Origin of the sequence: Klebsiella grimontii (assembly GCF_042137965.1) — a bacterium.
GTDB classification, from domain to species: Bacteria; Pseudomonadota; Gammaproteobacteria; order Enterobacterales; family Enterobacteriaceae; genus Klebsiella; species Klebsiella grimontii.
On sequence record NZ_CP169721.1, the window covers coordinates 5,659,341 to 5,716,429 of the forward strand.

Annotated in this window: 51 protein-coding genes and 1 rRNA gene (1 of these 52 only partly in view); 30 read left to right on the forward strand and 22 right to left on the reverse strand. The window is 54.2% G+C overall.

All coding sequences use genetic code 11. From position 1 onward, the window contains the following. Positions 1–199: 199 nt before the first annotated feature. Positions 200–1,739, reverse strand: a 16S ribosomal RNA gene (locus ACE3MN_RS26515). Between the two features lie 481 nt (positions 1,740–2,220). Here ACE3MN_RS26515 and ACE3MN_RS26520 point away from each other — a divergent pair. Together ACE3MN_RS26520 and mdtD are read left to right on the forward strand one after the other, a co-directional pair. Continuing rightward, positions 2,221–2,931 (forward strand): FadR/GntR family transcriptional regulator, encoded by a 711-nt coding sequence (locus ACE3MN_RS26520; RefSeq protein WP_004871943.1) that lies wholly within the window; start codon positions 2,221–2,223, stop codon positions 2,929–2,931. Between the two features lie 3 nt (positions 2,932–2,934). Further along, on the forward strand, positions 2,935–4,332 hold the full coding sequence (gene mdtD, locus ACE3MN_RS26525; protein ID WP_049131986.1) for a multidrug transporter subunit MdtD: 1,398 nt from the start codon (positions 2,935–2,937) through the stop codon (positions 4,330–4,332). Here the strand turns inward: mdtD and rbsR are convergent. The 7 genes from rbsR to kup form a co-directional block, all read right to left on the reverse strand. Next, entirely contained in the window at positions 4,329–5,321 is a 993-nt protein-coding gene (gene rbsR, locus ACE3MN_RS26530; protein ID WP_004871939.1) for a ribose operon transcriptional repressor RbsR, read from the reverse strand. The two genes, mdtD and rbsR, sit on opposite strands and share 4 nt — an antisense overlap. A 3-nt stretch (positions 5,322–5,324) precedes the next feature. After that, positions 5,325–6,257, reverse strand: coding sequence for a ribokinase (rbsK, locus tag ACE3MN_RS26535; protein ID WP_024360526.1), 933 nt, complete (start codon positions 6,255–6,257; stop codon positions 5,325–5,327). A gap of 98 nt (positions 6,258–6,355) precedes the next feature. Next, the gene (rbsB, locus tag ACE3MN_RS26540) at positions 6,356–7,246 is read right to left on the reverse strand and encodes a ribose ABC transporter substrate-binding protein RbsB (protein WP_024360527.1); all 891 of its coding nucleotides are present in this window, start codon (positions 7,244–7,246) and stop codon (positions 6,356–6,358) included. Between the two features lie 27 nt (positions 7,247–7,273). Next, positions 7,274–8,239 carry a ribose ABC transporter permease gene (gene rbsC, locus ACE3MN_RS26545; protein ID WP_004855792.1) on the reverse strand — a complete coding sequence of 322 codons (966 nt, stop codon included), beginning with the start codon at positions 8,237–8,239 and terminating at the stop codon, positions 7,274–7,276. A gap of 5 nt (positions 8,240–8,244) precedes the next feature. Beyond that, entirely contained in the window at positions 8,245–9,750 is a 1,506-nt protein-coding gene (gene rbsA / locus ACE3MN_RS26550) for a ribose ABC transporter ATP-binding protein RbsA (protein ID WP_102650126.1), read from the reverse strand. 10 nt (positions 9,751–9,760) lie between these two features. After that, a complete protein-coding gene (gene rbsD / locus ACE3MN_RS26555) occupies positions 9,761–10,180 on the reverse strand; it encodes a D-ribose pyranase (protein WP_004871932.1) in 420 nt (139 codons plus the stop codon). A 182-nt stretch (positions 10,181–10,362) separates the two neighbouring features. Beyond that, positions 10,363–12,231, reverse strand: coding sequence for a low affinity potassium transporter Kup (gene kup / locus ACE3MN_RS26560; protein ID WP_004871930.1), 1,869 nt, complete (start codon positions 12,229–12,231; stop codon positions 10,363–10,365). Between the two features lie 218 nt (positions 12,232–12,449). Here kup and ravA point away from each other — a divergent pair, with 218 nt between their 5' ends. After that, a complete protein-coding gene (gene ravA / locus ACE3MN_RS26565; RefSeq protein ID WP_004871927.1) occupies positions 12,450–13,949 on the forward strand; it encodes an ATPase RavA in 1,500 nt (499 codons plus the stop codon). Next, the gene (gene viaA, locus ACE3MN_RS26570) at positions 13,946–15,394 is read left to right on the forward strand and encodes an ATPase RavA stimulator ViaA (RefSeq protein WP_049131988.1); all 1,449 of its coding nucleotides are present in this window, start codon (positions 13,946–13,948) and stop codon (positions 15,392–15,394) included. The genes ravA and viaA overlap by 4 nt, the downstream gene beginning before the upstream one ends. Before the next feature lie 7 nt (positions 15,395–15,401). On the opposite strand, the gene asnA is transcribed toward viaA, so the two are convergent. After that, complete coding sequence (gene asnA / locus ACE3MN_RS26575; protein WP_102650127.1) at positions 15,402–16,394, reverse strand: aspartate--ammonia ligase; 993 nt, start codon at positions 16,392–16,394, stop codon at positions 15,402–15,404. 152 nt (positions 16,395–16,546) lie between these two features. Between asnA and asnC the strand changes: the two genes are divergently transcribed. The 13 genes from asnC to ACE3MN_RS26640 all read left to right on the forward strand — a co-directional run bounded on the left by asnC (position 16,547) and on the right by ACE3MN_RS26640 (position 28,044). Beyond that, complete coding sequence (gene asnC, locus ACE3MN_RS26580) at positions 16,547–17,005, forward strand: transcriptional regulator AsnC (protein WP_004107306.1); 459 nt, start codon at positions 16,547–16,549, stop codon at positions 17,003–17,005. Positions 17,006–17,096: 91 nt separating this feature from the next. Beyond that, positions 17,097–17,537: an FMN-binding protein MioC gene (gene mioC, locus ACE3MN_RS26585; RefSeq protein ID WP_024360531.1), complete on the forward strand. Its 441-nt coding sequence runs from the start codon at positions 17,097–17,099 to the stop codon at positions 17,535–17,537. Positions 17,538–17,918: 381 nt separating this feature from the next. Then, complete coding sequence (gene mnmG / locus ACE3MN_RS26590; RefSeq protein ID WP_024360532.1) at positions 17,919–19,808, forward strand: tRNA uridine-5-carboxymethylaminomethyl(34) synthesis enzyme MnmG; 1,890 nt, start codon at positions 17,919–17,921, stop codon at positions 19,806–19,808. Between the two features lie 112 nt (positions 19,809–19,920). After that, complete coding sequence (gene rsmG / locus ACE3MN_RS26595) at positions 19,921–20,544, forward strand: 16S rRNA (guanine(527)-N(7))-methyltransferase RsmG (RefSeq protein WP_024360533.1); 624 nt, start codon at positions 19,921–19,923, stop codon at positions 20,542–20,544. A gap of 616 nt (positions 20,545–21,160) precedes the next feature. Continuing rightward, positions 21,161–21,541 carry a F0F1 ATP synthase subunit I gene (atpI, locus tag ACE3MN_RS26600; protein ID WP_004871906.1) on the forward strand — a complete coding sequence of 127 codons (381 nt, stop codon included), beginning with the start codon at positions 21,161–21,163 and terminating at the stop codon, positions 21,539–21,541. Positions 21,542–21,549: 8 nt separating this feature from the next. Further along, positions 21,550–22,365 (forward strand): F0F1 ATP synthase subunit A, encoded by an 816-nt coding sequence (atpB, locus tag ACE3MN_RS26605; RefSeq protein WP_004127037.1) that lies wholly within the window; start codon positions 21,550–21,552, stop codon positions 22,363–22,365. Between the two features lie 47 nt (positions 22,366–22,412). Then, positions 22,413–22,652 carry a F0F1 ATP synthase subunit C gene (gene atpE / locus ACE3MN_RS26610; RefSeq protein WP_000429386.1) on the forward strand — a complete coding sequence of 80 codons (240 nt, stop codon included), beginning with the start codon at positions 22,413–22,415 and terminating at the stop codon, positions 22,650–22,652. Between the two features lie 56 nt (positions 22,653–22,708). Beyond that, a complete protein-coding gene (atpF, locus tag ACE3MN_RS26615) occupies positions 22,709–23,179 on the forward strand; it encodes a F0F1 ATP synthase subunit B (protein ID WP_004107293.1) in 471 nt (156 codons plus the stop codon). A gap of 14 nt (positions 23,180–23,193) precedes the next feature. Then, complete coding sequence (gene atpH / locus ACE3MN_RS26620; protein WP_024360534.1) at positions 23,194–23,727, forward strand: F0F1 ATP synthase subunit delta; 534 nt, start codon at positions 23,194–23,196, stop codon at positions 23,725–23,727. Between the two features lie 12 nt (positions 23,728–23,739). Then, positions 23,740–25,281: a F0F1 ATP synthase subunit alpha gene (gene atpA / locus ACE3MN_RS26625; protein WP_004127029.1), complete on the forward strand. Its 1,542-nt coding sequence runs from the start codon at positions 23,740–23,742 to the stop codon at positions 25,279–25,281. A 50-nt stretch (positions 25,282–25,331) separates the two neighbouring features. Then, the gene (gene atpG / locus ACE3MN_RS26630; protein ID WP_004871892.1) at positions 25,332–26,195 is read left to right on the forward strand and encodes a F0F1 ATP synthase subunit gamma; all 864 of its coding nucleotides are present in this window, start codon (positions 25,332–25,334) and stop codon (positions 26,193–26,195) included. 26 nt (positions 26,196–26,221) lie between these two features. Then, positions 26,222–27,604 (forward strand): F0F1 ATP synthase subunit beta, encoded by a 1,383-nt coding sequence (gene atpD / locus ACE3MN_RS26635; protein WP_004127025.1) that lies wholly within the window; start codon positions 26,222–26,224, stop codon positions 27,602–27,604. Positions 27,605–27,624: 20 nt separating this feature from the next. Further along, complete coding sequence (locus ACE3MN_RS26640; protein WP_004107274.1) at positions 27,625–28,044, forward strand: F0F1 ATP synthase subunit epsilon; 420 nt, start codon at positions 27,625–27,627, stop codon at positions 28,042–28,044. A 419-nt stretch (positions 28,045–28,463) separates the two neighbouring features. On the opposite strand, the gene ACE3MN_RS26645 is transcribed toward ACE3MN_RS26640, so the two are convergent. Continuing rightward, positions 28,464–30,635, reverse strand: coding sequence for a right-handed parallel beta-helix repeat-containing protein (locus tag ACE3MN_RS26645; RefSeq protein WP_375364221.1), 2,172 nt, complete (start codon positions 30,633–30,635; stop codon positions 28,464–28,466). A gap of 345 nt (positions 30,636–30,980) precedes the next feature. Between ACE3MN_RS26645 and glmU the strand changes: the two genes are divergently transcribed. The 7 genes from glmU to phoU all read left to right on the forward strand — a co-directional run bounded on the left by glmU (position 30,981) and on the right by phoU (position 39,300). Next, on the forward strand, positions 30,981–32,351 hold the full coding sequence (gene glmU / locus ACE3MN_RS26650) for a bifunctional UDP-N-acetylglucosamine diphosphorylase/glucosamine-1-phosphate N-acetyltransferase GlmU (RefSeq protein WP_203260059.1): 1,371 nt from the start codon (positions 30,981–30,983) through the stop codon (positions 32,349–32,351). 181 nt (positions 32,352–32,532) lie between these two features. Continuing rightward, positions 32,533–34,362: a glutamine--fructose-6-phosphate transaminase (isomerizing) gene (gene glmS, locus ACE3MN_RS26655; protein ID WP_004871870.1), complete on the forward strand. Its 1,830-nt coding sequence runs from the start codon at positions 32,533–32,535 to the stop codon at positions 34,360–34,362. Between the two features lie 316 nt (positions 34,363–34,678). Beyond that, positions 34,679–35,719: a phosphate ABC transporter substrate-binding protein PstS gene (pstS, locus tag ACE3MN_RS26660; RefSeq protein ID WP_004127017.1), complete on the forward strand. Its 1,041-nt coding sequence runs from the start codon at positions 34,679–34,681 to the stop codon at positions 35,717–35,719. 135 nt (positions 35,720–35,854) lie between these two features. Beyond that, positions 35,855–36,814 (forward strand): phosphate ABC transporter permease PstC, encoded by a 960-nt coding sequence (pstC, locus tag ACE3MN_RS26665; protein WP_004871867.1) that lies wholly within the window; start codon positions 35,855–35,857, stop codon positions 36,812–36,814. After that, the gene (pstA, locus tag ACE3MN_RS26670) at positions 36,814–37,704 is read left to right on the forward strand and encodes a phosphate ABC transporter permease PstA (protein ID WP_004107257.1); all 891 of its coding nucleotides are present in this window, start codon (positions 36,814–36,816) and stop codon (positions 37,702–37,704) included. The genes pstC and pstA overlap by 1 nt, the downstream gene beginning before the upstream one ends. Positions 37,705–37,751: 47 nt before the next feature. Next, on the forward strand, positions 37,752–38,525 hold the full coding sequence (gene pstB, locus ACE3MN_RS26675; RefSeq protein WP_004107254.1) for a phosphate ABC transporter ATP-binding protein PstB: 774 nt from the start codon (positions 37,752–37,754) through the stop codon (positions 38,523–38,525). 49 nt (positions 38,526–38,574) lie between these two features. After that, positions 38,575–39,300, forward strand: a complete 726-nt coding sequence (phoU, locus tag ACE3MN_RS26680) for a phosphate signaling complex protein PhoU (protein ID WP_004107251.1) — start codon at positions 38,575–38,577, stop codon at positions 39,298–39,300. 240 nt (positions 39,301–39,540) lie between these two features. Here the strand turns inward: phoU and ACE3MN_RS26685 are convergent, their stop codons facing one another. Continuing rightward, positions 39,541–39,735, reverse strand: coding sequence for a hypothetical protein (locus ACE3MN_RS26685; RefSeq protein ID WP_131930602.1), 195 nt, complete (start codon positions 39,733–39,735; stop codon positions 39,541–39,543). Positions 39,736–39,772: 37 nt separating this feature from the next. Here ACE3MN_RS26685 and ACE3MN_RS26690 point away from each other — a divergent pair, with 37 nt between their 5' ends. Genes ACE3MN_RS26690 through ACE3MN_RS26700 form a run of 3 tightly spaced genes read left to right on the forward strand, consistent with a single transcriptional unit; the run spans position 39,773 to position 43,419 of the window. After that, entirely contained in the window at positions 39,773–41,419 is a 1,647-nt protein-coding gene (locus ACE3MN_RS26690; protein WP_102650128.1) for a carbohydrate porin, read from the forward strand. Positions 41,420–41,460: 41 nt separating this feature from the next. Continuing rightward, positions 41,461–42,627 carry an esterase gene (locus ACE3MN_RS26695; protein WP_004871855.1) on the forward strand — a complete coding sequence of 389 codons (1,167 nt, stop codon included), beginning with the start codon at positions 41,461–41,463 and terminating at the stop codon, positions 42,625–42,627. Between the two features lie 54 nt (positions 42,628–42,681). After that, a complete protein-coding gene (locus ACE3MN_RS26700) occupies positions 42,682–43,419 on the forward strand; it encodes a glucosamine-6-phosphate deaminase (protein ID WP_004871852.1) in 738 nt (245 codons plus the stop codon). Positions 43,420–43,460: 41 nt separating this feature from the next. On the opposite strand, the gene yieH is transcribed toward ACE3MN_RS26700, so the two are convergent. Next, entirely contained in the window at positions 43,461–44,126 is a 666-nt protein-coding gene (gene yieH / locus ACE3MN_RS26705) for a 6-phosphogluconate phosphatase (RefSeq protein ID WP_049087043.1), read from the reverse strand. Between the two features lie 167 nt (positions 44,127–44,293). Between yieH and adeP the strand changes: the two genes are divergently transcribed. Continuing rightward, the gene (gene adeP, locus ACE3MN_RS26710) at positions 44,294–45,631 is read left to right on the forward strand and encodes an adenine permease AdeP (protein WP_004127003.1); all 1,338 of its coding nucleotides are present in this window, start codon (positions 44,294–44,296) and stop codon (positions 45,629–45,631) included. Between the two features lie 48 nt (positions 45,632–45,679). Here adeP and ACE3MN_RS26715 read toward each other — a convergent pair whose 3' ends face one another. The 8 genes from ACE3MN_RS26715 to ACE3MN_RS26750 form a co-directional block, all read right to left on the reverse strand. Then, positions 45,680–46,246 (reverse strand): NADPH-dependent FMN reductase, encoded by a 567-nt coding sequence (locus ACE3MN_RS26715; protein WP_098067446.1) that lies wholly within the window; start codon positions 46,244–46,246, stop codon positions 45,680–45,682. 37 nt (positions 46,247–46,283) lie between these two features. Beyond that, entirely contained in the window at positions 46,284–47,021 is a 738-nt protein-coding gene (locus ACE3MN_RS26720; RefSeq protein ID WP_024360541.1) for a 4'-phosphopantetheinyl transferase superfamily protein, read from the reverse strand. Positions 47,022–47,168: 147 nt separating this feature from the next. Next, positions 47,169–48,128, reverse strand: coding sequence for an HTH-type transcriptional regulator YidZ (yidZ, locus tag ACE3MN_RS26725; RefSeq protein ID WP_004871844.1), 960 nt, complete (start codon positions 48,126–48,128; stop codon positions 47,169–47,171). Then, positions 48,097–49,278 carry an MFS transporter gene (locus tag ACE3MN_RS26730; RefSeq protein ID WP_049131993.1) on the reverse strand — a complete coding sequence of 394 codons (1,182 nt, stop codon included), beginning with the start codon at positions 49,276–49,278 and terminating at the stop codon, positions 48,097–48,099. The genes yidZ and ACE3MN_RS26730 overlap by 32 nt, the downstream gene beginning before the upstream one ends. A gap of 169 nt (positions 49,279–49,447) precedes the next feature. Further along, positions 49,448–49,912, reverse strand: a complete 465-nt coding sequence (nanQ, locus tag ACE3MN_RS26735) for an N-acetylneuraminate anomerase (protein WP_004871842.1) — start codon at positions 49,910–49,912, stop codon at positions 49,448–49,450. Then, the gene (gene nanK / locus ACE3MN_RS26740) at positions 49,909–50,784 is read right to left on the reverse strand and encodes an N-acetylmannosamine kinase (protein ID WP_049087039.1); all 876 of its coding nucleotides are present in this window, start codon (positions 50,782–50,784) and stop codon (positions 49,909–49,911) included. Before nanK ends, nanQ begins: the two co-directional genes overlap by 4 nt. Continuing rightward, the gene (locus ACE3MN_RS26745; RefSeq protein WP_004871839.1) at positions 50,781–51,470 is read right to left on the reverse strand and encodes an N-acetylmannosamine-6-phosphate 2-epimerase; all 690 of its coding nucleotides are present in this window, start codon (positions 51,468–51,470) and stop codon (positions 50,781–50,783) included. The genes nanK and ACE3MN_RS26745 overlap by 4 nt, the downstream gene beginning before the upstream one ends. 50 nt (positions 51,471–51,520) lie before the next feature. Next, positions 51,521–53,011: an MFS transporter gene (locus ACE3MN_RS26750; RefSeq protein ID WP_102650129.1), complete on the reverse strand. Its 1,491-nt coding sequence runs from the start codon at positions 53,009–53,011 to the stop codon at positions 51,521–51,523. A gap of 326 nt (positions 53,012–53,337) precedes the next feature. Between ACE3MN_RS26750 and ACE3MN_RS26755 the strand changes: the two genes are divergently transcribed. Beyond that, positions 53,338–54,219 carry a MurR/RpiR family transcriptional regulator gene (locus tag ACE3MN_RS26755; RefSeq protein ID WP_004871837.1) on the forward strand — a complete coding sequence of 294 codons (882 nt, stop codon included), beginning with the start codon at positions 53,338–53,340 and terminating at the stop codon, positions 54,217–54,219. Positions 54,220–54,366: 147 nt separating this feature from the next. Continuing rightward, the gene (locus ACE3MN_RS26760) at positions 54,367–55,263 is read left to right on the forward strand and encodes a dihydrodipicolinate synthase family protein (RefSeq protein ID WP_004871836.1); all 897 of its coding nucleotides are present in this window, start codon (positions 54,367–54,369) and stop codon (positions 55,261–55,263) included. Between the two features lie 57 nt (positions 55,264–55,320). On the opposite strand, the gene ACE3MN_RS26765 is transcribed toward ACE3MN_RS26760, so the two are convergent. Both ACE3MN_RS26765 and mnmE read right to left on the reverse strand, forming a co-directional pair. Beyond that, positions 55,321–55,728: a GNAT family N-acetyltransferase gene (locus tag ACE3MN_RS26765; RefSeq protein WP_024360545.1), complete on the reverse strand. Its 408-nt coding sequence runs from the start codon at positions 55,726–55,728 to the stop codon at positions 55,321–55,323. 133 nt (positions 55,729–55,861) lie between these two features. Continuing rightward, positions 55,862–57,089: the 3' portion of a tRNA uridine-5-carboxymethylaminomethyl(34) synthesis GTPase MnmE gene (mnmE, locus tag ACE3MN_RS26770; protein WP_024360546.1), read on the reverse strand. It continues 137 nt past the right edge of the window; only the last 1,228 of its 1,365 coding nucleotides appear in the window; the start codon falls outside the window, past its right edge; its stop codon occupies positions 55,862–55,864.

Consider the following 57,089-nt stretch of genomic DNA (forward strand, 5'->3'; position numbering starts at 1 on the left):
CCGAAGATGTTTCGTGAAACATCATCGTGTCGCGAAAATTTGAGAGACTCGAACACACATTAACTGTGTGTCGTTTCAATTTTCAGCTTGATCCAGATTTTTAAAGAGCAAAATTTCACAATGCACTTCACAGTACATTTTGAAATTTATCATTCATCAGACAATCTGTGTGGACACTACAAAGGCAGGTTCTTTCAGGTAAGGAGGTGATCCAACCGCAGGTTCCCCTACGGTTACCTTGTTACGACTTCACCCCAGTCATGAATCACAAAGTGGTAAGCGCCCTCCCGAAGGTTAAGCTACCTACTTCTTTTGCAACCCACTCCCATGGTGTGACGGGCGGTGTGTACAAGGCCCGGGAACGTATTCACCGTGGCATTCTGATCCACGATTACTAGCGATTCCGACTTCATGGAGTCGAGTTGCAGACTCCAATCCGGACTACGACATACTTTATGAGGTCCGCTTGCTCTCGCGAGGTCGCTTCTCTTTGTATATGCCATTGTAGCACGTGTGTAGCCCTACTCGTAAGGGCCATGATGACTTGACGTCATCCCCACCTTCCTCCAGTTTATCACTGGCAGTCTCCTTTGAGTTCCCGACCGAATCGCTGGCAACAAAGGATAAGGGTTGCGCTCGTTGCGGGACTTAACCCAACATTTCACAACACGAGCTGACGACAGCCATGCAGCACCTGTCTCAGAGTTCCCGAAGGCACCAAAGCATCTCTGCTAAGTTCTCTGGATGTCAAGAGTAGGTAAGGTTCTTCGCGTTGCATCGAATTAAACCACATGCTCCACCGCTTGTGCGGGCCCCCGTCAATTCATTTGAGTTTTAACCTTGCGGCCGTACTCCCCAGGCGGTCGACTTAACGCGTTAGCTCCGGAAGCCACTCCTCAAGGGAACAACCTCCAAGTCGACATCGTTTACAGCGTGGACTACCAGGGTATCTAATCCTGTTTGCTCCCCACGCTTTCGCACCTGAGCGTCAGTCTTTGTCCAGGGGGCCGCCTTCGCCACCGGTATTCCTCCAGATCTCTACGCATTTCACCGCTACACCTGGAATTCTACCCCCCTCTACAAGACTCCAGCCTGCCAGTTTCGAATGCAGTTCCCAGGTTGAGCCCGGGGATTTCACATCCGACTTGACAGACCGCCTGCGTGCGCTTTACGCCCAGTAATTCCGATTAACGCTTGCACCCTCCGTATTACCGCGGCTGCTGGCACGGAGTTAGCCGGTGCTTCTTCTGCGGGTAACGTCAATCGACAAGGTTATTAACCTTATCGCCTTCCTCCCCGCTGAAAGTACTTTACAACCCGAAGGCCTTCTTCATACACGCGGCATGGCTGCATCAGGCTTGCGCCCATTGTGCAATATTCCCCACTGCTGCCTCCCGTAGGAGTCTGGACCGTGTCTCAGTTCCAGTGTGGCTGGTCATCCTCTCAGACCAGCTAGGGATCGTCGCCTAGGTGAGCCGTTACCCCACCTACTAGCTAATCCCATCTGGGCACATCTGATGGCAAGAGGCCCGAAGGTCCCCCTCTTTGGTCTTGCGACGTTATGCGGTATTAGCTACCGTTTCCAGTAGTTATCCCCCTCCATCAGGCAGTTTCCCAGACATTACTCACCCGTCCGCCACTCGTCACCCGAGAGCAAGCTCTCTGTGCTACCGTTCGACTTGCATGTGTTAGGCCTGCCGCCAGCGTTCAATCTGAGCCATGATCAAACTCTTCAATTTAAGTTTGATGCTCGTAGAATTAAACTTCGTAATGAATTACGTGTTCACTCTTTGAGACTTGGTATTCATTTTTCGTCCGAAGACGTTAAGAATCCATGTCACTTTGAGTGCCCACACAGATTGTCTGATAAATTGTTAAAGAGCAGTGCAACGCGGCTTTCGCTCACCGTTGCGAGGTGGCGTATATTACGCTTTCCTCATTCAGAGTCAAGCGTTTAATTTCGCTTTTCTCTGTCGGTATTCATCGCTGAATCCCGCTGACCCGGCGGCTTGCGTGCCGTTGTTCCGTGTCAGTGGGAGCGCATTATAGGGAGTTATTCCGAAGTGACAAGGGCTAAATGCAAAAAACTTTTCAACCGCCTCTTTTTTCATCATTACGGCGCGTAATGTAGCAAAAAACCGGCGTTTTGCCGTTTTAACCAACGAAGCAAGCCGTCAGATGGCATACTGGTAAGGTAAAAAAGAGAAAGGAACGGCATGTATGTCTTTAAGCGCACAGCAGTTGGCGGCACAAAAGAATATCTCCTGGGTATTAGCGGAGAAGCTAGCTCAAAAAATTTTGACCGGTGAATATCAGCCAGAAAGTATCCTTCCCGGCGAGATGGAGCTGGGCGAGCAGTTTGGCGTGAGCCGCACGGCCGTGCGTGAAGCGGTGAAGACGCTAACGGCAAAAGGTATGCTTTTACCACGGCCACGCATCGGTACGCGGGTGATGCCGCGCAGCAGCTGGAACTTCCTCGATAAAGAACTCCTGGCCTGGTGGTTAACAGAAGATAACTTCTCTGATGTTGTCAGCCATTTCCTCGTTATGCGCGGCAGCCTGGAACCTCAAGCCTGTTTTCTGGCGTCAACGTCAGGCTCGCCGGAGCAAAAGGCCCAGCTTAACGCCTTGATGGAGGAGATGGTTGAGCTAAAGAGGAACTTTCAGCGCGAGCGCTGGATTGAAGTCGATATGGCCTGGCATGAACATATATATGAAATGAGCGGTAACCCTTTCCTGATCTCTTTCGCCTCTTTATTTCATTCGGTCTATCACACCTACTTCACGTCAATTACGCAGAATGAAGTGGTGAAGCTGGATCTGCATCAGGCAATCGTTGATGCCATTCTGGATAGCGACGGCTCGCGAGCGCTTAGCGCCTGCCAGGCGTTGCTGAGTGCCCCCAATCATTCCGACAAATCGCAAGGGTAACGAATGACCAAAAAGAAAGGCCGCAGTATGGCCGGGCTGCCATGGATCGCAGCGATGGCTTTTTTTATGCAGGCGCTCGACGCCACCATTCTGAATACAGCCCTTCCCGCTATCGCCCATAGCCTCAACCGTTCACCGCTAGCGATGCAATCGGCCATCATCAGCTATACGCTGACGGTGGCTATGCTTATTCCGGTCAGCGGTTGGCTGGCCGACCGTTTCGGCACGCGGAAAGTATTTATCATCGCCGTCAGCCTGTTCACACTCGGTTCTCTTGCCTGCGCCCTGTCAAACTCGCTAATGGAACTGGTTATCTTCCGCGTCATTCAGGGCATCGGCGGGGCAATGATGATGCCAGTAGCGAGGCTGGCGTTACTGCGCGCCTATCCGCGCAGCGAACTGCTGCCGGTACTCAACTTCGTCACGATGCCTGGACTGGTCGGCCCTATCCTCGGCCCCGTGCTCGGCGGCGTACTGGTGACCTGGGCCAGCTGGCACTGGATTTTCCTGATTAATATTCCCATCGGTATTATCGGGATCGTGTATGCCCGCAAATATATGCCGGATTTCACCACGCCGCGTCGCCGCTTCGACACGCTCGGTTTTATCCTGTTTGGCCTGAGCCTGGTGCTGTTCTCTAGCGGAATCGAGCTGTTTGGCGAGAAAATTGTCGCCACATGGATGGCTCTGGCCGTTATCGCTCTGAGCATCATTTTACTGTGGGCCTATATTCGCCACGCTCGCCGTCATCCCACACCGCTCATTTCGCTTTCTTTATTTAAGACGCATACCTTCTCTGTCGGGATCGCGGGGAACCTGGCCACGCGCCTGGGTACCGGCTGCGTTCCATTCCTGATGCCGCTGATGTTACAGGTTGGCTTCGGTTATCCGGCGATTATCGCCGGCTGCATGATAGCGCCTACGGCTATTGGTTCGATTATTGCTAAATCAACCGTCACCCAGATACTTCGCTGGTTTGGTTACCGTAAAACGCTGGTCGGGGTCACGATATTTATCGGCCTGATGATCGCTCAGTTTTCGCTGCAATCTCCGGATATGTCGATCTGGATGCTGCTGCTGCCGCTATTCATTCTGGGCATGGCGATGTCCACCCAGTTCACCTCAATGAATACCATCACGCTCGCCGATTTAACCGATGACAACGCCAGCAGCGGCAACAGCATGTTGGCCGTTACCCAGCAGCTGTCGATTAGCCTCGGGGTCGCTGTTAGCGCAGCGGTGCTGCGTTTTTATGAAGGATTCGATAGCGCAAATACCATTGAACAGTTCCACTACACCTTTATTACCATGGGGGCAATCACCGTGGTATCGGCGCTGGTATTTACCTTATTAAGAGCAAAAGATGGCCGCAACCTGATTAAGGAGCGGCACAAGCGTTAGGCTGAACCGCGGACCACCAGCTCGGGGGTTAACTGCACGCGCTGCTGTTTTTGCCCCGGATCGGCCATGCGGTGAATCAGCACATCGATGGCCAGCTCGCCCAGTTCATCTTTCGGTTGATGAATCGTGGTTAACGGCGGCGTCATATAGCGCGCCAGTTCAATGTCGTCATAGCCTACCAGCGCCATATCCTGAGGGATGCGCAGCCCGCCCTGATAAAGGGCCTGGTAGGCGCCCACCGCCATCGCATCGTTACCGATAAACACCGCCTGCGGCAACGCTGAGAGGGTCAGCAGCTTCTGCATGGCGCTAAATCCGCCGCCAAACTCAAAATCGCTGCTAATCACATATCCTTCAGGTACCGTGAGTCCGGCCCGAGCCATCGCTGCCTGATACCCCTCCAGGCGCAGCCGGGCAGGCGTTTTATCCAGCGGACCCGCAATACAGGCAATTCGCGTATAGCCCTGGTCGATCAGATACTTCGTCGCCATATCGCCGCCCAGCAGAGAGTTATCCTGAATCAGATCGCTATCGCCGTCGAACGGCGCCCAGTCCATCATCACCGTCGGAACAGAAGGGTAACGCTGCATAATCTCCGGCGAAGGTTGATGCGTTTCAGTGCACAACAGCAGTAAACCATCGACGCGCTTTTGCATCAGCGTCTCCAGATTACGGTTCATGCGCTGCTCATCGCCTTCGGTATTACACAGCACCAGGCTATAACCCCGCTCGAAGCAGCTGCGCTCCACGCCGCGCACCAGCTCCGAGTAAAACGGATTGGTACTGGCGGTAATGAGCATACCTATGGTGCGGGTTTGATTTAATTTGAGGCTGCGCGCCAGCGCGGACGGCGCGTAGTTCAGGCTTTTAATCGCGGCGTCGACTTTAGCGGTAATCGCTTCGCTAACGAAACGATCTTTGTTAATGACATGAGAAACCGTCGAAGTGGAAACGCCCGCGATGCGGGCTACATCCTTCATGGTGGCCAAGCGTTACCCCTGTTGACGTAAAAATTCGTCTATTTCTTTTCGCCAGGGCACGGAGGGCTGAGCCCCTTTTCGGGTGACGGCGATAGCCGCGGCTGCATGGGCAAAACGAATTGCCTCCGCCAGTTCGCGACCTTCGAGCAGCGCGGTGACCAGCGCGCCATTAAAGGTATCGCCAGCGGCAATGGTGTCAACCGCCTGCACTTTAAACCCCGGAACCCGACGACCGTTACCTTCGCTGCTCGCCCATACGCCACGGCTGCCAAGCGTAATGATCACCGTACCAATACCTTTATCATGGAGCACTTTAGCGGCTTTTGCCGCATCCTCATCGTTTTCCACGCGCACGCCGGTAAGCTTTTCCGCTTCGGTCTCGTTAGGGGTAATAATATCCACCAGCGTTAACAGTTCATCCGGCAATTCACGCGCCGGAGCAGGATTGAGTATGACCGAGGTTTGATTCTGGTGAGCGATTTTCGCCGCCGCCAGTACGCTTTCCAGCGGCGATTCCAGCTGCATCAGCAGCGCCTGCGCGCTGGCAATACGCTCTTTTTCCGCATCAACCTGCGCAACGCAGAGCGCGGCGTTAGCGCCGGCGTGAATACCGATGGTGTTTTCACCTTCAGCGTTAACAAAAATCAGCGCCACGCCGGTTGATTCTCCGGCAACGGCCCTGACCGGCGCGACGTCGATATTATCGCTTTCCAGCTGACGACGAACGCGTTCGCCAATATCGTCATCGCCGGTACAGGCGATAAAGGAGATATTTGCCCCGCTGCGTCCGGCGGCAACCGCCTGGTTTGCGCCCTTACCGCCGAAAGCGACCTGATAATGATGACCGGTGACGGTTTCACCGGGCGTAGGGAAGGCGTCGAGATTAAGGATGTGATCGGCGTTGATACTGCCAAGGACGACAAGTTTGCCTGCGGTTTTCATAATCAATATTCCCGGAAATCGCGCCACCGGAATCCGGTGGCGCATGCCCTGCTTTTCTTTATTATGTTGTCCCTCGGACCGTCGCCGATCCGAATCGCACATTATTGCTTAATGACCAGTTTCAACTCAACCGGATAGCTGGTCTCCACTTTTTCGCCCTTCAGCACTTTATCGGCTGTCTCAACGCCTTTCACGCCGATCTGCTCCGGTAACTGGGCGATGGTCGCTGCCAGTTTGCCACTATTTACCGCTTTTTCGCCATCCGGAGTGCCGTCAAATCCAACAACCATCACATCAGATTTGCCTGCCGTTTGCAGCGCACGCAGCGCGCCCAGCGCCATTTCATCATTCTGGGCAAATACCGCCTGTACATCCGGATGCGCCGTCAGCAGGTTCTGCATGACGTTCAGGCCCTTAGTACGGTCAAAATCTGCCGGCTGGCTGGCCAGCACGTTAAACTTATGCGCAGCCACGGCCTGCTGGAAACCTTCGCCACGCTCGCGCGCCGCGGACGTCCCGGCAATGCCCTGTAGTTCAATGATCTTCGCGTTTTCGCCGACTTTTTTGGCGATATAGTCACCGGCCATTTTGCCGCCCAGCACGTTATCAGACGCGATATGGCTAACCACATCACCTTTTGATGCCTGACGGTCGAGGGTGATAACCGGAATTTTCGCCTGGTTAGCCAGCTTCACGGCATTACCCACCGCATCGGAATCCGTTGGGTTGATCAGCAGCAGTTTGGTGCCGCGGACGGTTAAATCCTGAACGTTAGCCAGCTCTTTGGCCGGGTTGTTCTGTGAATCCAGAACCACCAGGTTATAGCCAAGTTTATCCGCTTCTTTTTGCGCACCCTCTTTCAGAGAGACAAAGAATGGGTTGTTAAGGGTTGAGATAACCAGAGCGATAGTGTCTTTTGCCATCGCGTTTGCGCTTACGGTCGCACTTAACGCTACAGCAGAGACCAGGGTCGCCAGTTTTTTCATATTCATAGTTAAGATGTCCTGTAGAGTTCTCAGTTACTGCTTCTTGTTATCTACCAGTACCGCCAGCAAAATAACCACCGCTTTCACGATCATCTGGTAATAGGATGAAACGCCTAATAAATTCAGTCCGTTGTTCAGAAAGCCAAGGATCAACGCGCCAATCAACGTGCCGACAATACGCCCTTTACCGCCCGCAAGGCTGGTCCCCCCCAGCACCACCGCCGCAATCGCATCCAGTTCATATCCGGTGCCCGCCGTCGGCTGCGCGGAGGAGAGACGCGCGACCTCAATAATGCCGGCCAGCGAGGCCAGCATGCCGCACAAAGAATAGACGATGATCTTAACTTTATTCACGCTGATGCCGGAAAGACGCGTTGCCGCCTCGTTACCGCCGAGGGCGTAGATATAACGGCCCAGACGGGTATGGTGCAGCATGTACCAGGCGGCCAGGAAGACGATCGCCATAATCCACACCGGCGTTGGGATCCCCAGCGGACGACCAATCCCGAACCAGCCAAACAGATCGGCATTATCGGTAAAACCGGTATTCACCGGGCTACCGTTGGTATAAACCATCGTCACGCCGCGCAGCAGCAGCATCATCACCAGCGTGGCGATAAATGCCTGGACGCGCCCTTTCGCCACAATCACGCCGGTCACGGCGCCAATTGCCGCCCCTAACGCCAGCGCAGCGGCTACGGCCACCAGCGCGTTAACCTCAATTCCGACAATTGACGCGGCAACCGCGCCGGTCAGCGCCAGCAGGGAACCGACGGACAGGTCGATGCCCGAGGTCAGGATAACCAGCGTCATCCCTACCGCCATAATGGCGTTAACTGAAGTTTGCTGCAGGATATTGAACAGGTTATTCACGGTAAAAAAGTTGGGGCTCATGGTCGAAACAATCGCAATCAGCACCAGCAGGGCTATCAGCGATTTTTGCTCCATCAGCCACGCTTTTGTGAAGTAGCGACGACCAGAAACAGCCGGGTTATTCATCTTTTTTACTCCTGATTCACACGGTTAAGCTTGCCCACAGCGGCAGCCATCAATACTTCCTGGGTGGCCTGCTCGCGTGTGAATTCACCGCCGAGATGCCCTTCATGCATCACCATGATGCGATCGCTCATGCCCAGCACTTCCGGCATCTCCGAAGAGACCAGAATGATGCTCAGGCCTTCGGCTTTAAACTGGTTAATCAGCTGGTAGATCTCTTTCTTCGCGCCGACGTCGACGCCGCGGGTCGGTTCATCAAGGATCAGCACCTTCGGTCGGGTCATCAACCCGCGGGCGATCGCCACCTTCTGCTGGTTACCGCCCGAAAGCAGCCCAATAGCCTGCTCCATCGACGGCGTTTTCACATTAAACAGGCGGATAAAATCACTTACCGCCTGCTGTTCATCTTTATGCTTGAGGCTACCGCCGCCGCGGCTGAAGTAACGCAGCGCGGTTAGCGACATATTCTCTTTAACCGACATGCCGAGCACTAAACCATCGCGCTTGCGGTCTTCGGAGATGTAAACAATGCCGTTGGCCAGGCCATCCTGCGGAGAACGAGCGACAACTTCGCGCCCATCAAGGGTAACCGAGCCGCTGCTGCGCGGCAGCGCACCGTACAGCACCTTCATCAGTTCGGTACGCCCGGCGCCCATCAGCCCGGCGACGCCGAGAATTTCACCCTGGCGCAGAATAAAGGAGATATTCTCCACGCCTGAGCCGCATAGGTTGTCGACCTTAAGGCGAACCGCGCCCGGCGCTTTGTCCAGACGCGGATACTGATCCTCCAGCTTGCGGCCAACCATCATCTCAATCAGCAGATCTTCATCCAGGCTGGCCACTTCGCGCTCGGCGATAAACTGCCCATCGCGAAAGACCGTGACGTCATCGCAAATCTCGAAGATCTCTTTCATACGGTGAGAGATATAGACAATACCGCGCCCCTGCGATTTCAGTTCGCGGATCACGCGGAACAGGGATTCGGTCTCGGTATCGGTTAGCGCGTCGGTGGGTTCATCCATAATGATGACCTTCGACTCAAAGCTCAGCACTTTAGCGATCTCGACCATCTGCTGATCGCCGATCGATAAATCGCCCACCAGCTTCTGGCTGTTAAAACGTAGATTCAGCTTTGCCAGCAGCTTGTCGGCTTCGGCGTACATCGTCTTCCAGTCAATTTTGCCAAAGCGATTCACAAACTCACGACCGAGGAAAATGTTCTCGGCAATCGTCAGCTGTGGGATCAGGTTGAGCTCCTGGTGGATGATGCCAATTCCGGCTTCCTGAGAAGATTTAGGACCGTTGAAGGTGGTTTCTTTCCCCAGCCACAGCAGCGAACCGGCATCGCGGGCGTAAATACCGGTCAGCACCTTCATCATGGTGGACTTACCGGCGCCGTTCTCGCCGACCAGCGCCATCACGCGGCCCGCATAGACATTTAGCGAGGCGCCGGAGAGCGCCTTGACGCCAGGGAACGCTTTATCGATCCCTTTTAATTGCAATAAGGCTTCCATATCGGCGACCTCAGAACGTCACGCCGGCACAGAGAATAACGTTCGCATACGGGGAACACTCCCCGCTGCGAATCACCGCCTGACTGTCTGCGGTTTCTTTTTTAAACTGCTCATGACTGGTGTAACGAATTTCAATGGTGTTTCCCTGGTGCTGCTGCAGCTGCTCAAGGTGATTGAGCAACGTCGCGTGGAGCTGCGGATTAAGGGTTTTAATCTCTTCCGCGAGGATAGCCACTTCAACCTGCATTTCGCTCGTCACCACCTCCAGAACCTGCATAAAGGAGGGCACCCCGTGGGTTAACGCCATATCAATACGCGTGCTGCTGCGGGGAACCGGTAAACCAGCGTCGCAAACCACCAGCGTATCGGTATGACCCAGACGGGAGATAACCGACGAAATATCAGCATTGAGGACGGTACCTTTTTTCATTTTCTCTTTTGCTCCATTAGCGAAACGTTTCGCTGGTATTAGTATTAGCAATAAGAGAACAGAAAACCATCACCAGATGTGAGAATTGTGATCGTCATCGAAACGTTTCGCAACACAGGTGAAAGAAAGGAAGAAGCGCTGAGAAAAACAAAAAGCCCTTCATCAAGAAGGGCCTTAGATAATCAGATCTCAACCTGAGTGCCGAGCTCAATAACCCGGTTAGGCGGGATTTCGAACTGGTCTGGCGCTCGCAGGGCGTTGCGCTGCAGCAGCAGATACAGCTTGCCGCGCAGGCGCAGATACCACGGCCGCTTGCCGATGATCAACGACTCATGCGACATAAAGAAGGAGGTCTCCATCATCCGGCAGCTCAGGCCTTCCAGCCCGCAGCGGTGGAAAACCTCTTCGACGTTCGGCGTTTCGCGCCAGCCGTAGCTGGCAACGACGCGCCAGAACGACGGCGAAATCTGCTCAATCTGCACGCGCCGCACGTTATGTACGTACGGCGCATCTTCGGTACGCAGCGTCAGCAAAATCACCCGCTCGTGCAGCACCTTGTTATGCTTCAGGTTGTGTAGCAGAGCAAAAGGAATCACGTTCAGCGCCCGGGACATATAAACAGCGGTACCCGGCACGCGAACCGGCGGCGATTTTTCTAGCGAAGAGATCATCGCTTCCAGAGAGTTACCATGCTCATGCATCCGACGCAGCAGGCGGAAACGCTCGCTCTTCCAGGTCGTCATAATGGTAAACATCACCAGACCGAGGGTCAGAGGCAGCCAGCCGCCGGAGACGATTTTATCGAGGTTCGCGGAGAAGAGCGGAACATCAATGCACATAAAAGCCACCAGCAGCAGCGCCACAACAAACTTATTCCAGTGCCAGTTTTGGCGCGCCACCGTCGTGAACAGAATGGTGGTCAGCACCATCGTTCCCGTCACCGCAATACCGTACGCCGCCGCCAGATTAGAGGAGTGCTCAAAGCTAACAATTACGATGACCACCGAGATATACAGCAGCCAGTTGATAAACGGGATGTAAATCTGCCCGGACTCCATTTCCGAGGTATGAATAATACGCATCGGCGACAGGTATCCCAGACGCACCGCCTGACGAGTCAGGGAGAAGACGCCGGAGATAACCGCCTGGGAAGCGATAACCGTCGCCAGGGCGGCAATAATCAGCATCGGAATCAGCGCCCACTCCGGCGCCAGCAGAAAGAACGGGTTTTTAATTGCTTCCGGGTGTTTGAGCAGCAGCGCCCCCTGGCCAAAGTAGTTCAGCACCAGCGAAGGCAATACCACCGAAAACCAGGCCAGGCGAATCGGTAATTTACCGAAATGCCCCATATCGGCATACAGCGCTTCCACGCCGGTGATTGACAGCACCACCGCCCCCAGCGCCACAAACGAAACGGTTTTATATTCAAGGAAGAAATGAACCGCCCAATACGGGTTCAGCGCCTGCAGCACCTCCGGGTTAGCGAAGATACTGCGCGCCCCCAGCACCGCCAGCAGCAGGAACCAGATCAGCATAATCGGCGCGAACAGCTTGCCCACCATGCTGGTACCGTGCTTTTGAATGGCGAATAATAGTGTCAGAACAATAATGGAGATGGGCACAACCCAGGTATCCAGGTCGGGAGCGATAATTTCCAGCCCTTCTATCGCCGACATCACCGAGATGGCAGGCGTAATCACTACCTCGCCATAAAAGAAGCTGCCGCCGATAAGCCCAAGGATCACCAGTACCGATGTCGCACGTGCGGAGGTATTACGCCCCGCCAGCGACATTAACGTCAGGATCCCACCTTCACCGGCGTTATCTGCCCGCATCACGAAGGTGATGTACTTGAGCGATACGGTGAAAATTAACAGCCAGAAAATGAGCGACAGGAAGCCAAAAACAGCATCACGCTCAACGCCAAAGCCAAACTGGCCTGACAGACATTCACGAAGTGTATACAGTGGGCTGGTGCCGATATCGCCGTATACCACGCCGATTGCCGCCAGCGTTATTGCCGGCAGCGATTGTTTATTATCAGTGCTCATAGACTAGTCTTTTCGTTTATAAAACAAATGTGTGCCTAGTCCCTTGGCCCACAAAAAGGCGCACAGTATGCACGATTATTTGCTGAATCGTACCCCTAACTGACATCATCTTAACCTGACTCAAAGAAAATAAATCGATTCTTCAGGCTATTACCACCCCTAATCAAACATCTATACTCGACCTAACAACGACATTCTAAAAAGCACGCAACTCTATTATGGCTCAATCACATTTACTGGCAGAAAGAATTTCCCGGCTCAGCGCCGCGCTGGAAAAAGGACTCTTCGAACGCAGCCACGCAATACGCCTTTGCCTGCTTGCCGCCCTCAGCGGCGAGAGCGTTTTTCTGCTGGGGCCGCCGGGGATCGCCAAAAGCCTGATTGCCCGTCGCCTCAAGTTCGCCTTCCAGCAGGCCCGCGCGTTTGAATACCTGATGACCCGCTTCTCCACGCCGGAAGAGGTCTTTGGCCCGCTCTCCATCCAGGCGCTGAAAGATGAAGGGCGCTACGAGCGTCTGACCGCCGGCTATCTCCCGGAAGCCGAAATTGTTTTTCTCGATGAGATCTGGAAAGCGGGCCCGGCGATCCTCAATACGCTACTGACAGCGATAAACGAACGCCATTTCCGCAACGGGGCAACCGAAGAGAAAATCCCCATGCGCCTGCTGGTGGCGGCGTCGAACGAACTCCCGGAGGCGGACAATAGCCTGGAAGCCTTATACGACCGTATGCTTATCCGGTTATGGCTGGATAAGGTACAGGATAAAACTAACTTCCGCTCAATGCTGATAAGCCAGCAGGACGAGAACAGTAATCCTGTCCCGGCGAATTTGCAGGTCAGCGACGAGGAGTTCCTGCAATGGCAGCAGGATATCGGCAACGTGAAGCTACCGGACAGCGTGTTTGAACTCATATTCCAGCTGCGCCAGCAGTTGGATACGCTGCCGAACGCGCCCTACGTCTCAGATCGTCGCTGGAAAAAGGCCATTCGTCTGCTGCAGGCCAGCGCCTTTTTCAGCGGCCGCGACACCATTGCGCCAATAGACCTGATCCTGCTGAAGGATTGCCTGTGGCACAACGTTGAGACAATGAACCTGATGTCCGCGCAGTTGGAGACCTTAATGACCAGCCACGCCTGGCAGCAGCAGGCGATGCTCACTCGTCTGGGGTCGATAATCCAGCGGCGCATTCAGCTTCAACAGCAGCAAAGCGATAAAACCGCGCTAAAAGTCACGCGTCTCGGCGGGATGTTTAGCCGGAAACCTCATTATGAACTGCCTGCTGAAGTACAGGATTCGACGCTAACGCTGCTTCTCCAGCAGCCGCTCAAACTGCACGATCTGGAAGTCATTCATATTACGTTCGTTCGTGAAGAGCTCGCTCATTGGCTGGAGAAAGGCGGTGAGATCCGCGGCAAGCTCAACGGTATTGGTTTTGCCCAGCAGCTGAATATGGATGTCGATACCAGCCAGCACCTGGTCGTGCGCGACGTCAGCTTACAGGGATCGCGGCTCTCCCTACCCGGTAGTGAATCACGGGAAAATATGCCCGCCGAAATCCGGCAGCAGCTGGAGGCGCTGGACGACGAATGGCATCAGCAACATAACCGCTTCAGCGAACAGCAAAAATGTCTGTTTATCCCCGGCGAGTGGCTGGGGCGGATTGAAGCCAGCCTGCAGGACGTAGGAACGCAGATCAAACAGGCCCGCCAGTCATGACCCTGGACATGCTGAATGTCATGCTGGCAGTCGGCGAAGAGGGCATGATCGATGAGATGCTGCTGGCGCTGCTGGCGGCACCTCAGCTCGCGGTATTCTTTGAAAAATTTCCACGGCTTAAAAATATTATCGCCGCCGACATTCCTCGCTGGCGGGAAGCGGTGAGATCGCGGCTAAAAGAGACCAACGTCCCGCCCGAACTGGATGCCGAAGTTCAGTGCTATCAGCAGTCACAGCGGCTTTCCACCTCGCAGTTTATCGTCCAGCTGCCGCAAATTCTCAGCCAGCTGCATAAGCTGCACTCCCCGTTCGCCAGCCAGGCGCAGCAGCTGGTGGATGACAACAGCACCTTTACACCGGCGCTGCACACGTTATTCCTCCAGCGCTGGCGCCTGAGCCTGGTGGTGCAGGCAACCTCTCTTAATCAGCAGTTGCTGGATGAAGAGCGCGATCAGCTGCTGAGCGAAGTTCAGGAGCGCATGACCCTCAGCGGCCAGCTGGAGCCGGTGCTGGTGGAAAATGACAATGCGGCTGGGCATCTGTGGGACATGAGCGCCGGAGAGCTGAAGCGCGGCGATTATCAGCTGATCGTTCGCTACGGGGATTTTTTAACTCAACAACCTGAGCTCATGCAGCTAGCTGAACAACTGGGACGCTCGCGTGAAGCGAAAGCGGTGCCGAAAAAAGATGCGCCGATGGAGACCTTCCGCAGCCTGGTGCGCGAACCGGCCACCGTGCCGGAGCAGGTCGACGGGCTTCAGCAGAGCGACGATATTCTGCGTCTGCTGCCGCCAGAGCTGGCCACTCTCGGCATTACCGAGCTGGAGTTTGAGTTCTACCGCAAGCTGGTTGAAAAGCAGCTGCTGACCTATCGGCTACACGGCGATGCGTGGAAGGAAAAGATCACCGAACGGCCGGTCACGCGCCAGGACGTTGACGAACAGCCGCGCGGGCCGTTTATCGTCTGCGTCGATACTTCCGGCTCAATGGGCGGTTTCAATGAACAGTGCGCCAAGGCGTTTTGTCTGGCGCTGATGCGGGTCGCTCTGGCGGATAACCGCCGCTGCTTCATTATGCTGTTTTCCAGCGAAGTGGTGCACTACGAACTCACCGGCCCGCAGGGGCTGGAGCAGGCAATTCGTTTTTTAAGCCAGCGTTTTCGCGGCGGCACCGATCTGGCCAGCTGCTTCCGGGCAGTGATTGAGCGTATGCAGAATCCGCAGTGGGTCGATGCTGATGCGGTGGTGATTTCCGATTTTATCGCCCAGCGCCTGCCGGATGAGGTGATCAATAAGGTGGGGGAGCTACAGCATAAACATCAACATCGTTTTCATGCGGTGGCGATGTCGGTACACGGCAAGCCCGGCATTATGCGCGTTTTCGATCATATCTGGCGCTTTGATACCGGGTTGCGTAGCCGCCTGCTGCGACGCTGGCGGCGTTAATCACTGATTAAAGAAGCGCGGCAACGCTTTGACGAACCTGGGTTGGCCACACGCCGCACTGCACCTGGCCGATGTGATCCAGCTGCAGAAGCAGCATCGTCAGGCGAGACTGGCCAATGCCGCCGCCAATCGTCTGCGGCATCTCTCCGCGCAGCAGCGCCTGGTGCCATTCCAGCTTCAGGCGATCTTCATCGCCGGTCATCGCCAGCTGACGCTTCAGCGCTTCGGCATCCACGCGGATCCCCATTGAAGAGAGTTCGAAGGCATCTTCCAGAACCGGGTTCCATACCAGAATGTCGCCGTTCAGGCCCGCATAGCCTTCAGCGGCAGGCGTACTCCAGTCATCGTAATCCGGCGCGCGAACATCGTGGCGCTGGCCATCAGAAAGCTTACCGCCGATACCGATCAGAAATACCGCGCCCAGCTCTTTCGCGATCGCTCGTTCGCGGTCCTTGGCATCGAGATCCGGATAGCGGCTTAAAAGCTCCTGGCTGTGAACAAAGTGGATCGTCTCCGGCAAGAACGGCGTGAGGCCAAACTCTTTACTGACGGCGTCCTCGGTGGCTTTGATCCCGGCATAGATCGCTTCAACGGTTGCTTTCAGCGTGCCGCAGTGGCGTTCTTCATCCCCCATTACGCGCTCCCAGTCCCACTGGTCAACGTAGACGGAATGGATGGCGGTTAACCGGTCTTCATCGGGGCGAAGGGCCTTCATGTGCGTGTACAGCCCTTCGCCCGCGCTGAAGTCGTGTTGTCCCAGGGTTTGACGCTTCCACTTCGCTAGTGAATGAACCACTTCGAACTGGGCGTCTGGCAGTGTTTTCACTTTAACCTGAACCGCTTTTTCGCAACCAGAGAGGTTATCCTGCGTCCCATCGCCCACGCGGCTTAAGATCGGCGCCTGGACTTCGATCAGGCCGAGCTTCTCTTCAAGCTGGCGGGAAAAGTGTGACTTAACGAAACTAATCTGGCGTTGTTTTGCGATGTATGCGGTTTTCATTTTTTATAACTCCTGCGTCCTGTTGCCATTGATTAAGCAACAAAACAGCGCTGCAATTCAATAATCCAACAACAAAAAGCCTGCATCGATTTTGATTCATTAAAATTTGCGGCTAAAATAGAAATATTCGTCAAACTTCATAAGAAAAACCTATGGAAAATTATCAGATCGACAATCTGGACCGCGGCATCCTTGAGGCCCTCATGGCCAATGCGCGTACCGCCTATGCTGAACTGGCAAAACAGTTTGGCGTCAGCCCGGGGACCATTCACGTTCGTGTAGAGAAAATGAAGCAGGCCGGAATTATTACCGGCGCGCGTATCGACGTCAGCCCCAAGCAGCTGGGTTACGATGTGGGGTGCTTTATCGGCATTATTCTGAAGAGCGCGAAAGACTACCCCTCCGCGCTGGCGAGGTTAAACAGTCTGGATGAGGTTACCGAGGCGTATTACACCACCGGGCACTACAGCATCTTTATAAAAGTGATGTGCCGATCGATTGACGCGCTCCAGCATGTACTTATCAACAAGATCCAAACAATTGATGAAATTCAGTCCACTGAAACGCTGATCGTCCTGCAAAACCCGATTATGCGCACCATCCGCCCATGATCGGGCTTTTTAATCCCACATTTTTCCACAGGTAGATCCCAGCTCGCTCACAGCGTACAATACGCCACTCTGAATAGTGGAGCGGGCGATCATGGCAGAGATAACTCTTATCAGCGGCAGTACGCTGGGTAGCGCAGAATATGTATCAGAACATCTGGCGGAAAAGCTGGAAGAGGCTGGTCACAGCACGACTATCCTGCACGGACCGCTGATCGAAGATCTGCAGCCGCAGGGGATCTGGCTGGTTATCTCTTCTACTCATGGCGCCGGGGATATTCCCGATAACCTGCTGCCCTTCTATGAAGCGCTTCAGGAGAAGCAGGTCGATCTTTCTGCAGTCCATTTTGGCGCAATCGGCATTGGTAGCCGCGAATACGATACCTTCTGCGGAGCGATTGATAAGCTCGAGACTGCGCTCAAAGCCTGCGGGGCAAAACAGATCGGTGAAACGCTAAAAATTAACGTCCTCGAACATGAAATTCCGGAAGATCCGGCCGAGATTTGGCTGGGATCCTGGAAAAACTTGCTCTGAGAATTGTAAAGATCATACTTTCTTCTGTGGATAACTATGCTTAAAAGCTTGGATCAACCGGTAGTTATCCAAAGTATAACCGTTGCCTGAATTTTGTGCTGTGTATAACCCTTCATTTTGATCCCAGCTTATACGGACCAGGATCACCGATCATTCACAGAAAGCGATCCTTCTTAAACGGTTGATCCTAAACCGCGGATCTGACTTATCCACAAGACAAGCCGATCCTAATAAGAGATCACAATAAAACAGATCTCTAAATAAAAGATCTTCTTTTTAATACTCAGGATCCCGGCGCTTTCTCGAAAGGCTAAAGTTGAGTAGAATCCACGGCCCGGGCTTCAATCTATTTTCAAACCGCTTTATGCGAGGCATACCACCATGTTTTATCAGGATCCTTTTGACGTCATCATCATTGGCGGGGGTCATGCAGGCACTGAGGCCGCGATGGCCGCAGCGCGAATGGGTCAACAGACTCTGCTTTTGACACACAATATCGACACGCTGGGGCAGATGAGCTGCAATCCGGCGATTGGCGGCATTGGGAAAGGACACCTGGTAAAAGAAGTGGATGCGCTTGGCGGCCTGATGGCGAAGGCCATTGACCATGCAGGTATCCAGTTTAGGATACTAAACGCCAGCAAAGGCCCTGCCGTACGGGCGACTCGCGCTCAGGCAGACCGAGTGCTGTACCGCCAGGCCGTACGGACCGCGCTGGAAAACCAGCCTAACTTAATGATCTTCCAGCAGGCGGTGGAAGATCTGATTGTTGAGAACGATCGTGTTGTCGGCGCCGTCACCCAGATGGGGCTTAAATTCCGCGCCAAAGCGGTAGTACTGACCGTCGGAACCTTTCTTGACGGTAAGATCCATATTGGTCTCGATAACTACAGCGGCGGCCGTGCAGGCGATCCTCCGTCGATCCCGCTGTCCCGTCGTTTGCGTGAACTGCCGCTGCGCGTCAGCCGCCTGAAAACCGGTACCCCGCCGCGCATCGACGCAAGGACGATTGATTTCAGCGTTCTGGCACAGCAACACGGCGATAATCCGATGCCGGTCTTCTCGTTTATGGGGGATGCTTCTCAACATCCGCGTCAAGTACCGTGCTATGTTACGCATACCAACGAGAAAACCCATGACGTGATCCGTAACAACCTCGATCGCAGCCCGATGTATGCCGGCGTGATTGAAGGGATCGGCCCGCGCTACTGTCCTTCGATCGAAGACAAGGTCATGCGCTTTGCCGATCGCAACCAGCACCAGATCTTCCTCGAGCCGGAAGGACTGACGTCCAACGAGATTTATCCAAACGGTATCTCCACCAGCCTGCCGTTCGATGTCCAGATGCAAATCGTCCGCTCAATGCAGGGGATGGAAAATGCAAAAATCGTTCGTCCTGGCTACGCTATTGAGTACGATTTCTTTGACCCGCGTGACCTGAAACCGACGCTGGAAAGTAAATTTATCCATGGCCTGTTCTTTGCCGGCCAGATTAACGGCACTACCGGTTATGAAGAAGCTGCCGCTCAGGGCCTGCTTGCCGGCCTCAACGCAGCTCGTTTCTCCGCCGAGAAAGAGGGATGGGCGCCGGGCCGCTCTCAGGCTTACCTTGGCGTCCTGGTAGACGATCTCTGTACTCTCGGTACCAAAGAACCGTACCGCATGTTTACCTCTCGTGCGGAATACCGCCTGATGCTGCGTGAAGACAACGCCGATCTGCGCCTGACCGAACAAGGCCGTGAACTGGGTCTGGTGGATGACGAACGCTGGGCGCGTTTCAACCAGAAGCTTGAGAGCATTGAACGTGAACGTCAGCGCCTGAAAGCCAGCTGGGTTAATCCGCTGGCGGAAAGCGCTGCGGAAGTGAATGCTCATCTGACGGCGCCTTTATCCCGTGAAGCTAACGGTGAAGATTTGCTCCGTCGTCCGGAAATGACCTACGAACAGCTGGTGCAGATGACGCCGTTCTCGCCGGGTCTTGAGGACAAGCAAGCGGCGGAACAGGTCGAAATTCAGGTAAAATACGAAGGCTACATCGCGCGCCAGCAGGATGAAATCGAGAAACAACAGCGCAACGAGAACACGTTGCTGCCTGCTACGCTTGATTATCGCCAGGTGAATGGGCTGTCGAACGAGGTCATTGCCAAGTTGAACGACCATAAGCCGTCTTCGATAGGGCAGGCATCGCGTATTTCCGGCATTACGCCTGCGGCAATCTCGATTTTGCTGGTGTGGTTGAAAAAGCAGGGAATGCTGCGCCGTAGCGCCTGATTTTCCACTGAACGATACATTGGCGGATACGCATCTGACGTCCGCCAGGTTAATTTCTCAGCCCGGTAAGCGAATCGCCTCCGGGCTCATTGTTTTTAAACAGGTACCGATCGTGCTCAACAAACTTTCTCGTCTGCTTGATGAAGCAGGTATTTCACTTACCGATCACCAGAAAAACCAGCTTGTCGGCTATGTTGGCATGTTGGATAAGTGGAATAAGGCCTATAACCTGACCTCGGTTCGCGATCCTGACGAGATGCTGGTACGCCACATCCTCGATAGTATTGTTGTTGCGCCATACCTTAACGGAACGCGTTTTATCGATGTCGGTACGGGCCCAGGCCTGCCGGGGATCCCGCTGGCTATCGTGCGTCCTGAATCCCACTTCACCCTGTTAGACAGCCTTGGCAAGCGAGTACGTTTTCTCCGCCAGGTCCAGCATGAGCTAAAACTGGATAACGTCACCCCGGTACAAAGCCGCGTGGAAGCGTTCCCGGCAGAGCCGCCGTTTGATGGCGTTATTAGCCGCGCATTTGCGTCGCTGAATGACATGGTGAGCTGGTGCCATCATTTACCCGCGGAGAACGGTCACTTCTATGCGCTCAAAGGGTTAGCGCAGGAAGATGAAATGGCAAATCTACCGGAAGGGTTCGTCATTAAGGATGTTGTCGAACTGCATGTGCCTCAGCTGGAAGGAGAGCGTCACCTTGTGGTGATTCAGCCAAAAATGATTTAATTTTTATCAAAAAATGTGAAAAAAAGACGGGCCGTGCATGTTACAAAAATAAAAGTCACGGCAGGGTATTATCGGACTGTCTTTAACCGTGGGGTTACCAGGGTTTTTCTTTCCGTTAACTTTGTGCGGTTACTTTACTTGCAGAATAGTCAACATTGAAAATATCAGTGCGCTAAAAATCTCGCTGCTTGTCGTTCATATCGATGTTAAAAATTTATTATGAATGTCAATAAAAGGTTTTTATTGTATATGGGATTGTTTTAGAAAGAATACCTACTTTTTATGTTGAATATCAAAAGGATAAAAAATCGAGTTTTATGTACAGAATTAATTCGATTTTGCGGAAAATGTTTATTATGTGATCTGATGCACGCTTTAATTGCCGATTTTTCGCGGTATTTGCAGTTTTGCATGACGGCTCACAGAACGGTGAAATGCATGAAAAGTTGTCTGTCGGAAAATAATTAAACATTTATTCACTATTTTGCTACTTATTGTTTGAAATCACGGGGCGTCACCGTATAATTTGTCCGCTTTTTGATGCTTGACTCTTCGTCTTAAAGGACGTTTTATACGACACGCGACATACCTCGAAGGGAGCAGGAGTAAAAACGTGATGTCAGTGTCGCTCTTGAGTCGAAACGTTGCTCGTAAGCTTCTGTTTATTCAGTTACTGGCAGTAATAGCAAGTGGACTGCTGTTCAGCCTCAAAGACCCTTTCTGGGGCATCTCCGCGGTGAGTGGAGGTTTGGCGGTTCTTTTGCCAAACGTGATATTTATGATTTTTGCCTGGCGTCATCAGGCGCATACACCAGCTAGAGGCCGAGTGGCCTGGTCCTTCGCCATCGGCGAAGCCTTCAAGGTGTTGCTGACCTTCGCCTTTCTGGCGATGGCGCTGGCGGTTTTGAAAGTGGTATTTTTGCCGCTGATAGTGACGTGGGTTTTGGTGCTGGTGGTACAAGTTCTGGCGCCAGCTGTAATTAACAACAAAGGGTAAAAGGCATCATGGCTTCAGAAAATATGACGCCGCAGGATTACATAGGCCACCATCTGAATAACCTTCAGCTGGACCTGCGTACATTCTCGCTGGTGGATCCGCACAACCCCCCGGCCACCTTCTGGACGCTCAACATTGACTCCATGTTTTTCTCAGTGGTGCTCGGTCTGTTATTCCTGTTTATGTTCCGCAGCGTGGCTAAAAAGGCGACAACCGGCGTACCTGGTAAATTCCAGACCTTTATTGAGATGATCATCGGCTTCGTCCATGGCAGCGTCAAAGATATGTATCATGGCAAGAGCAAGGTCATTGCTCCGCTGGCCCTCACCGTGTTCGTCTGGGTATTCCTGATGAACCTGATGGATCTGCTGCCTATCGACTTTATCCCTTGGATCGGCGAACACGTTCTCGGTCTGCCTGCTCTGCGCGTGGTGCCGTCAGCTGACGTTAACATCACCCTGTCGATGGCGCTTGGCGTATTTATCCTGATTCTTTTCTACAGCATCAAAATGAAAGGCGTGGGCGGGTTCGTTAAAGAACTGACCCTGCAGCCGTTCAATCACTGGGCGTTCATTCCTGTCAACTTAATCCTTGAAGGGGTAAGCCTGCTGTCAAAACCTGTATCACTGGGTCTGCGACTGTTCGGCAACATGTATGCCGGTGAGCTGATTTTCATTCTGATTGCTGGCCTGTTGCCGTGGTGGTCACAGTGGATTCTGAATGTGCCATGGGCCATTTTCCACATCCTGATTATTACGCTGCAAGCCTTCATCTTCATGGTTCTGACGATCGTCTATCTGTCGATGGCATCTGAAGAGCATTGATTTTTACCAACATACTACGTTTTAACTGAAACAAACTGGAGACTGTCATGGAAAACCTGAATATGGATCTGCTGTACATGGCTGCCGCTGTGATGATGGGTCTGGCGGCAATCGGTGCTGCGATCGGTATCGGCATCCTCGGGGGTAAATTCCTGGAAGGCGCAGCGCGTCAACCGGATCTGATTCCTCTGCTGCGTACTCAGTTCTTTATCGTTATGGGTCTGGTGGATGCTATCCCGATGATCGCTGTAGGTCTGGGTCTGTACGTGATGTTCGCCGTCGCGTAGTAAGTTGTTCGAAAGAAACCTAAGCCACAGAGTTATTTTTTAAGAGGTATTGTGCTGTGAACATGAACGCAACAATCCTCGGCCAGGCCATCGCGTTTGTTATCTTCGTATGGTTCTGCATGAAGTATGTATGGCCGCCGTTAATGGCTGCCATCGAAAAGCGCCAGAAAGAAATTTCTGACGGTTTAGCTTCTGCAGAACGCGCTAAGAAAGATTTGGACCTTGCACAGGCCAACGCGACCGACCAGCTGAAAAAAGCGAAAGCGGAAGCCCAGGTAATCATCGAGCAGGCGAACAAGCGTCGCTCTCAGATCCTGGACGAAGCAAAAGCGGAAGCAGAACAGGAACGCACCAAAATCGTCGCACAGGCGCAGGCTGAAATCGATGCCGAACGTAAACGTGCTCGTGAGGAGCTGCGTAAGCAGGTCGCTATCCTGGCTGTTGCTGGCGCCGAGAAGATCATCGAACGTTCCGTGGATGAAGCTGCTAACAGCGACATCGTGGATAAACTTGTCGCTGAACTGTAAGGAGGGAGGGGCTGATGTCTGAATTTGTAACGGTAGCTCGCCCCTACGCCAAAGCAGCTTTTGACTTTGCCGTCGAACACAACAGCGTTGAACGCTGGCAGGATATGCTGGCGTTTGTCGCTGAAGTGACGAAAAACGAACAAATGACAGAGCTACTCTCCGGCGCACTGGCGCCAGAAACGCTCTCTGATGTGTTTATCGCGGTCTGTGGTGAGCAACTGGACGAAAATGGCCAAAACCTGATTCGGGTAATGGCTGAAAATGGTCGTCTGAATGCGCTCCCTGATGTTCTCGAGCAGTTCATTCACCTGCGCGCTGCCAGTGAGGCAACCGCAGAGGTAGAAGTTATTTCTGCCGCTCAAATGAGTGACGAACAGCTTGCGAAAATTACCGCCGCGATGGAAAAACGTCTGTCACGCAAAGTTAAGCTGAATTGCAAAATCGATAAGTCTGTAATGGCAGGCGTAATCATCCGTTCGGGTGATATGGTCATTGATGGTAGCGTACGCGGCCGTCTTGAACGCCTTGCAGACGTCTTGCAGTCTTAAGGGGACTGGAGCATGCAACTGAATTCCACCGAAATCAGCGAACTGATCAAGCAGCGCATTGCTCAGTTCAATGTTGTGAGCGAGGCTCATAACGAAGGTACTATCGTTTCTGTAAGTGACGGTGTTATCCGCATTCACGGCCTGGCCGATTGTATGCAGGGTGAGATGATCGCTCTGCCGGGTAACCGTTACGCTATCGCACTGAACCTGGAGCGCGACTCCGTAGGTGCCGTTGTGATGGGTCCGTACGCTGACCTCGCCGAAGGTATGAAGGTTAAATGTACTGGCCGTATCCTTGAAGTTCCGGTTGGCCGCGGCCTGCTGGGACGTGTGGTTAACACCCTGGGTGCACCGATTGATGGTAAAGGTCCGCTGGAGCACGACGGCTTCTCCGCCGTTGAAGCTATCGCACCGGGCGTCATCGAACGTCAGTCCGTCGATCAGCCGGTGCAGACCGGTTATAAATCCGTTGATGCCATGATCCCAATCGGTCGTGGACAGCGTGAACTGATTATCGGCGACCGTCAGACGGGTAAAACCGCTCTGGCCATCGACGCCATCATCAACCAGCGTGATTCCGGCATCAAGTGCGTCTACGTAGCTATCGGCCAGAAAGCGTCCACCATTTCTAACGTGGTACGTAAACTGGAAGAACACGGCGCGCTGGCTAACACCATCGTTGTGGTTGCTACCGCATCTGAATCTGCCGCACTGCAATACCTGGCGCCGTATGCCGGTTGTGCTATGGGTGAATACTTCCGCGACCGCGGTGAAGATGCGCTGATCATTTATGATGACCTGTCTAAACAGGCCGTTGCTTACCGTCAGATCTCCCTGCTGCTCCGTCGTCCGCCAGGACGTGAAGCATTCCCGGGCGACGTATTCTACCTCCACTCTCGTCTGCTGGAGCGTGCCGCACGTGTTAACGTCGAATACGTTGAAGCTTTCACCAAAGGTGAAGTGAAAGGTAAAACCGGTTCTCTGACCGCGCTGCCGATTATCGAAACCCAGGCGGGTGACGTTTCTGCGTTCGTTCCGACCAACGTAATTTCCATTACCGATGGTCAGATCTTCCTGGAAACCAACCTGTTCAACTCTGGTATTCGTCCTGCGGTTAACCCGGGTATCTCCGTATCCCGCGTTGGTGGTGCAGCTCAGACCAAGATCATGAAGAAACTGTCCGGTGGTATTCGTACCGCTCTGGCACAGTATCGCGAACTGGCGGCGTTCTCGCAGTTTGCCTCTGACCTTGATGATGCAACCCGTAAGCAGCTGGACCACGGTCAGAAAGTGACCGAACTGCTGAAACAGAAACAGTATGCGCCGATGTCCGTTGCGCAGCAGTCTCTGGTTCTGTTCGCGGCAGAACGTGGTTATCTGGCGGATGTCGAGCTGTCGAAAATCGGTAGCTTTGAAGCCGCTCTGCTGGCTTACGTCGACCGTGATCACGCTCCGTTGATGCAAGAGATCAACCAGTCCGGTGGCTATAACGACGAAATCGAAGGCAAGCTGAAAGGCATCCTCGATTCCTTCAAAGCAACCCAATCCTGGTAAAGTCTGGCGGCTTGCTCTAGGGCAGGCCGCAAGGCATTGAGGAGAAGCTCATGGCCGGCGCAAAAGAGATACGTAGTAAGATCGCAAGCGTCCAGAACACGCAAAAGATCACTAAAGCGATGGAAATGGTCGCCGCTTCCAAAATGCGTAAATCGCAGGAGCGCATGGCGGCCAGCCGTCCATATGCAGATACCATGCGCAAAGTGATCGGTCACCTTGCGAACGGTAATCTGGAATATAAGCACCCTTACCTGGAAGAACGCGACGTTAAACGCGTGGGCTACCTGGTGGTGTCTACCGACCGTGGTCTGTGCGGTGGCTTGAACATTAACCTGTTCAAAAAGCTGCTGGCGGAAATGAAAGCATGGTCCGATAAAGGCGTTCAGTGCGAACTCGCAATGATCGGCTCGAAGGGCGTGTCGTTCTTTAATTCCGTTAGCGGTAATGTTGTCGCCCAGGTGACGGGTATGGGGGATAACCCCTCCCTGTCCGAACTGATCGGTCCGGTAAAAGTGATGTTGCAGGCCTACGATGAAGGCCGTCTGGACAAGCTGTATATTGTCAGCAACAAATTTATTAACACCATGTCTCAGGTTCCAACCATTACTCAGCTGCTGCCGTTACCGGCTTCAGAAGAGGGTGAGTTGAAGCGTAAATCCTGGGATTACCTGTATGAACCCGATCCGAAAGCGCTGCTGGATACCCTGCTGCGTCGTTATGTGGAATCTCAGGTTTATCAGGGTGTGGTAGAAAACCTGGCCAGCGAGCAGGCCGCACGTATGGTGGCGATGAAAGCCGCGACCGACAATGGCGGCAGCCTGATTAAAGAGCTGCAGTTGGTATACAACAAAGCTCGTCAGGCCAGCATTACTCAGGAACTCACCGAGATCGTCGGTGGAGCATCCGCGGTATAACCAGGTTAATTCGTAGAGGATTCAAGATGGCTACTGGAAAAATTGTCCAGGTAATCGGCGCCGTGGTCGACGTCGAATTCCCTCAGGATGCCGTACCGCGCGTGTACGAGGCTCTTGAGGTGCAAAATGGTAGTGAGAAGCTGGTGCTGGAAGTTCAGCAGCAGCTCGGCGGCGGTATTGTTCGTACCATCGCCATGGGTTCTTCCGACGGTCTGCGTCGCGGTCTGGAAGTAAAAGACCTCGAGCACCCGATCGAAGTCCCGGTAGGTAAAGCCACGCTGGGTCGTATCATGAACGTACTGGGCCAACCGGTAGACATGAAAGGCGACATCGGCGAAGAAGAGCGTTGGGCTATCCACCGTGCAGCACCTTCCTACGAAGAGTTGTCAAACTCTCAGGAACTGCTGGAAACCGGCATCAAAGTTATCGACCTGATGTGTCCGTTTGCGAAGGGCGGTAAAGTTGGTCTGTTCGGTGGTGCGGGTGTAGGTAAAACCGTAAACATGATGGAGCTGATCCGTAACATTGCGATCGAGCACTCCGGTTACTCCGTGTTTGCGGGCGTAGGTGAACGTACTCGTGAGGGTAACGACTTCTACCACGAAATGACCGACTCCAACGTTATCGATAAAGTATCCCTGGTGTATGGCCAGATGAACGAGCCGCCGGGAAACCGTCTGCGCGTTGCGCTGACCGGCCTGACCATGGCTGAGAAGTTCCGTGACGAAGGTCGTGACGTTCTGCTGTTCGTGGATAACATCTACCGTTACACCCTGGCCGGTACTGAAGTATCCGCACTGCTGGGCCGTATGCCTTCAGCGGTAGGTTACCAGCCGACCCTGGCGGAAGAGATGGGCGTTCTGCAGGAACGTATCACCTCGACCAAAACCGGTTCAATCACTTCCGTACAGGCGGTATACGTACCTGCGGATGACTTGACTGACCCGTCTCCAGCCACCACCTTTGCGCACCTTGACGCAACCGTGGTACTGAGCCGTCAGATCGCCTCTCTGGGTATCTACCCGGCAGTTGACCCGCTGGACTCCACCAGCCGTCAGCTGGATCCGCTGGTTGTTGGTCAGGAGCACTACGACACCGCTCGTGGCGTTCAGTCCATCCTGCAGCGTTATCAGGAACTGAAAGACATCATCGCCATCCTGGGTATGGATGAACTGTCTGAAGAAGATAAACTGGTGGTAGCTCGCGCGCGTAAGATTCAGCGCTTCCTGTCCCAGCCGTTCTTCGTGGCAGAAGTATTTACCGGTTCTCCGGGCAAATATGTCTCCCTGAAAGACACCATCCGTGGCTTTAAAGGCATCATGGAAGGCGAATACGATCACCTGCCGGAGCAGGCGTTCTACATGGTCGGTTCTATCGACGAAGCCGTGGAAAAAGCCAAAAAACTTTAACGCCTTAATCGGAGGGTGATATGGCAATGACTTACCACCTGGACGTCGTCAGCGCAGAGAAACAAATGTTCTCTGGTCTGGTCGAGAAAATCCAGGTAACGGGTAGTGAAGGTGAACTGGGTATTTACCCGGGGCACGCGCCGCTGCTCACCGCCATTAAGCCTGGTATGATTCGCATCGTTAAGCAGCACGGTCACGAAGAATTTATCTACCTGTCAGGCGGCATTCTTGAAGTGCAGCCGGGTAGCACGACCGTTCTAGCTGATACGGCAATTCGTGGCCAGGATCTCGACGAAGCGCGAGCCCTGGAAGCGAAACGTAAGGCTGAAGAGCACATTAAGAGCTCTCATGGTGACGTGGACTACGCTCAGGCGTCTGCGGAACTGGCCAAAGCGATCGCTAAACTGCGCGTTATCGAGTTGACCAAAAAAGCGATGTAACACCGGCTTGAACGTTAAAAAGCCAGTCTGGTTTCCAGGCTGGCTTTTTTTATGGCTTCGTTTCAGAAAAAGCAAAATTAAAAAGCGGGTTTAAAAATTTTGTGATGTATATCTCATTTTTGTTGATCGTTTAAAAGATGAAGCGTAGACTTATTTTTGTGATGTTAATCACAAAAAAAAGAGTTCATCAAAAACGTAATCGCTATCCAGGAAGAGATCATGAAACTGCTTAATAAAATCGTCGCTTTCTTCAGTGCTATGAACGTAACCTTCGGTACGTTCAACCACTAAGAAGTCCGCTCTCCAGACTGCTTATGCGCTGTACCGCTAACTAAAACGACAACACATGCGGTGTGAAGCAGGAAAGGAAGTAAAAAGGTCGCCCGAGGGCGACCTTTATGTTTTTAGCGTGTCCCTGGTTAATTGCGGCTAAGGAAGTTACCGGTGTTAAAGCTGCCATCGGCCTCACGCGTCAGCGGATCCGGCAGCGTCAGAGTCTGATAGTCGGCGCTGTGAATGCTCTTTCCCTGGGCGTTGATGCTTCGGCCACCGTGGATAAAGTAGTTGCTATCATCAATGTTCCCGATAACGGCATCGTCATATTTCCCCGGCTGGCTGCGCAGAGAAAGGTTATCGCTGAAGGTACCCTGCGTTTCCGGTGCGCCATACGGGCTTGGGCGGAATAGATAGTTAAAGCGCTGGTTATCCACCGCGACGTTATTGACCACTACCAGCTTGCCAGGATTGAAGTTGTCGGTAAAACCGTCCAGATGATTGCCGATGGCGATGCTGTTGCGTACCTCGTGGGCGACCGGCTGCCCTTCCCCACCGAGCTTAAAGCCGTTGCTGGTATTATTGCGGGCAATGGAGTTCTCGATTACCACAACGCCGTTAGCGCCGTCCTCAATTTTATTGAACAGATCGAAGCCGTCGTCGATATTATCGTGTGAGTAACAGCCCTCCAGCCGGTTACCCTCCCCTACGCGCATTTTCACCGCAAAGCCATCGGCGTTAATTTTACCCGGATCTTCGTTATTAAAGGATTCAGAATTCACCACCCGGTTATGGCTGGCCCACAGCGGGCGTCCGACATCCGCCGGAGAGGAAATTTGAATGCCGGTATCATCGTTCCGATACGCGGTGACGTTCTCGATCAGGTTATGGCTACCCTGTACGCGCAGGCTCTTGTCCGTAATGTCTACTCCATTGATATGCCAGTAGCTGGCATCCAGCAGGAGCCCGTGAATCACGGCTTTTCCGTCGGCTTTCAGGGTTTTGACTTTGTCTTTCAGGCCGCTGGCGCTAACCGGGATGGTTGTTTGCGGATAATCACCTGCGGCTAATACAATTTGCCCGCCAGGGGGAACGAGGCCGACAGCGGTGGCTAAATCCAGCGGCGAGTCCGTCGTCCCTTTAGCCTGCGACAGCCCATCCGGCGCGGCGTACAGCGTATTGCCTGTCACATTGGCGCTCTGTTCAACCGTCAGCGTTTGGGTCAGCGTGTTTGCGCCGGTGGCTGGAGTGAAGCTAATTTCGAATGTGCTTTTATCTTTCAGAACGGCAGGCTGGGTATACATCTCTCCGGCCTTCACGGCTTTATCCTGCCCGATCACCACTTCATCCTGACGCACGGTGATGCGTCCGTCACTATTCGTGCGCGCCTGCAGGAGATACTCTTTGCTCTGGCTTTTTGTCCCCGAGGCAATTTGCATGACCGGCGGCCAGCTTTTGGCAACATACGGGGCGGAGGGAACCGTATTTGCCGAGGAGGTCGTCAGGGAAGCATTGCTGACGGTGATTTTGGCGTTACGTGAGGCGAAGAAACCGACGTAGTAATGTTCTTTATCCTGCTGAGCAATCAGATCGGCGTGAGGAACCCGCTGGCTTACCCATTCATTACTGCCCGTTGCCGCCCATGAGGTAATAAATCCGTCGTTAGTGCGTTCCAGCTTAAGCTGAAACGTCGGGGTTTGCTGGATATCGATTTTCTCTTTGTAACTTTGACGCTTGATTGCAGCGCCCGCATTGCCCCACGGTTGGGTTATCCCTTCCCGGCTAATAGCCTGCAGCTTGATATGCGAGCCATCTTTTTTATCCTGGGTCATAATGGCGTTCATCACCATATTGGATGCCGCCGGGAACTCTTCGTAGCCGACCTTGAGAGGCTGTTGGCGCGGGTTGCCAATGACGTCGCGGACCAGCAGTCCCGCGCCTTCCTGCGCCGCCGGACGCGCGCCATTTTCCGGTCCAAACTGATTGACGGTCACCGTAGCCTGCAGGATAAAATTCTTATTGGTTGGCAGCTCGGTGTAAAAGAAGGTCAGTCCGTCGTGGGAGTTGGCAATTTTACCTCCCCGGCTCTCGATGGTAATGGGCTGGCTGAGATCGGCGGAATCCTGCGGCGTCAGCTTTTTCCCGGCAATGGTGACATCATTGACGCCAATTTTTTCCGGCAACACGTTCGAGGAAAAGTTACTGTCGGTGGATTGCCCAAAGGCGATTGCCCGCCACTGATGGCCTTCGTTGGCCTGCAGCGGTAGCGCGATCATCGTACTGCAAAGGGTTAATGCCAAAGGTATTTTGTTTTTCATTTTTTTCTCCTGGGTAATTATTAACCGGCATTATCAGGAAAATGAAATGGTGTTTCTATTTATTGCGTCACAATTAATGAATATTAAAACCGCGTTTTACTTTATGGATTTTCTTTATTTTTCCATCAAAAAAACAGCAAAAGCAGAGGGATAGCCGGTATCCCTCCCCGTTAAAATGCTTTTTTTGCGCTAAACGGGTTTGCGCTGGCTAAAAATACCCACCTAAAATGGTGTATAGCGTTACGCTTGTGCGTTTTATCTTCGTCTCGTTTCATGATGAAAAATATGTAGATATTTCAACGTGAAAGGCTTTTACTTTTCGTTCTAACAGCAGTCAGGATGCGTATGTCAAACAGTCCGATGAGCGTGGTTATTCTTGCCGCAGGCAAAGGTACCCGCATGTATTCCGATCTTCCTAAGGTGTTGCATTCGCTGGCCGGAAAGCCGATGGTGCAGCATGTTATTGATGCGGCTAAAGAATTAGGGGCATCCGCCGTACATCTGGTGTACGGGCACGGCGGCGACCTGCTTCGCCAGACGCTGCGCGAAGACAATCTTAACTGGGTCCTACAGGCCGAACAGCTTGGTACCGGCCACGCCATGCAGCAGGCGGCGCCGTTCTTCAGCGACGATGAAGATATCCTGATGCTGTACGGCGACGTGCCGCTTATTTCCGTCGAAACATTACAGCGCCTGCGGGACGCGAAACCGCAGGGCGGTATCGGCCTGTTGACGGTGAAGCTGGACGATCCGACCGGCTATGGCCGCATTACGCGCGATAACGGCGCGGTGACAGGTATTGTTGAGCATAAAGACGCCAGCGAAGAGCAGCGCCTGATTCAGGAAATTAATACCGGGATTCTGGTCGCCAACGGGGCGGATCTTAAACGCTGGCTGGCTAAGCTCACCAACAACAACGTTCAGGGCGAATACTACATCACCGACATTATCGCCATGGCCTATCAAGAAGGTCGTGAAATTACCGCTGTACATCCGCAACGGTTAAGCGAAGTGGAAGGCGTGAATAACCGCCTGCAGCTCTCCCGCCTTGAACGCGTCTGGCAGTCTGAACAGGCTGAAAAGCTGCTGCTCGCGGGCGTTATGCTGCGCGATCCGGCGCGTTTTGATCTGCGCGGCGTGCTGAAACACGGGCGCGATGTCGAAATTGATACTAACGTTATCCTCGAAGGTGACGTGGTGCTGGGGGATCGGGTCAAGATCGGCGCTGGCTGCGTCATCAAGAACAGCACCATTGGTGATGATTGCGAGATTAGCCCCTATACCGTGGTGGAGGATGCGCATCTGGAAGCCGCCTGTACCATTGGACCGTTCGCGCGGCTGCGCCCAGGCGCTGAGCTTCTGGAAGGCGCGCACGTTGGCAACTTTGTCGAAATTAAAAAGGCGCGCTTGGGTAAAGGCACAAAAGCCGGGCATCTCTCCTATCTCGGAGACGCCGAGATTGGCGATAACGTCAATATCGGCGCGGGCACCATCACCTGTAACTATGATGGCGCAAATAAGCACAAAACGGTGATTGGCGATGACGTGTTTGTTGGCTCTGACAGCCAGCTGGTCGCGCCGGTGACCGTCGGCAATGGCGTCACCATTGCCGCAGGAACAACGGTAACGCGTGACATTGCCGATAATGAATTAGTGTTAAGCCGCGTGCCGCAGGTCCATAAACAGGGCTGGCAGCGCCCGGTGAAGAAAAAGTAACGCTATTTCTCTTTCGCCCTTTCGGGGAGAAAGAGCGGGGTGAGGGGATAACATAATCCTCCCCCCACGGCAGTACCCATAAAAATAACCCCACTCTCTACAAGGCTCGGGGCGCCCGAAATTCGGGTAAACAGGTTGACCGACAACGTATGGCATACAGCCAAAATCGGAATGAAAAACTATGTGTGGAATTGTTGGCGCAGTCGCGCAGCGTGATATTGCTGAAATCCTTCTCGAAGGTTTACGTCGTCTGGAATACCGCGGTTACGACTCTGCCGGTCTGGCAGTCGTCGATAACGAAGGTCATATGAACCGCGTTCGTCGCCTTGGGAAAGTACAGATGCTGGCCCAGGCACTGGAAGAACATCCGTTGCACGGCGGTACCGGGATTGCCCATACCCGCTGGGCGACGCACGGCGAACCGTCTGAAGGTAACGCGCATCCGCATGTTTCTGACCATATTGTGGTGGTGCATAACGGGATCATCGAAAACCATGAGCCGCTGCGCGAGCTGTTGCAGTCGCGAGGCTACGTTTTTGTCTCCGAGACTGACACGGAAGTGATTGCGCATCTCGTTCACTGGGAGCTGGAACAAGGCGGCACCCTGCGTGAAGCCGTTCTGCGAACCATCCCGCAGCTGCGTGGCGCTTACGGCACCGTGATCATGGATACCCGCGATCCGGGTACGCTGCTGGCCGCTCGTTCAGGCAGCCCGCTGGTCATTGGCCTGGGGATGGGGGAAAACTTCATTGCCTCCGATCAGCTGGCGCTGCTGCCGGTTACCCGCCGCTTTATCTTCCTCGAAGAGGGCGATATTGCTGAGGTTACTCGCCGTTCGGTGACTATCTTTGATAAATCCGGCGCCGAAGTGCAGCGCCCGGACATCGAATCCAATCTGCAGTACGATGCGGGCGATAAAGGTATCTATCGCCACTACATGCAAAAAGAGATCTACGAGCAGCCGAACGCTATCAAAAATACCCTTTCCGGGCGCATTAGCCATGGTGAGGTTGATTTAAGCGAGCTGGGCCCGCAGGCTAACGAGCTGCTGTCGCAGGTCGAGCATATTCAGATCATCGCCTGCGGCACCTCCTATAACTCAGGTATGGTTTCCCGCTACTGGTTTGAGTCGCTGGCAGGGGTACCGTGCGATGTCGAAATTGCCTCCGAGTTCCGCTACCGCAAATCGGCCGTGCGTCGTAATAGCCTGATGATCACCCTCTCTCAGTCAGGCGAAACGGCAGATACGCTGGCCGGTCTGCGCCTGTCGAAAGAGCTGGGCTATCTGGGCTCGCTGGCGATTTGTAATGTGCCTGGTTCCTCTCTGGTGCGTGAATCCGATCTGGCGATGATGACCAACGCCGGAACGGAAATCGGCGTCGCCTCGACCAAAGCCTTCACTACGCAGCTGACCGTTCTGCTGATGCTGGTGGCGAAACTGGCGCGCCTCAAAGGCCAGGACGCCGCTATCGAACACGAGATCGTGCATGGCCTGCAGGCGCTGCCGAGCCGCATTGAGCAGGTGCTTTCGCAGGATAAGCGTATCGAAGCGCTGGCTGAGAATTTCTCTGACAAACACCACGCGCTGTTCCTTGGACGCGGCGATCAGTATCCCATCGCCCTCGAAGGGGCGCTGAAGCTGAAAGAGATCTCCTATATTCACGCAGAAGCCTATGCTGCCGGTGAGCTGAAGCATGGTCCACTGGCGCTGATTGACGCTGAGATGCCGGTAGTGGTGGTGGCGCCGAACAACGAACTGCTGGAAAAACTGAAATCCAACATTGAAGAAGTTCGCGCCCGCGGCGGCCAGCTGTACGTCTTTGCTGACGGCGATGCGGGTTTCACCAGCAGCGACAATATGCACATCATCGAGATGCCGCACGTTGAAGAGGTTATCGCGCCAATCTTCTACACCGTACCGCTGCAGCTGCTGGCGTATCACGTCGCGCTGATCAAAGGGACTGACGTCGACCAGCCGCGTAACCTGGCGAAATCAGTTACCGTGGAATAACGGTTTTTACATCGTGACAGGGCTGCCGTCCGGCAGCCCTTTTTATTTGCGGCGAACGGCGAGATCCCACCCGCTTTATGACAGTCTGTCATTTTTGAGACGCTTTTTTGCCGTCATAAAAATAAAATTTTTCGGCAATCTTTTCCTCATTATCTTTATTAACAATATGATTTGTATTGTTTTTATTTAGCGTGAAATCCCGCCTTTTCGCCTGTCATAAAACTGTAATAATTCGTACATTTTACTGTCACCTGTTTGTCCTATTTTGCTCACCATAGCTTCGAAACAATGGTTTACGAATCCAGCAGGAGACATTATGAACGTTATGCGTACCACCGTCGCAACAGTTGTCGCCGCGACCTTATCGATGAGCGCTTTCTCTGTTTTTGCAGCAGCAAGCCTGACTGGCGCAGGCGCAACTTTCCCCGCGCCGGTGTATGCCAAGTGGGCAGATACCTATAACAAAGAAACGGGTAATAAAGTTAATTACCAGGGTATCGGCTCCTCTGGCGGCGTAAAACAAATTACGGCCAACACCGTAGACTTTGGCGCTTCTGATGCCCCTCTGGCTGACGATAAACTGGCTCAGGAAGGTCTGTTCCAGTTCCCGACCGTTATCGGCGGCGTGGTGCTGGCGATTAACCTGCCTGGCGTGAAATCCGGCGAGCTGGTGCTTGATGGTAAAACGCTGGGTGATATCTACCTTGGCAAAATCAAAAAATGGGATGATGCAGCGATTGCTAAGCTCAACCCGGGCATGAAGCTGCCTTCTCAGAATATCGCCGTTGTTCGTCGTGCCGATGGTTCCGGTACTTCCTTCGTTTTCACCAGCTATCTGGCGAAGGTGAACGAAGAGTGGAAATCTAAAATCGGCGCGGGTTCAACCGTAAACTGGCCGACCGGACTGGGCGGTAAGGGCAACGACGGCATCGCCGCGTTTGTTCAGCGTCTGCCGGGTTCTATCGGCTACGTCGAATATGCCTACGCAAAACAGAATAACCTCGCTTACACCAAACTGCTGTCCGCCGATGGCAAGCCGGTGAGCCCGACTGAAGATAACTTCGCTAACGCGGCGAAAGAAATCGACTGGAGCAAATCCTTTGCACAGGATCTGACTAACCAGAAAGGCGACAACGCATGGCCGATTACCTCGACCACCTTCATTCTGGTTCACAAGGCTTCCAACAAGCCAGAGCAGACCGCTGAAGTGCTGAAGTTCTTCGACTGGGCGTATAAAAACGGCGGTAAAGAGGCTAACGCGCTGGATTATGCAACCCTGCCGGAAAGCGTGGTTGAGCAGGTTCGCGCGGCATGGAAGACCAACGTCAAGGATAGCAGCGGTAAAGCGCTGTACTAATACCCGTCATACTTCGAGCTACAGGCGCGTTGGCAGCGCTTGCCTGCAGCTCGAATTATTTAGGGTATGGCATTACCTTTGTCAGAAAGATCAGTAAACTACGATTTTTTCTGGCCCGAAACTGAAGAGTAACTTATGGCTGCAACCAAGCCGGCATTTAACCCTCCGGGGAAAAAGGGTGACATAATTTTCAGCGTGCTGGTAAAACTGGCGGCGCTGATTGTGCTATTGATGCTTGGCGGCATCATCGTCTCCCTTATCATCTCGTCCTGGCCAAGCATTGAGAAATTCGGCTTTGCCTTTCTGTGGACCAAAGAGTGGGATGCGCCGAACCAGATTTTCGGTGCCCTGGTGCCTATTTACGGAACGCTGGTCACCTCATTTATCGCGCTGCTGATCGCCGTGCCGGTGAGCTTCGGTATCGCGCTGTTTTTGACCGAACTGTCACCCGCCTGGCTCAAGCGCCCGCTGGGTATCGCCATTGAGCTGCTGGCCGCGATTCCCAGTATCGTATACGGCATGTGGGGTCTGTTTATTTTCGCCCCGCTGTTTGCGACCTACTTCCAGGAGCCTGTTGGCAACGTTCTCTCGACCATTCCGTTCGTTGGCGCGCTCTTTGCGGGCCCGGCATTTGGTATCGGTATTCTGGCGGCAGGCGTGATTCTGGCCATCATGATCATCCCTTATATCGCGGCCGTTATGCGTGACGTCTTTGAACAGACGCCGGTGATGATGAAAGAGTCGGCATACGGTATCGGCTGTACAACGTGGGAAGTTATCTGGCGTATCGTTCTGCCCTTTACCAAAAACGGCGTTATCGGCGGAGTGATGCTCGGACTGGGGCGCGCGCTGGGGGAAACCATGGCGGTGACCTTTATTATCGGCAACACCTACCAGCTTGATAGCGTTTCATTATATATGCCAGGCAACAGCATCACCTCCGCGCTGGCCAATGAGTTTGCCGAGGCGGAAACCGGGCTGCACGTTGCCGCATTGATGGAGCTGGGCCTGATTCTCTTCGTTATTACCTTTATTGTTCTTGCCGCATCGAAGTTTATGATTATGCGTCTGGCTAAGAACGAGGGGGCACGCTAATGGCGACGATTGAACTACAAACCACCGCGGAGCTGGCGGAGTCTCGCCGCAAAATGCAGGCAAAACGCCGCATGAAAAACCGCCTCGCCCTGACGCTATCGATGGCGACCATGGCGTTTGGCCTGTTCTGGCTTATCTGGATCCTGATGTCCACCGTTACCCGCGGCATCGACGGCATGAGCCTGGCGCTGTTTACCGAAATGACCCCGCCGCCAAATACGGCGGGCGGCGGTCTGGCAAACGCCCTGGCAGGTAGCGGATTGTTGATTCTGTGGTCGACGGTTATCGGTACCCCTCTGGGCATTCTGGCGGGGATTTATCTGGCGGAATATGGCCGTAAATCCTGGCTGGCGGAAGTGATTCGGTTTATTAACGATATCCTGCTTTCCGCGCCGTCGATTGTCGTCGGTCTGTTTGTGTACACCATCGTCGTTGCGCAAATGCAGCACTTTTCCGGCTGGGCGGGCGTGATTGCGCTGGCGTTGCTGCAGGTGCCTATCGTTATTCGTACCACTGAAAACATGCTGAAGCTGGTTCCGGACAGCCTGCGCGAGGCGGCTTATGCGCTGGGTACGCCGAAGTGGCGCATGATTTCTGCGATCACCCTGAAGGCATCGGTATCGGGCATTATGACCGGTATCCTGCTGGCCATCGCCCGTATCGCCGGGGAAACGGCGCCGCTGCTGTTTACCGCGCTCTCCAATCAGTTCTGGAGCACCGATATGATGCAGCCGATCGCTAACCTGCCGGTAACGATTTTCAAATTTGCCATGAGTCCGTTTGCGGAGTGGCAGCAACTGGCATGGGCCGGGGTCTTGATTATCACCCTGTGCGTATTGCTGCTGAACATTCTGGCGCGCGTTATTTTCGCGAAGAATAAACACGGTTAATTTTTGCGGCGCGGCGAAACGCGGCGCCGAATGAGGAAGAGAACGAGATGAGTATGGTGAATACGACCCCGGGTAAACTTTCAGTACGTAATCTGAACTTCTACTACGGAAAATTCCATGCCCTGAAAAACATCAACCTGGATATCACCAAAAACCAGGTTACGGCGTTTATCGGTCCGTCAGGCTGCGGTAAATCCACGCTGCTGCGTACGTTCAACAAAATGTTTGAGCTGTACCCGGAGCAGCGCGCGGAAGGCGAAATTCTGCTGGATGGCGATAATATTCTCACCAACACCCAGGATATCGCCCTGCTGCGCGCCAAAGTGGGGATGGTGTTCCAGAAGCCGACGCCGTTCCCGATGTCGATTTATGACAACATCGCCTTTGGTGTACGCCTGTTTGAGAAACTCTCCCGCGCGGATATGGACGAGCGAGTGCAGTGGGCTTTGACCAAAGCCGCATTGTGGAATGAAACCAAAGATAAACTGCATCAGAGCGGATATTCTCTCTCCGGTGGTCAGCAGCAGCGTCTGTGCATCGCGCGTGGTATCGCTATTCGTCCGGAAGTCTTACTGCTGGATGAGCCCTGCTCGGCGCTGGACCCGATCTCTACCGGGCGTATTGAAGAGCTGATTACCGAACTGAAACAGGATTACACCGTCGTTATCGTGACCCACAACATGCAGCAGGCCGCGCGTTGTTCCGACCATACGGCATTTATGTATCTTGGTGAGCTGATTGAATTCAGCAACACGGACGATCTGTTTACCAAGCCCGCTAAGAAGCAAACTGAAGATTACATTACTGGCCGCTACGGTTGATTGCCCTTCTGCTTTCAGGCTCTAACCTATTGGGCAATCAGGAGATACTATGGATAACCTAAATCTTAACAAACATATTTCCGGCCAGTTCAACGCCGAACTGGAGTACATCCGCACCCAGGTCATGACCATGGGTGGGCTGGTGGAACAGCAGCTTTCTGATGCGATCACCGCGATGCATAACCAGGACAGCGAGCTGGCGAAGCGCGTTATCGACGGCGATAAGCAGGTCAATATGATGGAAGTCGCGATCGATGAAGCCTGCGTACGCATCATCGCCAAGCGTCAGCCAACCGCCAGCGACCTGCGCCTGGTGATGGCGATTATCAAAACCATCGCCGAGCTGGAACGTATCGGCGACGTCGCGGATAAAATCTGCCGCACCGCGCTGGAAAAATTCTCCCAGCAGCATCAGCCGCTGCTGGTAAGCCTGGAATCGCTGGGGCGCCATACCGTGCAGATGCTGCACGATGTACTGGATGCCTTTGCGCGTATGGACCTTGATGAAGCCGTGCGTATTTATCGCGAAGATAAGAAAGTTGACCAGGAATATGAAGGCATCGTACGTCAGTTGATGACCTATATGATGGAAGATTCGCGCACTATTCCAAGCGTGTTGACCGCGCTGTTCTGCGCCCGCTCGATTGAGCGTATCGGCGATCGTTGCCAGAATATCTGTGAATATATTTTCTACTTCGTCAAAGGTCAGGATTTCCGTCACGTTGGCGGTGACGAGCTGGATAAACTGCTGGCGGGAAAAGATCCCAAAGAGTAATAAATCACAGAGACTAATTCTGATAAAAGGACATATCAGAATTAGTTATGATATATGTTTAAGTTATTTTTTCATTAACAATAACGGTGCGATTGTCGTCACAAATAACAATTTCACTAATTGTGGTTTTATTTTTATAGCGTAACAATACGGTTTATCAATCGGGTGACTTGTCGTTACAAGGCCCGAATGGAAACGGCGGATTGTTACTGCGTAAGCAGGCAAAACCTGACATCACCTTTAATCTGGTGATGTCAGGTTTTTTTTTGCCAAATAATCCACCCGCAGTAGATGAATGGGGTTGTTACCGCCGTGCGGGCAAAACCTGAAGAAAATCGCCTCTGTTTTATGCAGGGAGTTTTCTTCAGGTTTTTTTATGCGATGAAAGAATGTCTGAGGATAAACCATGCCTTCGCGCTGGTCGTTATTTTTCACGATATTCAGCTGCGCTCATTTTATATAAAGGGACCTTATGTTTAAAAGAAATCTGATTACATCTGCCATTATTATTATGGCACCGATCGCTTATTCCTCCCATGCTATGGCGGCATCGTTGACGGTTGAACAGCGCCTTGAGCTTCTGGAAAAGGCGCTTAAGGATACGCAGTCCGAACTTAAAAAATATAAAGATGAAGAGAAAGCCAGAAATCAAATCTGGGTCGCCAATACGCAGCCGGGCGGAAATAAAACGAGCGCGGCTCGGCAGGCCGTAAGCTCGCCAGCGCCGGCCCGCGCCGCCCAAAAACCGGCGGCGGTGCTGGTGAAAAATGAACAACCCGCGGCTAACGGCGAGTCTATCTATAGCTCCATGACGATGAAGGATTTCAGTCAGTTCGTGAAGGATGAAATTGGCTTCAGCTATAACGGCTATTACCGTTCCGGTTGGGGAACCGCTTCTCATGGATCGCCAAAATCGTGGGCGATTGGTTCGCTTGGCCGCTTTGGTAACGAATACTCTGGCTGGTTTGATTTACAGCTTAAGCAGCGGGTCTATCAGGAAGGCAATAAGCGTGTTGATGCGATCGTGATGTTAGACGGTAACGTCGGGCAGCAGTATTCCAGCGGCTGGTTCGGGGATAACGCTGGCGGCGAGAACTATATGCAGTTCTCTGATATGTACGTCAATACCAAAGGTTTCCTGCCGTTTGCGCCGGAAGCGGATTTCTGGGTCGGCAAGCACGGCGCGCCGAAAATTGAAATCCAGATGCTGGACTGGAAAACGCAGAGAACCGATGCCGCAGCAGGCGTTGGCCTTGAAAACTGGAAGGTGGGCGCGGGTAAGTTTGATATTGCGCTGGTACGCGAGGACGTTGATGATTACAACCGTACGTTGACCAAAAGCCAGCAACTTAACACCAATACCATTGATATCCGCTATAAAGAAATCCCTCTCTGGGATAAAGCCTCATTAATGGTGACCGGCCGCTATGTCGCGGCAAATCAGAGCTCATCAGAAAAATATAATGAAGGTAATAATGGGTATTATGAATGGAAAGATACCTGGATGGCGGGAACGTCGTTAACGCAGAAATTCGATAACGGCGGGTTTAACGAGTTTTCATTCCTGCTGGCGAACAACTCTATCGCCAGTAGCTTCTCGCGCTATGCGGGATCCAGTCCGTATACCACCTTTAACGGCAGATACTATGGCGATCATACCAACGGCACCGCCGTTCGTTTGACCTCCCAGGGGGAAACCTATCTGAGTGATAACATCATTATGGCTGACGCCATCGTTTACTCCTTTGGTAATGATATCTACAGCTACGAGACTGGCGCGCACTCCGATTTCGAATCTATTCGCGCCGTCGTTCGTCCGGCCTGGATCTGGGATAAATATAACCAGACCGGCGTCGAACTGGGCTATTTCAAACAGCAGAACAAAGATATCACCGGCAAGAAATATAACGAATCCGGTTACAAAACCACCCTCTTCCATACCTTTAAAGTGAATACCAGTATGCTGACCTCACGCCCGGAAATTCGTTTCTATGCGACTTATATTAAAGCGAAGGATATCGACCTGGATAAGGCCGCTAACAGCAACACCAGCAGCATTTTTGAAGATGGTAAGAACGATCAGTTTGCCGTTGGCGCCCAGGCTGAAATCTGGTGGTAAGGCTGGCAATGGCCAGGACAAAATTCTAAAGAGGAATAACGATGAAACGACATGCTATTTACTTCGCTCTGGCGCTGGCGGGCGCAGCGTTTACCGCTCATGCTGCGCCGTTTCCGGCCACGCCGAGCGCGGCGATCCCGGTCAGCCAGTATATTACACAGGTTAACGGCGATAAGAGTATTACCTTCCGCCTGTTTGCCCCGGACGCAAAACGGGTATCCGTGGTGACGGGGGCAACGCCGGACACCTTCGTCTCCCACGATATGGCCAAAGATGAACAGGGGATCTGGACATGGAAAAGTGAAGCTCTGGCGCCCAACCTCTACGAATACTATTTTGATGTCGACGGATTCCGTTCAGTCGATACCGGTAGCCGCTATCAGAAACCCCAGCGTCAGGTGAATACCAGCCTGATTCTGGTACCCGGCAGCATTCTTGACGATCGCGCGGTGGCTCATGGGGAACTACGCACCTTGACCTACCACTCAAAGGCGCTGAATTCTGAACGCCGTGCCTACGTGTGGACGCCGCCGGGCTATACCGGTACCGGCGAGCCGTTGCCGGTGCTCTATTTCTATCACGGTTTTGGCGACAGCGGCCTGTCGGCCATCGATCAGGGGCGTATCCCGCAAATCATGGATAACCTGTTGGCGGAAGGCAAAATCAAGCCCATGCTGGTGGTGGTGCCGGATACCGAAACCGATATTCCTGAAGCGGTTGCGGAAAACTTCCCGCCGCAGGAACGGCGTAAAACCTTCTATCCACTGAATGCGAAAGCGGCGGATAAAGAGCTGATGAACGATATTATTCCGCTGATTGATGCCCGCTTTAATGTGCGGAAAGACGCGGATGGCCGGGCGCTTGCCGGGCTGTCGCAGGGCGGTTATCAGGCGCTGGTCTCGGGAATGAACCATCTGGAGAGCTTCGGCTGGCTGGCGACCTTCAGCGGCGTAACGACAACCACGGTGCCGGATGCCGGCGTCGAGGCGCAGCTAAAAAACCCGCAGGCGATCAATAAGCAGCTGCGTAATTTCACCGTCGTCGTGGGTGAGAAAGACGCGGTCACCGGTAAAGATATCGCCGGACTGAAAGCGGAGCTGGAGAAGCAGAACATCAAATTTGACTACCACGAGTTTCCGGGCCTGAACCACGAAATGGACGTCTGGCGCCCAGCCTACGCCGAGTTCGTGCAGAAGCTGTTCAAATAAAATCAAGGAGCCAGATCCCTGGCTCCCTGTCTTCATTATATTCAGGGAGATAACATGAAGTTAATCGTGACGGAAGATTATGCCGAGATGAGCCTGGTCGCCAGCCATCATGTTTTAGGCTACATCACCGCGCCGCGGAGGATGAATCTGGCGGTAACGGCAGGCAGTACGCCGAAGAAAATGTATGAACATCTGACGGCAGCGATTAAAGGCAAGTCCTTCTATTCTCAGGCCCATTATTACAATTTTGATGAGATCCCGTTCCGCGGACAGGATCGCGAAGGGGTGACCATTTCCAATCTGCGCAGCCTGTTTTTCACTCCCGCTCAGATCCCGGAAGAGAATATCCACAAGCTTAGCCATGCAAACTTTATCCATCACGACCAGCGGTTACAGGAGGAGGGGGGCCTGGATCTGGTGGTGATGGGTCTCGGCGCTGACGGCCATTTTTGCGGTAACTTACCGAATACCACGCGGTTCCACGATGCGACGGTGAAAGTCCCTATCGTCGGGGATTTGGTGGATCTCGTCGCGCATGGCGAAATGGACGGCGACTTCTCCGCGGTGCCGGATAGCTACGTCACGATGGGGCCGAAAAGCGTTATGGCGGCGAAAAATTTGCTGCTGATCGTCAGCGGAGCGGCAAAAGCGCAGGCGCTAAAGCAGGTGATTGAAGGCGAAGTCAGCGAGCGGGTTCCGGCTTCGGTGCTGAAACTGCATCCTTCCCTGGTGATTGTGGCTGATAAAGCAGCGGCTGCGGAATTGACTAAAGCGCAGTCCTTCTCAGCGTAGCGCAGGCGGGTCGCTCCGGGGTTGCGCTACGCTGCGGCTTTTTATCGGGTAATATGCCAGCCGCGCGCTTTCCACAGTTCCGGCAGCGCTTCCAGACGGGTAAACGTCGTCACTTTCGGATGGTCGATGGGCTTGTTGTGCGGATCGGCGCAGAAGTAGAACACCTCCATGCCTGCCGCGATCCCCGACTGCGCGCCTGCGCTGGAGTCGTCGACCAGAATGCAGTTCTCTACGTTAACATTCATCGCTTTTGCAGCATGCAGCATCAGTGCCGGATCGGGCTTCCAGCGCTGGATATCGTAGCCGCTATACAGACGCTCGGGGAAATGGCGCAGCATGCCTGTTTTACCGAGAGAGTGCTGCATTTTGCTGACCGGGCCGTTGGAGACCACGCACATCGGCACGTTGACCGCGTCCAGCAGCGCCTGTGCGCCAGAAATGACTTCCAGTTCAGTATCAAACAGGCGCGCGACTTCATCGCGGTAAACCGGCTCAAGGGTCGCCTTATCCAGATTAACGCCGTACTCCGCGTTAATGGTATCGATAATCTCGTACAGCTTTACGCCTTTGAAGCGCTTAAAAATCTCTTCTAAATCCAGCGTAATGCCGAATTCCCTGAACATGTGAACGTAGGCGCGGGAGCAGATCACCTCGCTGTCGACCAGCGTGCCGTCACAGTCGAAAAATACTGCTTCTGGTTGGGTCATGTCGTTTCCATTTTAATAAGTTAACGTTTTCGTCATGCTGATTGGTGAGACGCAATCGTTGCCGTATAAGCAAAATCAATGAAAAAAAGTATCTCACAACCGCCCCTATTGTCGCATTTTGGTATAGGATAGCGACGAATTTTCCCTCCTTTGTTCGGAAACCGATAATGAGTCAACAACAAACCAGCCAGTCATCTGGCCAGGGTCTGCTGGAGCGCGTGTTCAAATTGCGTGAACACGGCACCACGGCCCGCACCGAAGCGATTGCAGGTTTCACCACTTTTCTGACAATGGTGTACATCGTTTTTGTTAACCCACAGATTCTCGGCGTGGCGGGTATGGATACCAGCGCCGTTTTTGTCACAACCTGTCTGATCGCCGCATTCGGCAGCATTATGATGGGGCTATTCGCTAACCTCCCGGTGGCGCTGGCGCCGGCAATGGGCCTGAACGCCTTTTTTGCGTTTGTTGTGGTACAGGCAATGGGCCTGCCATGGCAGGTGGGGATGGGCGCTATTTTCTGGGGCGCGGTTGGCCTGCTGCTGCTGACGATTTTCCGCGTACGCTACTGGATGATTGCCAATATTCCGGTTAGCCTGCGCATCGGCATCACCAGCGGTATCGGCCTGTTTATCGGTATGATGGGCCTGAAAAACGCCGGCGTGATCGTCGCCAATCCGGAAACCCTGGTGAGCATCGGCAACCTGACGTCCCACAGCGTGCTGTTGGGTATCCTTGGCTTCTTCATTATCGCGATTCTGGCTTCCCGCAATATTCACGCCGCGGTGCTGGTTTCTATCGTGGTTACCACGCTGCTGGGCTGGATGCTGGGTGACGTTCACTACACGGGCATCGTTTCCATGCCGCCGAGCGTGACTACGGTGATTGGTCATGTTGACCTGGCGGGCTCGCTGAATCTCGGCCTGGCGGGCGTGATCTTCTCGTTTATGCTGGTGAACCTGTTCGACTCCTCCGGCACGCTGATCGGCGTGACCGATAAAGCCGGTCTGGCCGATGCGCAGGGCAAGTTCCCGCGTATGAAGCAGGCGCTGTTTGTCGATAGCGTATCGTCCGTTGCCGGCTCCTTTATCGGCACCTCTTCCGTAACCGCCTATATTGAATCGTCCTCGGGCGTTTCCGTGGGCGGCCGTACCGGCTTAACCGCCGTGGTCGTTGGGCTCTTGTTCCTGCTGGTGATTTTCCTGTCGCCGCTGGCGGGTATGGTCCCGGCCTACGCCGCAGCCGGTGCGCTGATTTACGTTGGCGTCCTGATGACCTCCAGCCTGGCGCGCGTGAAGTGGGATGATTTAACCGAATCAGTGCCTGCGTTTATTACCGCCGTGATGATGCCGTTCAGCTTCTCCATTACGGAAGGTATTGCCTTAGGCTTTATCTCTTACTGCGTGATGAAGATTGGTACCGGCCGCCTGCGCGACCTCAGTCCGTGCGTGATTGTGGTTTCGCTGCTGTTCGTGCTGAAGATTGTGTTTATCGACGCGCATTAATACCTGCGCCGCCACACTCGCCCGTTCTGGCGAGCGTGACGGCGTCTGTCAGGCCTTAACCCGCTGAATGTACTCGGCAAAAGCGCTAAGCTGCCCGCTCAGATGATCGAGCGTGCTCTGATCGACGACTTTCCCCTCCTGCGGATCCACTTTGTTCTGAATCACGCCGCCCATAAATTCGGGCTTATTCATCACCATTGCGTCGAGGAATACCAGAATCTGGCGCAGATGGTACTGACAGCGCGCGCCGCCAATAGCCCCCATCGAACTGGTTTGAATCAGTACCGGCTTACCGGCCAGCGGCTGTTCCGACAGACGAGATAGCCAGTCGATGGCGTTTTTCAGGCCGCCGGGAACCGAATAGTTATATTCCGGCGTCACGATGACCACACCGTCGGCCTCGCGAATTTGCTGCGCGATATCCTGAACGCTTTGTGGGAATCCCTCTTCCTGCTGGACATCGGCATCATAGAGTGGAATATCGCCAATGGACGGTAACGCGGAAACCGCCATACCTGCGGGCGCGATGCCGGGGAGGGTACGCGCGACCATGGCATTAAAAGAGCCTTTGCGCAGACTTCCGAGTAACGTAACAACTTTCAACGTATCAGACATGATTGCTCCTTTGCATCATGATGGCCGGGAAAACCGGTCAGTTGAGGGAGAAGGCTTTTTCTACCGGTAAACTGGTGAAGCGCATCAGCCGGGCGGACGGTTCTTTAGCACGGGCCTGAGCGTCAGGCAGGCTGCGCCAGCCCTCGTTACCATTATATTCCCAGACTTTCAGTTGACCGATATCCGGGCTGGCGGCGATAGACCAGACCAACACCGTTTCGGCGTCGCACACGGCTTCGATTGCCTGCGTCCCGCTTGTGCGTAACCGCCCGGAGCCCGGAAGAAGCTGTAGGTTAACGGCGGTTTCGCCGGTCAGTTTCATGACGCTTTTGCGCAGCGCGTCAAGCTGAGCGCGAGCTTCGTCAGGATCGTGCTGATTGCTAATCCATACACGCTCATTACTGTTAAAAACGTAGCGGTCGGCGTCGTGCGGGGAGTGTAAACCGCGGGAGGCGTGCGGTAATTCCATATCCAGGCCGCAATCGCCTTCGGTGGTTAACGCGACGCCGACGATATTTCCAGCATAGGAGATGGAGAAATGCGGGAGATGTTCGTCGCGAAAAGCGGGTTTTCCATTTTCTTCATCAATAATTTCGGGAAGTTCGCTGATGCCGTACAGCATAAAGAGGAGTTCTGCGAGGAGTGACCGGGATGCGCGATAGCGGCTTTGTCGGTACTCAGGCAGGCGCCTGGCGGATTGATGGCAGGCCGCTGACAGGCGTGTTGATAACGGTTCTCGGGTGTTAAGTATCCCTCTTGCAAAATGCGTTGCCATTCGTCGCTCCGTGATTAATGGTCAATGATAGAAATTGCGAATTATATTATCGCTCAGAATTGTCAGGTTTTAATGCGGAAATCACCCGTTGAAAAGAGAAATTGCATGAATTTTACAATTTATTGCGCAAGGCGGGCTAACCCAGCGCTATAGCGGTTCAGTGTAGAGCTGTCTCAGCGTTTCTCGCAGCCAGACGATCTTCGGGTTGTAGCTGTTGCGCTTATGCCACAGGAGGGTAAAGGGGACGCGTATTTTCTCCAGCTGCGACGGTTCCAGCGGCAGCGGCAGTGAGACCAGCGGCAGATGATGCTGCTGATTGTAGCGCTGGCAATAGCGCGGGGCGGTGGCCAACATCGTATGATGAGGCTGGGCCGCCATAAACAGCGACTGTTCAAAGCCCGGAACGGTCAACGCCACGGTGCGTTTATGCCCCAGGTCATGCAGAACATCATCCAGCGCCCAGGTATCGCTTTGTTCCCAACAGATATTGATATGCGGATAGCGTAAAAAAGCGTCCAGACTCCACTCATCGTTCAGCGCGGGATGATCGGCGCGCAGCCATACCTGAGGTAGATCGGTAAACAGGATTTCAAAATCGATATACCAGGGCAGCAGGCTGAGCTGTTCACGGGAGCGAGGATGGGTTTCCCGGCCGCAAAAACCGATGTCGACTTCGCCGCGAATAATGGCATCCAGCGAATCGTAATCCCAGTTGCGCAGGCGGATCAGCGCCTGCGGATAGCGTTGGTAGATCCGCTGTGAAAGCGAGTTCAGCAGGATCATCAGCAGGGGCGACTCCGCCGCCAGCTCAAACTTTAGCCCGCTTGGCATGGTGTGATGGGGCTTGTCGAGGATCTGATTACCCATCTGCATCCAGTCCGCCAGATCCTGCTCCATACTGCTCATCAGCGGCGTGGGCGACAGTCCCAGAGGCGTTTTGACAAATAGCGGATCGTCAAACCAGGCGCGCAGTTTAGCCAGCGACTTGCTCACCGCCGACGGCGAAACGTTCATCCGCTTCGCCGTGCGGGTAACGCTGAGCTCCTGGGTTAAGAGCTGCAGGCACAGCAGTAAGTTAAGATCGAGACTCGACAGGGGTTTTTTCATAGCGTTGCGCGGCCCGCGCCGGAGAGGCGACCATAATCAGAACAATACTCACTATGCTACAGGCAATAAGTATCCCGATCAGCATATTCATCGCGCTGAGCCCGATGATAGCCGCCAGCCAAATCCACAGTGAAGAGCCGCAAACCTGAGCAATCCCCAAAACTGAACTCGCCACGCCAGCGCGCAGGGTAAATGGCCCCAGGGCCTGGCTCATCGCCACGCCAAAGCCGGCTGAGAACCCGGCGCAAATCAGCCCCAGCCCTAGCATCGTTATCGTCTGGCTGGTGGCAAAGCTCAGCAGCGCGCCCGCGATAAAGAAGAGCACCTGCGAGGTCAGCATCAGGGTGCGGGGCTTAAAGAGCGTCAGAGCAAACGGCGTCGAGAACGACACCACCATGCTCACTAGCGCCATGAGCGCCATCGCCATGGAATAAGTCCCGCGATCGAAGCCCATCACTTCCATCATCAGCACCGGGGAGACGTTAACGTAGGTCAGAATCGCCGTCACGCTGAGGGTGGTCACGATCGTTCGGCTGAGGAAAAAGCGGTTAAGCAGCGATTCGGGGGCGACATTTTGCTGCGCCGCCTGCGGAACGGATGTTGGACGCGTTTCCCGCAAGATAAATATCGACAGCAGCCCCACCAGAACGCCCATGCCGGTCATGGTATAGAACAGGCTCTGCCAGGGGTATTTCAGCATAATCAGGTGGCCGAGTACCGGTGCCAGCACCGGAATAATGCAGGTGATGCCGTTAAGAAGGGAAAGCACCTTCGCCCGGCGGCGATCGTCGAGGGTATCGCGCAGCACCGCAAAGGCGACGACGTAGCAGCTGCCCGCGCCAATCCCCTGAATAAAACGCCCCGTCAGGAAGTGGGCGCTGACCTGCGCCTGCGAGCAGATAAGGGAGGCGAGTATGAAAACAACGGCGCCGAAAATCGCCACCGGCTTACGGCCTGACTTGTCGGCGATACGGCCAGCAAACAGCATGGCTGCGGCCATCCCGGCCAGATAAACCGAGAAGGCGATGTGCAGCTGCGCTTCACTGGCCCCCAGATCCTGCGCAATGCGCGGCAGGCCGACCAGATACATATCAATACCGGATGGATAAAGCAGAACCAGCGCAAAACTGCAGATAAGAAAGCGTGCCATAGAACCCTCGCATAAGATTGCCGTACAGCATAGAGGGGTTCGTGCGGTAGTACGAGTTGCCATTTGGACAACAATGATTTCCTGGGAGGAAAAGCGACGAAGCAAGCGTCGCTTTGGCGTTGGGAGGCCATCCCGCCAGGACGCATATCTGGCGGGCGAAGTAAGTGACTCAGACAAGCAGCGCGCGGTTAACTTTAATTACCGCTTTTTTTATCTCCATGCTCGCTGCGCCCTGCACGCCCGGCTTATGCGGTTCGCCAGGGAAAAAAATGGCGAACATGCCAGGCTTCAGGGTCACCTGCTGCTGGTCGGCGATAGCTGCGCACAGCTGGTAGTCCTCTTCTTTATGCCAGGTGTCGCACTCACGGGCGCTATCGGCCACGCCGCAGTGGATTGTCTCCTCGCCTTGCAGCAGGATCTGAATATCAATAAATTTTTCGTGCAGCTCCGCTTTTTTACTTTCCGCCGACTGCGTGGCGAAGCGCATGACGTTCATATAAATATCATCGCCCTGCAACTCATAACGCCCCGGTTCACGCTGCTGCGGCTGAGCCTTAACGGCCAGCCTCACGGCCTCAAGCAGAACGGGTGACAGTCCCGCGCATTCCGGGTGATGTATATCGCCGATAATCATAATGCTTTGTCCTCCGCTAACAACGCCGCGCCAATCAGGCCGGCATCATGCTGATAGTGTGCGGCTACAATCTTCGTGTGATAGACCGCAGGTTCCTGCGCCAGATAGGTCTCAACCAGCGGGAGATAGCCGGGTGCCAGCCCGATGCTGCCGCCCAGTACGGCACACTGGCAGTTAACGCTGGCCTTCATGTCGGCAATCAGCCGGGCGATGGTTTGCGCCGAACGGTGGACTAACGACGTTGCCTGCGGATGGCCGCTCTGCGCAAGAGCAAAAATGGATTTGGCCGTCATCCCCTGCAGATCGTCCGTCGCCAGCGCGGCGATCCCTCTGCCGGAGGCAATAGCCTCTACGCAGCCGGTGCGACCGCAGCCGCAGCGCGGACCGTGCGGATCGGCCAGCGTGTGGCCGATATGCCCGGCCAGCCCTTCGTTCCCGGACAGGAGCCGACCGTTGCAGATGATACCGCCGCCCACGCCCGTTGAGATGGTGATGAATACCATCTCGTCGGCATCGACAGACAGGGCGTGATATTCGGCCCAGGCCGCCGCCTGCGCATCGTTCACGACCAGGCACGGTCGCCCCGTCAGCTGCGCCAGCGTCTCCCGCAGGGGAAACTGCGCCAGTCCGCCAAGGTTATCCGGATTTAACGCCGTCAGTACGCCGTGACGAATGATTCCCGTCGAGGCGGCCGCTACCCGCCGGGCCCGCCCCGCGAAAGGCGCGACCAGCGCGCTCAACGCCTCCGTCAGCGCCGCCGGCGTTTTGCTGGCGGGCGTCGGCAGCGCTCGTTTCTCCAGCACGTGATGCTGCGTGTCAATCAGCGCGGCGGCCAGCTTGGTGCCGCCGATGTCTATCGCCAGCGTTGTCATAGCGCAACCTCAGCCAGCGCATCGCGGTACCACTGGCAAATGTGTTCAATACGCGTAATCGCGGAACCGACGGTCACCGCCCATGCGCCTTGCTTTATGGCCTGCGCCGCCAGGGCCGGAGAGTTGAACCGCCCTTCGGCAATGACCCGGTATCCTTTGGCGCTAAGGGCCTGCACTAGCGGGAAATCCGGCTCATTGGGTACTGCTTCCGTGGTATACCCGGACAGCGTAGTGCCGATAATTTCTGCGCCCAGAGCGTGGCAGCGAGTACCGTCTTCAAGGTTCGAGCAGTCTGCCATCGCGACGCAGCCCTGCTGATGAATGCGCTCGATAGTTGCCTTCACGCTGGCCGGACGCGGGCGATCCGTGCCGTCAAAGGCGATAATATCCGCACCTGCCTGCGCCAACGCGTCCACATCCTCAAGGAACGGCGTGATGCGCACCGGCGAGTCCGGCAGGTCGCGCTTGATGATGCCGATAATGGGTACTGAAATAAGTTCGCGCGTGGCCTTCAGGTTATTAATGCCTTCAATACGTACCGCGACCGCACCCGTCTTGACCGCCGCCAGCGCCATCGCCGCGACGATTTCAGGCTTATCTAACGGGCTGCCCGGCACCGGCTGGCACGAGACAATGAGTCCGCCCAATTCTTTAACCTTCACATCCAAAGTATCAAATAAAGACATAGCGCTATCCCTTACTTCCGTTTGCGCCCGACAGCGCCGGGCGCATGAATTTAATGTTTACTGCAAAGCGGTGCGTTCGCTTTGTCGTGACGAACCTTTGCCCCACTGAATGGTTTGCCATCAATGGCGTCATGGGTTCGCAGCGCTTCCGGGCGAATCCAGCGCTGTACGCGGGACGGCATATCGAGGCCAATCAGCAGGATCACCACAAACGTCAGTCCGAAGGAGAGCGACCCCAGCGCCGTACCCAGATGCATATGCTGTGCGACCAGCGCGCCGAGGACCGGCGCCGCCGCCCCGCCCAGAGCGCCGACGTTGTAGGTGAAGCCCAGACCGGCAGCGCGCTGATCGGTGTCGAAGTAACCACCGATCAATTTCGGTAGTATTCCCGCGATCCCCTGGCCCAGCATCTGCTGGAAGAAGAGCAGGAGACCCAGGCCCCACAGGCTGGCGCCGCCGATGGCGAAAACAGGGATAATCAGGACCTGCGAGGCCAGCAGGCTGTAAACGTAGGCTTTACGCGTGCCCAGCCAGTCGCCGAGGAACCCGCCGACAATGCAGCCGACGGCCGCGCCGAATCCGCTGAAGAAAAGCACCTTCGCCACCGCCGCCGGATCGTATGCCAGCTCGGTTTTCAGGTAGGTCGGCAGCAGCGCCTGGATAGGCCAGGAATAGAGGAAGGCGAACAGAACGACAACCATCAGCATTACGCCGGTCGGCCAGCGTTTTCCGCTGCTCTGTACCATAAAGCTGATGAAAATAACGGTGCAAACGAGCGACAGCGCAATCACTACCAGCGGGTTGTGCTGATTACCTGCGAAGCAGAACCACAGCGCCGCCGTTGCTATCAGCGTCGTTGCTATATTCATGGCGCGGTATTTACCGCGATAGAGGATATCCACCATCGTCCGTACTGGCGCTTTCTTCGTCTGCCGCTCTTTCCAGTCTTCCGTTTCCGGAATATTTTTACGCAGCCACAGCGCGAAAATAATCGGCAGAATGCCAAGGAAGAATAAGGCGCGCCAGCCCCAGAGGGGCACCACCAGGCTGTAAACCTGCGCCGCCACAACGGCGCCGACGGAAAAGCCGGATATCAGGAAGCCGCTGGCTTTGTTACGCAAATGTTTTGGCCAGCTTTCAATAACATAGGTTGCGCTGGAGCCGTACTCGCCGGCCATCCCCATTCCGATCACCATTCGGGCAATAAACATCGAGGTGTATCCCGGCGCAAAGCCGCAGGCCAGCGTACCGACGGAGAAAAGAATAATACTGCTGACCATCGCCAGGCGGCGGCCATAACGGTCGCCCATCGCCCCCAGCAGCAGGCCGCCGAACCAACGGGAGATAAACGCCGCGGAAATAATACTCGCCGCCTGGACCGTGGTGAGCTGAAATTCGCTTTGTACTTCGGTGAGCACCAGAGCGATTAAAACGAAATCAAAACCATCCAGTAAATAGCCCAGCCAGGCTGCAGAGAAAGCCCGCCATTGGGACTTATTGAGGTGCTTATACCATGGTTTGGTACTTATTATTTCACTCATATGCTCTCCTGTGATGAGCAGCGTTTTTATGCTGTCGGGCCTAAAACAGCAGGGAGGCGCACAGCCAAATGAAGTTAAACTCCATTTAATATATTTTTTAGAAGTTAAACGCCACAAGAGCATTTCATGAAATGTGTGAACAAGATCATGGACAAAGAAGAGGAGAAACGAAAAAAGGCGATCTGACTCACGCCATGAGACGTACAATGTTTGCGCCGCTCAGGATATAGCCGCGGCGTCACGGCGTTTTTAAAAATCCATATTGCCTGGTGATGCGCTGTACTTCATCATTAGCGCCTGATAATCGCGTAAACAGTAGGGAAGAGATGACGACTCCGACTTCGCCGGTCAAAGCCGGGAAAATACTTGATACCCTGGGAGCGATGCAAAGCAGTATGACCCGCGTCGGGAAAAGCATTGCGCAGTTTGTGATGACTTCCCCCCACAAGGTGACGCAGCTTTCCATCGCCGACCTCTCAGAGGAAGTGAACGCGGGCGAAGCGTCGGTGATCCGTTTCTGTCGACAGCTGGGCTATAAAGGCTTTCAGAATTTCAAAATGGAGCTGGCTATTGAGCTGGCCATGACCGATACCGATGACAACAGCACGCTTCTGGAGGCTGAAATTCAGAAAGCCGACGATGCGCACACCATTGGTCTCAAGCTCCAGGGCGCTATCTCGACTGTTCTCTCGGAAACGCTCAACCTTCTGGATATGGAGCAGGTTGAACGGGTCGTGGAGGCGCTGCATAGCTGCAATAGCACCTTTATTTTCGGCGTCGGCGCCTCCGGGCTGACCGCCGAAGAGATGAAGCACAAGCTGATGCGAATCGGGATGCGCGTCGATGCCTTAACGAATAATCACTTTATGTATATGCAGGCCGCGCTGCTCAAGGCTGGCGATGTCGCTATCGGTATCAGCCACTCCGGGCATTCGCCGGAAACCACCCACGCCCTTAGTCTGGCAAAGCAGGCCGGAGCCGTCACCGTCGCCTTAACGCATAACCTCGGGTCGCCATTGAGTAAAGTCGCGGATATTACGCTGATTAACGGCAACCGCCAGGGACGCCTGCAGGGCGACTCCATTGGCACCAAAACGGCACAGCTTTTCGTACTGGATCTCATTTATACGCTGCTGGTGCAGAAAGACCCGGAAGCCGCCCGAGCCAATAAACTGCGCACGATGGATGCCCTGTCCACGCTCAAATAGAGCGAGTTTTGTGCGATTCATCACAATCTGCTACTCCCGTTTTCCTCCCTGCCGGTATCCAGTTGCAACCGGCATGGTTACCTTTTAGAGTGGAGTAATACTTCAAAATAAATTTATTTAAGAAGAAAAACACCACCAGAGGTTTACATGACAAAGCTAACCGGCCTTATTGCCGCTCCCCACACGCCTTTTGATGCTAATGGCGAAGTCAACTATCCCGTTATCGATCGAATCGCCGAGCACCTGATTCGCCAGGGCGTTAAAGGCGCTTACGTCTGTGGGACAACCGGAGAAGGTATCCACTGTTCTGTTGAAGAGCGTAAAAAAATCGCCGAGCGCTGGGTCGCGGCAAGCCAGGGACAACTAAGCATTACGCTACACACCGGGGCGCTCAGCATCGCCGATGCGCTGGAGCTGAGCCGTCATGCTGAAACCCTGGATATTTTTGCCACCTCGGTCATCGGCCCGTGCTTCTTTAAACCGTCTACCGTCGACGATCTGGTGGAATATTGCCGCATTATCGCCGCCGCGGCGCCGTCAAAAGGCTTCTATTACTACCATTCCGGCATGTCGGGTCTCAGCCTCGATATGGAGCAGTTTCTGATCGCCGCGGCGGATAAAATTCCGAACCTGTCCGGTATGAAGTTTAACTCCGCGGATATGTATGAGTTCCAGCGCTGCCTGCGCGTCAACAATCGCCAGTTCGATATTCCGTTCGGCGTGGATGAGTTTTTACCCGCAGGCCTGGCCTGCGGCGCCGTCGGCGCGGTGGGCAGTACCTATAACTACGCGGCGCCGCTCTATCATCGTCTGATCGAGAGCTTCAACCGGGGGGATCATCAGGACGTTGCCGCCTGTATGGATAAAGTCATCGCGATTATTCGCATCCTGGTTCAGTACGGCGGCGTGGCGGCCGGGAAGCTGGCTATGCAGCTGCACGACATTGATGTCGGCGATCCGCGCCGCCCGCTGCGCCCGATGACCAGCGAGCAAAAGCGCGTCGCGCTGGAAGCTTTTCGCGCTGCCGACTTTATTAAATCCTGATAGCATCACCGGCATCCGGGAGACGCCGCAGCCCCGGATGCTTCTTTACCAGCGAAGTTAATTCCAGACCTTCGCCATACCCTCACTTTCCGGCATGACGCTGGAAAACCCAAATTTTGCGTACAGCTCGGGAACATCCGCCACCAGCGAGACGTATGCCCCTTTAAACGCGTTGCCATCAAGCCAGGCGACGATTTTCTGCACGATCTGGCGACCGAGACCTTTTCCCTGATGGGCCGGGTCCACGGCGACGTCGACGATTTCAAAGTTCAGCGCGCCGTCGCCGACGATGCGCCCCATACCAACGGGCACGCCCTCATAGAGAATATGCACGCCGTAGCAGCTACGCGGCAGGCCAGCACGGGCGCCTTCCAGCGGTCGCGGCGACATACCTGATATGACGCGCAGGCGGCAAAAGTCTTCTGCAGAAGGAACGGTATCAATAAAGGTGTAATCGATGGTCATGGTTGCATCCGGTACGTTAAGAGCGGCGATGCCGATAAGGGTAATAGATAAACCAATCTACCGTGAAGATGATAAATAAAAACCCGCTTTAACAGGATGTTAAGGCGGGTTAGTCAATGCTCACAAACGGAGCTTACTTACCGATACAGAAACTGGAGAAAATGCGCCCCAGCAGGTCATCAGAGGTAAACTCGCCGGTGATTTCGCTCAGGTTCTGCTGGGCCAGGCGCAGCTCTTCCGCCAGCAGCTCGCCAGCCCAGGCGCCCAGCAGCTGCGCTTTCCCCTGCTGCAGATGCTCTGCGGCGTCCGACAGCGCCTGCAGATGGCGGCGGCGCGCCAGAAAACCGCCTTCCATATTGGTTTCAAAGCCCATGCTCTGCTTGAGATGATTGCGCAGCACGTCTACGCCCTCGCCGGTACGTGCCGAAAGGCGAACAAGTGAGTGGTCATTTACTTCGCTCAGCCCCAGCGTTTCGCCAGTGATATCCGCTTTGTTACGCACGACGGTAATCGGCAGGTTTTTCGGTAGACGGGCAATAAAGTCCGGCCAGATATCCGCCGGATCGGTCGCGTCGGTGGTGGTGCCATCGACCATAAACAGCACGCGGTCGGCCTGTTCAATCTCCTGCCAGGCGCGCTCGATACCGATGCGCTCAACCTCGTCGTTCGCATCGCGCAGGCCGGCGGTATCGATGATGTGCAGCGGCATACCGTCGATATGGATATGCTCGCGCAGCACGTCGCGGGTGGTACCGGCAATATCGGTGACGATAGCCGCTTCCCGGCCCGCCAGCGCGTTCAGCAGGCTTGATTTGCCGGCGTTCGGCCGCCCGGCAATGACGACCTTCATCCCTTCGCGCAGCAGGCTGCCCTGGCGCGCTTCGGCGCGCACGGCGTCAAGATCGGCGATCACGTTGTTGAGCTGGGCTTCGATTTTGCCATCGGAGAGGAAGTCGATCTCTTCGTCCGGGAAATCAATGGCCGCTTCCACGTAGATGCGCAGGTGCGTCAGCGCTTCCACAAGATGGTTTACGCGAGTAGAGAATGCGCCCTGCAGCGAATTCAGCGCAGAACGCGCCGCCTGCTCGGAGCTGGCGTCGATCAGGTCGGCTATCGCTTCAGCCTGGGCTAAATCGAGCTTGTCGTTCAAAAACGCGCGCTCGGAGAACTCGCCTGGCCTGGCGATGCGCACGCCCGGCAGCGTCAGAATGCGTTTCAGTAACAGGTCGAGGATAACGGGGCCGCCGTGGCCCTGCAGTTCCAGCACGTCTTCGCCGGTAAAGGAGTTCGGGCCGGGGAACCACAGCGCAATCCCCTGATCCAGCGCGCTGCCGTCGCTGTCTTTAAACGGCAGGTAGTCG

What these genes read in the sequence shown, in the direction of transcription:
- atpI (WP_004871906.1), top strand. Translation starts at nt 21,161, where the DNA reads ATGTCAGTGTCGCTCTTGAGTCGAAACGTTGCTCGTAAGCTTCTGTTT.
- pstB (WP_004107254.1), top strand. Translation starts at nt 37,752, where the DNA reads ATGAGTATGGTGAATACGACCCCGGGTAAACTTTCAGTACGTAATCTG.
- pstS (WP_004127017.1), top strand. Translation starts at nt 34,679, where the DNA reads ATGAACGTTATGCGTACCACCGTCGCAACAGTTGTCGCCGCGACCTTA.
- ACE3MN_RS26730 (WP_049131993.1), bottom strand. Translation starts at nt 49,278, where the DNA reads ATGGCACGCTTTCTTATCTGCAGTTTTGCGCTGGTTCTGCTTTATCCA.
- atpD (WP_004127025.1), top strand. Translation starts at nt 26,222, where the DNA reads ATGGCTACTGGAAAAATTGTCCAGGTAATCGGCGCCGTGGTCGACGTC.
- atpA (WP_004127029.1), top strand. Translation starts at nt 23,740, where the DNA reads ATGCAACTGAATTCCACCGAAATCAGCGAACTGATCAAGCAGCGCATT.
- rbsA (WP_102650126.1), bottom strand. Translation starts at nt 9,750, where the DNA reads ATGGAAGCCTTATTGCAATTAAAAGGGATCGATAAAGCGTTCCCTGGC.
- atpG (WP_004871892.1), top strand. Translation starts at nt 25,332, where the DNA reads ATGGCCGGCGCAAAAGAGATACGTAGTAAGATCGCAAGCGTCCAGAAC.
- viaA (WP_049131988.1), top strand. Translation starts at nt 13,946, where the DNA reads ATGACCCTGGACATGCTGAATGTCATGCTGGCAGTCGGCGAAGAGGGC.
- ACE3MN_RS26720 (WP_024360541.1), bottom strand. Translation starts at nt 47,021, where the DNA reads ATGGCAACGCATTTTGCAAGAGGGATACTTAACACCCGAGAACCGTTA.
- asnA (WP_102650127.1), bottom strand. Translation starts at nt 16,394, where the DNA reads ATGAAAACCGCATACATCGCAAAACAACGCCAGATTAGTTTCGTTAAG.
- ACE3MN_RS26745 (WP_004871839.1), bottom strand. Translation starts at nt 51,470, where the DNA reads ATGTCTTTATTTGATACTTTGGATGTGAAGGTTAAAGAATTGGGCGGA.
- ACE3MN_RS26645 (WP_375364221.1), bottom strand. Translation starts at nt 30,635, where the DNA reads ATGAAAAACAAAATACCTTTGGCATTAACCCTTTGCAGTACGATGATC.
- mdtD (WP_049131986.1), top strand. Translation starts at nt 2,935, where the DNA reads ATGACCAAAAAGAAAGGCCGCAGTATGGCCGGGCTGCCATGGATCGCA.
- rbsD (WP_004871932.1), bottom strand. Translation starts at nt 10,180, where the DNA reads ATGAAAAAAGGTACCGTCCTCAATGCTGATATTTCGTCGGTTATCTCC.
- atpB (WP_004127037.1), top strand. Translation starts at nt 21,550, where the DNA reads ATGGCTTCAGAAAATATGACGCCGCAGGATTACATAGGCCACCATCTG.
- rbsC (WP_004855792.1), bottom strand. Translation starts at nt 8,239, where the DNA reads ATGAATAACCCGGCTGTTTCTGGTCGTCGCTACTTCACAAAAGCGTGG.
- nanK (WP_049087039.1), bottom strand. Translation starts at nt 50,784, where the DNA reads ATGACAACGCTGGCGATAGACATCGGCGGCACCAAGCTGGCCGCCGCG.
- yidZ (WP_004871844.1), bottom strand. Translation starts at nt 48,128, where the DNA reads ATGAAAAAACCCCTGTCGAGTCTCGATCTTAACTTACTGCTGTGCCTG.
- asnC (WP_004107306.1), top strand. Translation starts at nt 16,547, where the DNA reads ATGGAAAATTATCAGATCGACAATCTGGACCGCGGCATCCTTGAGGCC.
- ACE3MN_RS26715 (WP_098067446.1), bottom strand. Translation starts at nt 46,246, where the DNA reads ATGTCTGATACGTTGAAAGTTGTTACGTTACTCGGAAGTCTGCGCAAA.
- ACE3MN_RS26690 (WP_102650128.1), top strand. Translation starts at nt 39,773, where the DNA reads ATGTTTAAAAGAAATCTGATTACATCTGCCATTATTATTATGGCACCG.
- ACE3MN_RS26750 (WP_102650129.1), bottom strand. Translation starts at nt 53,011, where the DNA reads ATGAGTGAAATAATAAGTACCAAACCATGGTATAAGCACCTCAATAAG.
- atpE (WP_000429386.1), top strand. Translation starts at nt 22,413, where the DNA reads ATGGAAAACCTGAATATGGATCTGCTGTACATGGCTGCCGCTGTGATG.
- nanQ (WP_004871842.1), bottom strand. Translation starts at nt 49,912, where the DNA reads ATGATTATCGGCGATATACATCACCCGGAATGCGCGGGACTGTCACCC.
- pstC (WP_004871867.1), top strand. Translation starts at nt 35,855, where the DNA reads ATGGCTGCAACCAAGCCGGCATTTAACCCTCCGGGGAAAAAGGGTGAC.
- atpH (WP_024360534.1), top strand. Translation starts at nt 23,194, where the DNA reads ATGTCTGAATTTGTAACGGTAGCTCGCCCCTACGCCAAAGCAGCTTTT.
- rbsB (WP_024360527.1), bottom strand. Translation starts at nt 7,246, where the DNA reads ATGAATATGAAAAAACTGGCGACCCTGGTCTCTGCTGTAGCGTTAAGT.
- kup (WP_004871930.1), bottom strand. Translation starts at nt 12,231, where the DNA reads ATGAGCACTGATAATAAACAATCGCTGCCGGCAATAACGCTGGCGGCA.
- glmS (WP_004871870.1), top strand. Translation starts at nt 32,533, where the DNA reads ATGTGTGGAATTGTTGGCGCAGTCGCGCAGCGTGATATTGCTGAAATC.
- adeP (WP_004127003.1), top strand. Translation starts at nt 44,294, where the DNA reads ATGAGTCAACAACAAACCAGCCAGTCATCTGGCCAGGGTCTGCTGGAG.
- ACE3MN_RS26700 (WP_004871852.1), top strand. Translation starts at nt 42,682, where the DNA reads ATGAAGTTAATCGTGACGGAAGATTATGCCGAGATGAGCCTGGTCGCC.
- phoU (WP_004107251.1), top strand. Translation starts at nt 38,575, where the DNA reads ATGGATAACCTAAATCTTAACAAACATATTTCCGGCCAGTTCAACGCC.
- ACE3MN_RS26640 (WP_004107274.1), top strand. Translation starts at nt 27,625, where the DNA reads ATGGCAATGACTTACCACCTGGACGTCGTCAGCGCAGAGAAACAAATG.
- ACE3MN_RS26755 (WP_004871837.1), top strand. Translation starts at nt 53,338, where the DNA reads ATGACGACTCCGACTTCGCCGGTCAAAGCCGGGAAAATACTTGATACC.
- ACE3MN_RS26520 (WP_004871943.1), top strand. Translation starts at nt 2,221, where the DNA reads ATGTCTTTAAGCGCACAGCAGTTGGCGGCACAAAAGAATATCTCCTGG.
- mnmG (WP_024360532.1), top strand. Translation starts at nt 17,919, where the DNA reads ATGTTTTATCAGGATCCTTTTGACGTCATCATCATTGGCGGGGGTCAT.
- ACE3MN_RS26760 (WP_004871836.1), top strand. Translation starts at nt 54,367, where the DNA reads ATGACAAAGCTAACCGGCCTTATTGCCGCTCCCCACACGCCTTTTGAT.
- ravA (WP_004871927.1), top strand. Translation starts at nt 12,450, where the DNA reads ATGGCTCAATCACATTTACTGGCAGAAAGAATTTCCCGGCTCAGCGCC.
- yieH (WP_049087043.1), bottom strand. Translation starts at nt 44,126, where the DNA reads ATGACCCAACCAGAAGCAGTATTTTTCGACTGTGACGGCACGCTGGTC.
- ACE3MN_RS26695 (WP_004871855.1), top strand. Translation starts at nt 41,461, where the DNA reads ATGAAACGACATGCTATTTACTTCGCTCTGGCGCTGGCGGGCGCAGCG.
- ACE3MN_RS26765 (WP_024360545.1), bottom strand. Translation starts at nt 55,728, where the DNA reads ATGACCATCGATTACACCTTTATTGATACCGTTCCTTCTGCAGAAGAC.
- mioC (WP_024360531.1), top strand. Translation starts at nt 17,097, where the DNA reads ATGGCAGAGATAACTCTTATCAGCGGCAGTACGCTGGGTAGCGCAGAA.
- pstA (WP_004107257.1), top strand. Translation starts at nt 36,814, where the DNA reads ATGGCGACGATTGAACTACAAACCACCGCGGAGCTGGCGGAGTCTCGC.
- glmU (WP_203260059.1), top strand. Translation starts at nt 30,981, where the DNA reads ATGTCAAACAGTCCGATGAGCGTGGTTATTCTTGCCGCAGGCAAAGGT.